General features: G+C 41.3%; 31 protein-coding genes (1 of these 31 only partly in view). 21 read left to right on the top strand and 10 right to left on the bottom strand.

The genetic code is table 11. The features are described from left to right. The 4 genes from DBR43_RS30000 to DBR43_RS29985 all read left to right on the top strand — a co-directional run. Positions 1–3,078, top strand: a 3,078-nt coding sequence (locus tag DBR43_RS30000) for a hypothetical protein (protein WP_233603274.1), incomplete at its 5' end; no start/stop codon positions are given. A gap of 12 nt (positions 3,079–3,090) precedes the next feature. Then, complete coding sequence (locus tag DBR43_RS29995; RefSeq protein WP_124586992.1) at positions 3,091–6,504, top strand: DUF6443 domain-containing protein; 3,414 nt, start codon at positions 3,091–3,093, stop codon at positions 6,502–6,504. 8 nt (positions 6,505–6,512) lie between these two features. Next, positions 6,513–7,004 (top strand): hypothetical protein, encoded by a 492-nt coding sequence (locus DBR43_RS29990; protein ID WP_124586991.1) that lies wholly within the window; start codon positions 6,513–6,515, stop codon positions 7,002–7,004. Between the two features lie 493 nt (positions 7,005–7,497). Beyond that, the gene (locus DBR43_RS29985) at positions 7,498–8,388 is read left to right on the top strand and encodes a hypothetical protein (RefSeq protein ID WP_158622631.1); all 891 of its coding nucleotides are present in this window, start codon (positions 7,498–7,500) and stop codon (positions 8,386–8,388) included. 194 nt (positions 8,389–8,582) lie between these two features. On the opposite strand, the gene DBR43_RS29980 is transcribed toward DBR43_RS29985, so the two are convergent. Further along, the gene (locus DBR43_RS29980; protein WP_124586989.1) at positions 8,583–9,626 is read right to left on the bottom strand and encodes a GNAT family N-acetyltransferase; all 1,044 of its coding nucleotides are present in this window, start codon (positions 9,624–9,626) and stop codon (positions 8,583–8,585) included. Between the two features lie 650 nt (positions 9,627–10,276). On the opposite strand from DBR43_RS29980, the gene DBR43_RS29975 reads away from it, so the two are divergent. From DBR43_RS29975 to DBR43_RS29955, 5 genes are all read left to right on the top strand, one after another. After that, the gene (locus DBR43_RS29975; protein WP_124586988.1) at positions 10,277–10,522 is read left to right on the top strand and encodes a hypothetical protein; all 246 of its coding nucleotides are present in this window, start codon (positions 10,277–10,279) and stop codon (positions 10,520–10,522) included. A 286-nt stretch (positions 10,523–10,808) separates the two neighbouring features. Next, positions 10,809–11,456 carry a DUF6266 family protein gene (locus tag DBR43_RS29970; protein ID WP_124586987.1) on the top strand — a complete coding sequence of 216 codons (648 nt, stop codon included), beginning with the start codon at positions 10,809–10,811 and terminating at the stop codon, positions 11,454–11,456. A 67-nt stretch (positions 11,457–11,523) separates the two neighbouring features. After that, positions 11,524–11,895 (top strand): hypothetical protein, encoded by a 372-nt coding sequence (locus DBR43_RS29965; protein ID WP_124586986.1) that lies wholly within the window; start codon positions 11,524–11,526, stop codon positions 11,893–11,895. Further along, positions 11,814–12,359, top strand: coding sequence for a C40 family peptidase (locus DBR43_RS29960; protein WP_233603273.1), 546 nt, complete (start codon positions 11,814–11,816; stop codon positions 12,357–12,359). Before DBR43_RS29965 ends, DBR43_RS29960 begins: the two co-directional genes overlap by 82 nt. Positions 12,360–12,363: 4 nt before the next feature. Continuing rightward, entirely contained in the window at positions 12,364–13,254 is an 891-nt protein-coding gene (locus tag DBR43_RS29955) for a DUF6266 family protein (protein ID WP_124586984.1), read from the top strand. A gap of 87 nt (positions 13,255–13,341) precedes the next feature. Here DBR43_RS29955 and DBR43_RS29950 read toward each other — a convergent pair whose 3' ends face one another. Beyond that, positions 13,342–13,683 (bottom strand): TfoX/Sxy family protein, encoded by a 342-nt coding sequence (locus DBR43_RS29950; RefSeq protein ID WP_124586983.1) that lies wholly within the window; start codon positions 13,681–13,683, stop codon positions 13,342–13,344. 140 nt (positions 13,684–13,823) lie between these two features. After that, a complete protein-coding gene (locus tag DBR43_RS29945) occupies positions 13,824–14,666 on the bottom strand; it encodes a M12 family metallopeptidase (RefSeq protein WP_124586982.1) in 843 nt (280 codons plus the stop codon). A gap of 589 nt (positions 14,667–15,255) precedes the next feature. On the opposite strand from DBR43_RS29945, the gene DBR43_RS29940 reads away from it, so the two are divergent. The 9 genes from DBR43_RS29940 to DBR43_RS29900 all read left to right on the top strand — a co-directional run bounded on the left by DBR43_RS29940 (position 15,256) and on the right by DBR43_RS29900 (position 26,356). Beyond that, the gene (locus DBR43_RS29940; protein WP_158622630.1) at positions 15,256–16,434 is read left to right on the top strand and encodes a 6-bladed beta-propeller; all 1,179 of its coding nucleotides are present in this window, start codon (positions 15,256–15,258) and stop codon (positions 16,432–16,434) included. Positions 16,435–16,465: 31 nt separating this feature from the next. Continuing rightward, the gene (locus DBR43_RS29935) at positions 16,466–17,776 is read left to right on the top strand and encodes a 6-bladed beta-propeller (protein WP_124586980.1); all 1,311 of its coding nucleotides are present in this window, start codon (positions 16,466–16,468) and stop codon (positions 17,774–17,776) included. 51 nt (positions 17,777–17,827) lie between these two features. Further along, a complete protein-coding gene (locus DBR43_RS29930; protein ID WP_124586979.1) occupies positions 17,828–18,346 on the top strand; it encodes a hypothetical protein in 519 nt (172 codons plus the stop codon). A 75-nt stretch (positions 18,347–18,421) separates the two neighbouring features. Further along, the gene (locus DBR43_RS29925) at positions 18,422–19,651 is read left to right on the top strand and encodes a hypothetical protein (RefSeq protein WP_124586978.1); all 1,230 of its coding nucleotides are present in this window, start codon (positions 18,422–18,424) and stop codon (positions 19,649–19,651) included. 9 nt (positions 19,652–19,660) lie between these two features. After that, positions 19,661–20,302 carry a hypothetical protein gene (locus DBR43_RS29920; protein WP_124586977.1) on the top strand — a complete coding sequence of 214 codons (642 nt, stop codon included), beginning with the start codon at positions 19,661–19,663 and terminating at the stop codon, positions 20,300–20,302. Further along, positions 20,295–23,093, top strand: a complete 2,799-nt coding sequence (locus DBR43_RS29915; RefSeq protein WP_124586976.1) for an outer membrane beta-barrel protein — start codon at positions 20,295–20,297, stop codon at positions 23,091–23,093. The genes DBR43_RS29920 and DBR43_RS29915 overlap by 8 nt, the downstream gene beginning before the upstream one ends. A gap of 29 nt (positions 23,094–23,122) precedes the next feature. Beyond that, positions 23,123–24,607 (top strand): hypothetical protein, encoded by a 1,485-nt coding sequence (locus tag DBR43_RS29910; protein ID WP_124586975.1) that lies wholly within the window; start codon positions 23,123–23,125, stop codon positions 24,605–24,607. Positions 24,608–24,650: 43 nt separating this feature from the next. Next, positions 24,651–25,112, top strand: coding sequence for a GtrA family protein (locus DBR43_RS29905; RefSeq protein ID WP_124586974.1), 462 nt, complete (start codon positions 24,651–24,653; stop codon positions 25,110–25,112). Further along, positions 25,109–26,356, top strand: coding sequence for a hypothetical protein (locus DBR43_RS29900; protein WP_124586973.1), 1,248 nt, complete (start codon positions 25,109–25,111; stop codon positions 26,354–26,356). The genes DBR43_RS29905 and DBR43_RS29900 overlap by 4 nt, the downstream gene beginning before the upstream one ends. Here the strand turns inward: DBR43_RS29900 and DBR43_RS29895 are convergent. The 3 genes from DBR43_RS29895 to DBR43_RS29885 are packed head-to-tail and all read right to left on the bottom strand — an operon-like array spanning position 26,338 to position 30,782. Then, complete coding sequence (locus DBR43_RS29895) at positions 26,338–28,428, bottom strand: hypothetical protein (RefSeq protein WP_124586972.1); 2,091 nt, start codon at positions 28,426–28,428, stop codon at positions 26,338–26,340. The genes DBR43_RS29900 and DBR43_RS29895 overlap by 19 nt on opposite strands. Beyond that, a complete protein-coding gene (locus tag DBR43_RS29890) occupies positions 28,394–29,983 on the bottom strand; it encodes an NAD(P)/FAD-dependent oxidoreductase (RefSeq protein ID WP_124586971.1) in 1,590 nt (529 codons plus the stop codon). The genes DBR43_RS29895 and DBR43_RS29890 overlap by 35 nt, the downstream gene beginning before the upstream one ends. A 28-nt stretch (positions 29,984–30,011) precedes the next feature. After that, a complete protein-coding gene (locus tag DBR43_RS29885) occupies positions 30,012–30,782 on the bottom strand; it encodes a glycosyltransferase (protein WP_124586970.1) in 771 nt (256 codons plus the stop codon). A gap of 390 nt (positions 30,783–31,172) precedes the next feature. On the opposite strand from DBR43_RS29885, the gene DBR43_RS29880 reads away from it, so the two are divergent. Continuing rightward, positions 31,173–31,667, top strand: coding sequence for a hypothetical protein (locus DBR43_RS29880; protein ID WP_124586969.1), 495 nt, complete (start codon positions 31,173–31,175; stop codon positions 31,665–31,667). An 81-nt stretch (positions 31,668–31,748) separates the two neighbouring features. Here DBR43_RS29880 and DBR43_RS29875 read toward each other — a convergent pair whose 3' ends face one another. The 4 genes from DBR43_RS29875 to DBR43_RS29860 form a co-directional block, all read right to left on the bottom strand. Continuing rightward, complete coding sequence (locus DBR43_RS29875) at positions 31,749–34,025, bottom strand: hypothetical protein (protein WP_124586968.1); 2,277 nt, start codon at positions 34,023–34,025, stop codon at positions 31,749–31,751. 200 nt (positions 34,026–34,225) lie between these two features. Beyond that, complete coding sequence (locus tag DBR43_RS29870; protein WP_124586967.1) at positions 34,226–35,203, bottom strand: hypothetical protein; 978 nt, start codon at positions 35,201–35,203, stop codon at positions 34,226–34,228. A 3-nt stretch (positions 35,204–35,206) separates the two neighbouring features. Then, positions 35,207–37,435, bottom strand: coding sequence for a hypothetical protein (locus DBR43_RS29865; RefSeq protein WP_124586966.1), 2,229 nt, complete (start codon positions 37,433–37,435; stop codon positions 35,207–35,209). Between the two features lie 19 nt (positions 37,436–37,454). Further along, on the bottom strand, positions 37,455–39,458 hold the full coding sequence (locus tag DBR43_RS29860; protein WP_124586965.1) for a hypothetical protein: 2,004 nt from the start codon (positions 39,456–39,458) through the stop codon (positions 37,455–37,457). Between the two features lie 397 nt (positions 39,459–39,855). Between DBR43_RS29860 and DBR43_RS29855 the strand changes: the two genes are divergently transcribed. Further along, complete coding sequence (locus DBR43_RS29855; RefSeq protein WP_124586964.1) at positions 39,856–42,840, top strand: caspase family protein; 2,985 nt, start codon at positions 39,856–39,858, stop codon at positions 42,838–42,840. A gap of 15 nt (positions 42,841–42,855) precedes the next feature. Beyond that, on the top strand, positions 42,856–44,402 hold the 5' portion of the coding sequence (locus tag DBR43_RS29850; RefSeq protein WP_124586963.1) for a CHAT domain-containing protein. It continues 277 nt past the right edge of the window; 1,547 of the gene's 1,824 nt are visible here — the first part of the coding sequence; the start codon lies at positions 42,856–42,858; the stop codon falls past the right edge of the window.

Below are 44,402 nucleotides of genomic sequence, written 5' to 3'. Positions count from 1 at the left end.
GACGGACTGTTTATCGGTTATGAACATATGAAACAAAAGTTAGATAGTTATCAAAATAATCTCTACACTTATGCAGAGAAACAATTGTTTCTAAAAAATGCTGCTGATGGTTTCTATGATACTCAACCGGATCAGTTCTTTTTTAACTTTCAGGGGAAATCCGGAAGCATAATTTTTGATTCCAATGGAGTAGGGACGATAATGCCTTATCAACAACTCAAGGTTGTTAAAGATGCTTCAGGTTTTACGATTACTGATGAGGCGGGGGTGCAATATTCTTTCAGTGCTTCAGAATATACGACTAAGGTAAGAGATTGTGATATTTTTGAAGAACCTGAGTTTGTTTCTAGCTGGCATTTAGGATCCATCACCACGCCAAGTGGGGAAAGCGTAGGGTTTGGTTATACAGCTGGTTTGACCTATTTAGATTTGATCACTCAGGACGATAACTATCAAAGGATGCCGTCATACGAAACGTGCACTTTTATAGGCAGTGGTTCTTGCAAAGGAACCAGAGTTTCGATTAGAACGGCGCGATTGCATATTATTTACAGCGGAAAGAACAGTATTGAACTTTTGGCAAATACAAAAAGAATTGATTTGCCCGCTTATAGCTCCGAATTCAGATTGGATGGAATTGTTTTCAAATATGACGGTATTCCGGTTAAAGGGATCAACCTCGAATACAATGTATTTGGCTGCAATAGGCTGAGGTTAGATGCACTAAGGCAATATGACCCTAAATCACCATTATCCAATATTCCTTTGTTTAAATTTGAATATATTAATCCGGGAGGAGTGCCTTGTTCTTACGCAAAATCCGCAGATCATTGGGGATTTGCAAATAAGAATCGTGGCAGTTCTTTGGTTCCACCTGGAAAGATGCCCGGCGGTCAAGGTAAAACAGTTCGTTTTGAGGGAGCGGACCGTTCTCCGGATTTTGATTCTGCTATAGCGGGAGTGCTCAATAAAATTACTTATGCAACAGGTGGATATACCAAATTTGATTATGAGTCTAATGATGCAGGATTTATAAATAGAATTAAGGTCGCTGACTGGAAGAAAGATTATGTTGCAGTATCTGCTATTGCAGATCCATCAAATTCAATGTCGGTTTCAACGGTTACTATTGATTTTTTTCAAACAGTTACTTTTGATTATTCGGTTAATAAAGCAGATGACCCAGGTGACTACCCAAGTTACTATGAATATGTGACTTTAAAAAACAACCAAACCGGAGAAAGGATGTTTATCGGTTCTTTTGGTCAGGGTTTAATAAGTTATGATCTGGAACCAGGTACTTATACATTAACGGCTTATTCTGAAAATCCTATTACGAGCACGCGGATTAGTGCCACTTACGTAGCGAACACAGATATTCCGGTATACGACAAGATAACAGGTGGCGTCAGGGTGGCAAAAATTACTGATCACGATGGTGCTGGAATTAATGCAGATATGGTCAAAACATATACTTACAAGATGACCGATGAACCGTTCCGTTCCAGTGGTGTGGTAGCGGGAGAACCTATTTACGATTATTTTTATAACCAGATATTTAATGGTACTGTGTGTAGCTATTATGTAAGAACCGCAAATGCATTGGCTTTAGGTAGTACTAAAGGTGGAAACGTTGGGTACAGGGAAGTCCGGGTCGAAAAAAATAACGGAGAGGGAACATTGTATAAGCATACAACAATGTTTGAACATGGAGAAGGAACGACACCGGTTGCCTACAGCGAGTCTACAAGTCTTGATCACTTAAGGGGATTGTTGCTAAGTAAAACCGATTATAAAACTACTGGTAGTTTGAGGATTCCAGTGAGGGAAGAGAACCACCATTATAACATTACCTCTCCCTTTCATTATAAAGTTTTAGACGGCTTTACAATAAGTTATTACAGAAGAAGTCTAGGACAGCATGAAGCTGGTAATAATGATTTTAATATTAACCCGTATTCTCAGATTTCACAGTGGATCTATAAAGATTCTACCCGGGTTAAACTTTTTGATCTGAATGGACAAAATCCGGTTGAAACTATTCAAACATTTATATATGATAACCCTAATCACATTCAGTTAACAGCCGTAGAAAGCATAACGAGTGATGGCCAGAAAGAGACTGAACGTACTACTTATCCTTTAGATTATGCCAACGGTGTAGGGTTCATAGACCAGATGAAGACCAATCATTTAGTGTCTTATCCGGTGGAAAAAGCCAGGTATATGACTAATTCTTCAGGCGAAATCAAGCTGCTTTCAGGAAACATTACAACTTATAAACCAGGCGGAAAAGGTTTGAAAGAGGATGAATTGAGCCTGAAAACCTTAAATCCGATTTCTTTATCGGCGTTTAAGTTTTCCAATCAGTCGGTTGCGGGTAACCCGCCTACCGGGAATGCACCAACCAGCTTTTTACCTGATCCTTCCTATGAGAAACGACTCCACATAAGTGAATATGATGGTAATTCCAACATTCTTGAATATGAAACACCAGGTAGCGCTAAAGTCGCACTTTTGTGGGATTATGAAGGAACACTCCCTGTGGCACAGGTAATGAATGCCGCCCATACAGATATCGCGTATTCAAGTTTTGAGGCGGAGTCAAAAGGAAACTGGAATTATACCGGCATACCGTTGGTGTCCGCTACGGCAGCTACCGGAAGCAAGGTTTATCAGCTTGGCAATGGAGCTTTGAGTAAGGCTGGTCTTAATGGCGGTAAGCGATATGTGTTAAGCTACAGGACTATGAATAGTTCTGCGTTTGCAGTATCCGGTACCGTTGGAAATGTATCTCAAACGAAACTGGGTAATGGTTGGTATCAATATGACCATTATCTGTCAGGTGTGGTTGATGTTCAGCTTGCAGGAGCGGGTATCGTTGATGAGGTTCGTTTATATCCTGCGGAAGCAACAATCAGTACTTATAATTACCTTCCACAAGTGGGTACAACCGATCAGACTGACACCCGTGGTCAGACCATTTATTATGTGTACGATGATTTTCAAAGATTAAAATATATCAAAGATCAGAATGGGCATATCATTAAATCTTACGAATACCACCTTAAACCTTAGAAGCGCTCAGTAATGAAAAGATATTTTAATAGAAAGAAATTCCTCAGTCTGTTTGCGATGCTGATGTCGGTCAGCACTTTAATGGCCCAGGAAGGTAAAGTACTGGCTCAATATAACGGTGAAAAGGAGATCAAGGATTCCGTTAGTGTGACCTTAAAAAGTGGTTTCTTCATCCCCAAAGGACAGAACGTCCGGATCTATACCGGACGGAGTTTTGAGAATAATGTGCCTTCGTTATGGAGCCCCTCGGTAAATCAAAACTATATACGCAGCAGGGTTTTTAAAATGCCAGGGGTAAATTCGCAAAACATAGATTCTGCAAGAAATACCAGCGAGGTAAACCAAACGGTTCAATATATTGATGGATTGGGCAGAGTATTGCAGACCGTTACTGTGCAGGGTAGTCCGAACCACAAAGATTTGGTACAACCTATGGCCTATGACGCATTTGGCAGAGAACAGTTTAAATACCTTCCTTACCCTTCTTCTTCGGGGAATGGTAGTTTTAAACCCGCTTCAGTTACTGAGCAAAAGGATTTTTATAACAATCCTATTGTAGGGATTCCGGTAATCAGTAATTCAGCTTTTTCTGAAACCAAATTTGAAAATTCACCTTTAAACCGTGTGCTGGAGCAAGGTGCTCCGGGTGGAGCCTGGCAACTTTCTTCGGGGCATACCCAAAAGATGAGCTATGAGACTAACCTTGCGGGTGAGGTGAAGCTTTGGGAGGTAACGGCATCGGGGGCGGCAGCAGCCCGTCCTTATTCCCCCGGCAAGTTGTATAAAACGGTAGTAAGGGATGAAAATACCCCCTCTGGTCAAAAGGCGGGATCTGTAGAGGAATATAAAGATTTTAATGGACGGGTGGTTTTGAAAAGGATCTGGGAAAGTAATGTTAGCAGCCTGAGTACTTATTATGTTTACGACAACCTGGGGAACCTGCGTTATGTTATTCCACCGATTGTGACTCAGGACGGCTTTTCTGAAAGCGATGAAGTGTTCAAAAATTATATTTATGGTTATCATTATGATGGGCGTAAGCGGTTGACAGAGAAGAAAATTCCCGGTAAGGGTGGCTGGGAGTTTATGATATACAATAAACTGGATCAGTTGGTGTTGAGCCAGGATGAAATTCAGCGTGGAGAAGGGAAATGGTTGTTCAACAAGTATGATGGCCTGGGTAGGGTAGTGATTACAGGTATTTGCGCTGATGGATCTACTCCGGTAGCGATGCAGAACACTGTCAATGGGGAGTCTGTCCTTTGTGAAACCAGAAATATTGCAGGGGCAGACTATACCAATCTGGCCTTCCCAAGGACCATTGCTTACTATCACAGCATCAATTATTATGACAATTATGAATTTCCGGAAAGTGCTTTGTTTTCCGGGGATGCAGGGCTTGGATTGGTCGGTGGTGAAAGAACTAAAGGGTTACTCACTGCAAGCAGAGTTACAGTATTGGGAACTGGAACAATGCTGATGACAGTGAATTACTATGACGCCGATGGAAGACTTACGCAAACTAAAAGCCAGAACCATCTTGGGGGGACTGATGTCGTAACCAATGGATATAGCTTCGCCGGAGAACTGAAAAATAGTGTTCGTGTTCATACTGTCTCAGGAGTGAGCACTACCATAAACAATCAGTTCATTTATGATCACATGGGACGTAAGCAAGCTACATTGGAGCAAATCAATGGTGGCATTGAGGTGGTATTGAGCAAATTGGATTATAATGAATTGGGGCAACTAAGGAAGAAAAATCTGCACAGTATCGATCAGGGTCTTAACTTTCTTCAGAATACGGTTTATGATTATAATGAACGTGGTTGGTTGAAAAGGAGTATTTCGGATCAGTTCGGAATGGAATTGCAGTATCAGGATGGTGCTTCTCCCCAGTTTAATGGAAATATTTCAGGACAAAGATGGGGGACCGGGATTAGCTATACCAAAGCCTTTACATATGGTTATGATGCATTGAACAGACTTTTAAGTGCGAACTCAACTGGAGTGAATATGACTGAGGTGTTGACTTATGATGTGATGGGTAATATTTCCAGTCTGAACCGTGATGGACTTGGAGCGAGTAGCTATAGCTATACCGGAAACCGATTGAGCCAGATCACCAGCGGGCCTTTGGCTACAGGACAGTACAGTTATGATAACAATGGAAATGTGATTCTTGATGGTAGAAATGGATTGAATATTGGGTATAATTATCTAAATCTTCCAATTACGGTGACCAAGCCCGGCTTGAACCTGGCTTATACTTATAGTTCTCTGGGAGAGAAATTGCAAAAGGCAAGTAATGGTGAAGTCAGGACGTATGTCAGTGGGATTGAGTATGCAGGAAATACAATTGACATCATTCATACAGAGGAGGGAGTAGCCAGAAATAATAATGGTATTTTTAGCTATGAGTATAATCTGAGTGATCATTTGGGCAATGTAAGGTATAGTTTTCGGAGAAATCCGTCAAATGGTATTTTAGAGCGACTGCAGAGTGATGATTATTATGCATTTGGGTTAAGAAAATCTTCCGGTAGCCCGGTTTCTGTAAATAATAAATATCTTTATAACGGAAAAGAGATTCAGGATGAATTAGGTGGGCAGTACGATTACGGGGCGAGGTTCTATGATCCAGTGATAGGACGTTTTAACACAATAGACAGGTTTGCAGAGAAATATAGTAATTTAACATCATATCAATATGGTGCCAACAATCCTGTTCTGAATATAGATGTTAATGGAGACTCTTTAAGAATTAGTCACAGAGGGAAAGAGTATTTATATGAAAATGGCAAACTATATCAAAATGGCGCTGAATATACTGGTAAGGTTAAGGGGTTTTTGAAAAAAACTGTTAATGCATTAGCTGAGATTAACAAAGGCCAAGAAGGAGCAAGTATGCTTTCAGAACTTCAATCGTCTACCAATAACTTTACCATAGAAAAAGGAGATAGCAAATTTAATTCGAGCGAGCCTATAATGGCTCATGCCAGTCAACTCAGAACAGATCCTGCAGAGACGGTAGCTTTTCAAGCTTTGATAACCGCAGGAAGAAGCTTAAACGGCGGCTCTGGTGGTGTAATTTCTTGGGATCCTTCGGGTTCAATGCTTCCAACGACAAGTGGAGGTCAGACCAATGGCACGACTGATTTAGCTCATGAAATGTTTCATGCCTCGGATGCCAACAAAGGACTGCTAGATGGACGAATTCACCAAGGAATAAAAAGAAGTGAGTGGCAAGCCGTATATAGAGAGAATATTTTAAGAATGCAATTGGGACAACCTTTAAGAAGCCATTATATCAAGAGTATAGATAGCTCAGGTGGGTATATAGGAGGTAGTGGAGCAAGAATGACAACTTCAGGAATGCCTCTTGTTCCAATGAATTTCCCTATTAAACCATCTTGGTATAAATAAAATCAATCATGAGAATTATAATTTATTTTTTATTAGTTTTTTCTATAGTTTCCTGCTCAGTTGGTCGAAATTATAGCACACGGTATTGTAAGGCAAACTATTCAAAAGAAGGCAACTATGTCATGGATGTTCTTTGTGAGAATAAGCTTACAATTTTAATAGGAGGGCATAGTGAATTAGAAAAACAATATTCTTACCAAGACTCTTCTAAAATTTACATAACAAATTTTGTATGCAGCATGTTGAATTACAATAACGTAGTTAATTTGGGGGATAGTATTTCTGGTGTTAGATTGAAAGATTTGGAACTAACGAAAATCCTTTTAAAAGAGCAAGAAAAGTCTTACGTACCTGATACCCTCATCTTAGAAGGCGTAACTAAAAAAGGATTATTTTGGAAAGATGTAAGAATGGGATCTATTAGTGTTGGCTATGTAAATGTTTCTGGTTCAAAAAAGGAATTGTTTGATAAAATGCTTAATACTTTTAAAAAAAAGTAGCTCACTCGGCACAAGTGTTCTTTGCCGTAGCTGGTTTAAGTCCAAGGTAAATCTAAAAATGGAAACTCTGGACTTTGTTATTAATAGTTGGAAAAAAATATAATCAAAGCCCGACAGAGTGAAGTGCCCCCAAAAAGTTAGACACTTATTGGGGGCCTGAGTAGCCGGAATATATGGCGTATGCGTATGTTTTATACCACTTATGAATAACTGCCACCATTGGTGGCAGTTATTGGATCGAGCAATAATATTCCCGTTCTAGAAAAATACTAAAGATGAAATGAAATGCTAGTTTTATATTGGGAAAATCTATGTGATCCATGATCAGAAAATGATGTTGAGTGGAGGTCTTGCAGAACTGTATTGAGTTGAGTCCAAGATGTTAAAGCAAGACGTAATATTAACCGCTTCCCCCAAGGCTTTATGTTTGAGATCACCAAAGAGCTCGATAGATTGAGGTTACTTATATTTAAAACTTAAATAATAAAAATATATGTTAAAAGGACTTTTGAAATGTTTGTTGGTAGTGTTGATTTCTATATTAATGAATAATTCTGGATATAGTCAGGTACATCATCTTGGAAGTACTGACCAGACTGCCGGTTGGTATAAGCTGGGCACCTTGAATTTACCACAACAGGGAGTGGATGTGGAGTTGAAAATTATAGCTGGGGGTGGTTATAATGCTTCCGCGGCTCAGAATGGAGAGTGTGTGATCCATTTTAGAACGAGTAATGCATTTTCCCATAATAATGGCTTTTATGGTTCCGGGAGTTACTACAATACTGGAAGAACAAAAATTGCATCTAGTTTAAGAGTTGTTCAACGTGACATGGATGTCTGGGATTTTTATGCTGTTCTTCCGGCTTATACGGGAGGTGGTGCTTTAGTATTGTCTAATGCGGTAACAGGAAGCTGGACTCCGGGATTGTTATTAGCTGAGCCGCCGGCTAACATTATCTTTTCAGATCTGACTGAAGAGCTCTTTCATAGGAGTAATGCTTATTTTTCTGAAAATGTTGGTATTGGAATGGATGCGATAGATACCAGGGGATATAAGCTGGCAGTTAACGGCAAGATAAGAGCACATGAGATACGGGTGGAAACGGCTAACTGGCCGGATTATGTGTTCAAAAAAGAGTATAATCTTCGTTCATTGGCTGAAACTGAAAAATATATTTTGGATAATGGGCATTTACCTGAGATTCCTTCTGCCTCCGAAATCGATAAGGATGGATTGGCACTTGGTGAAATGAATAAAAAGCTCCTGAAAAAGATCGAAGAGTTAACATTACATTTAATTGCGATGGAAAAGTTAAATCAGCTTCAGAATGTAGAGCGTGATAAAATGGAGCAAAGACTACGGAGGCTAGAAAACAAATAGAATTAAAGCGCCAAAAAGCGGCCATCTCATCGATGAAAATGAGCCGACGCTTATTCAAAAATGGCCTGATAGCCAAAAATTGGCAACTAGGAGAATATGGTAATTAAATCCATAGAAATTTCCACCAGGGTAGATCTTGACGATCTTCTGGCATATGAAACACGGTAAAAAAATCAAAATTCTTTGCTAAACAACTAGTTCAACATGTTCCATTCCGATTTTAGTATCGCAAACTGATATTCATTGACCCAGCTGTCATTTACAAAGCGATTCTCAATAAAATAACCTTCCTTTTTAAAGCCCAGACCTTTTAACAACCCGATCATTTCCTTATCATGCGTGCTTAGCTTCACAACAACCCGGTTAACCTGTGCTTTTTGAAATAAAAGAGAAAGTGTTGAAGACAGTGTTTCTTTAAAATTTGCTTCTTCGCCAGGAGAGGAATTGATGCTGAGTTCCGCAATGCGGGCGTCATGCTCACTGAGCTTTATCTCACAGTTTCCGCTTACTTTTTGATTCAGCTCATCCTGTAGCAAATGAACAATTTCAGGGATATCTTTAGCTTCAGATATACTTTCGGCCGCAATTGTTGCTTTACGGTCTAAATTCAAAGAGCCTACATGAACACTATTAGAGATCTCTCTGCCATCCTCTTTAGCAAAAGAGATATAGGCTTCCATGCGTTCATTTATATGTTGTGAACTGATCGCAATTACATCTTTTCCTTCCACTCTTTTTGCCCCGATTAACTGGCAGCAGGTCTCCTGTAAATCAGGGAAATAAATGACCAGCATGGCACGGTCAGTATCATATTGGCTCACCGGGAGGTCCGATTTCTTCCAGGTAAAGGTGATATACTCTTCCACCTGGCTGATGGTTGGATTAACAGCCCCTGGAAGTGTTCCCATGCTCATTAATACTTTGGTGTAGTCCAGGCTGATGTTTGGATATTCGCCCTGAACTGCATTCTTTTTATTGTAAGAAACGGCTTCATTGTATTCGTTTCTGTCTGTTCCCGCAACGGCAAGGCGAAATCCTACCCGAATTGCATGAAGGGAAGGCTTGAGGATCTCATTGACCACCTTCATTTTTTCACAGTTTGCCTTTCTTGCCGGGGTAAGCGGCTTATTACTTTTGCCAATCATTCTGATGACATGTTTACCTTTTAAAGTATAACCTACCAGGTTGCCGACTCTGCCATGGAATCCGCCAAATAACCCATTTTTTAATGTTCCCATCTTTTTTCGTGTTTTTAGTTAATTATTTAATTGATTTTTAAACAATTTACGAAATGTTTTTCATATCGTGTTAATATGTGTTATCCTGAAATATACCGTAGTTTGATTTTGGAAACGTAGTTTAAAGGTGGTGGAAACCAATAATAGACCTATCAACCACCTCTTGACGGTTATATAATGATAGATAGAAGGATAACGGATATACAAAACATTTCAAACGGATCTCCGTATGATTTTTTTTAATCTGTATGAGGAGAATAGCCATATCGTGTTCAAATGTTTTAATTGTAGAAAAAACATCAATAAGTAGTATTTAATTTTTTGTTGGAAATTATATATATTTATACTATAACAATGCTTGTTGCGTTATCTGGTAATTATACATCTTTACCGGAGTGTTATTTCATTTTAACGCCAACCTAAAGATAAAGAGAGATTAAAATAAAAAGGGAGGGAAATAATTCACACACAAATTAACCTTTAAACTGAATCTCATGATGAAATACTTAAATCCCAAATAGTAGCTCAAGCGCTCCGACTCAAGCGGTCCCCACGTAAAATCATCCTTATTCCTTAACTACATAGGCCTTATTTTTTTATGGCCCGGGTAATCCCCTTGTCCAAAACTGGCCTGTTAAATCCCCATTATTATGAAATCGATTTTGAGAAGAATAGAAATAAAAATAGAAAGATATTTTAATTCCAGAGAAAGGGAGATGCAAGCAAATCATATCCCATTACAGCCAGACGAATGGTTAGATAAGCTCCAGGTGATGCAAATGTTAAGTATCAGCTCAAGTACTTTTTACAGGTTGGAAAAAACGTCCAACTGGAAAATGAAGCTGGTTGGTAAGCGAAAGTACTACCTTAAATCGTCAATTTTGGGCACTCAGTGAGTCATTTTGTAATGTTGTTTAGCTAAAACTGGTTTCCATGCCTGTGCTCATCAGCACAGGCATTTTTAATTTATGCCAATTCGTAAAACTGCCGACTGTGTCAAATTGAGTCAAATTGAATCAAATTCGGTCAATTTGTGTCATGAGCCATTGAGGCTTAGGTTATTAGGATATTGATCCATACGTTTGAATCGTAATGTTTAAGCGGCTTCCGAGGTACCCGGAAAACGCAGCTTGCAAGCGACTTACGAATCAACAGATTAATTCATTTTTAAAACTTAAAACAATGGGATTTTTAGCAGGAGGTCCATTCTTCCACCTCACAGGAAAAGTAGGAAACAACGTTGGCCGTCGTGTCAAAAACAAAAATGTATTTTCAATGAGGCCGGGTAAATCCTCAAAGCGGGCTACAAAAGAACAGGTTGATCATCGCACCGGTTTTGGCCTGATGATGAAGCATGTGAGTTTGTTCAGCGAAGCAATTGCGCTTGGATTTAAAAACAATAAGGAAGATGTCGCTCCAGGAAATGCAGCGCTGACTTACAACTTAAAACATGGGCTTAAAGGAACCGGGCCAAATTACAGCATCAATCACGAAAAATTCTCTATCAGCAGGGGTAGATTAGCCCCTGTTCAAAAGCCGAAAGTGGAGAGTGTCGCAGGAGAAACAGCAACACTGGATTTTTCCTGGACGGTAAATTACAGCTTTATCATGGTTAATGACACAGATTTAGTGAAGGTCTATATCTATACGCCGGAGGTAGACCAGATCGTCATCAATTCGGTAATTACCTTACGATCAGCATTAAAGCTTAAGATGGTAGTTCCGTTTGACTTTATCGGTCTGCCACTTCATTGCTATATGATGTTGGTCACTGCTGATGGAAAGACGGTTTCAAATTCCCAGTATTGTGGAAGCGTTACCTTAACCTAACCAATCGATCACCCGCTGTTCCGCAAGGAGGGCGGGTGATTATTCCAACAACTTAATAGATTTTATTATGAAAAATATAGGTGTAAAAAGGCCTCATATGATGACGGCCTATGCTTTAGAAATTGGTTTTTTATTATTAGTCATGGTCTTAATATGGCCATTGGGACAACGTTGGATCATCAGTGCGGATGTCACTGCCGGATATATTGACCCGGGCATCTGGCTCCTGGTCTTGCTGAGTCTGATCTCCTTTCTGCTTGCTGCAGGGTTAAGCTTTTGGTTATTGCAAAGGTTATGGCTGAGATTAGGCTTCCCTGTAATAGAAGTAATGGTTTTACAATTTAAAACTTTGGACTCATGGAAACAATTAAGCTTTTATTGGGCATCATTTGTATCCCTGTTATTTGCAGCAGTGGGATGCCTGATCGCCATTTGTTAGACGTATCGTTTGCCGGGGAAAAAATCAGAAGATCCGTACTTGCGATTGCCGAAAAGGAACTCGGAGTTAGAGAAAGGTCGGGAAACAATGATGGAGAAAGGGTGGAGCTTTACCTAAAATATATAGGCTTACCAAAAGGCCATGCCTGGTGTGCTGCATACACAAGTTGGGTCTACGGACAGGCAGGTCTTTCTAAACCCAGGACAGGCTGGACACCAACCTTGTTCCCGGCAAACCGGCTCGTCAAAAAGCCGAAGCCTGCAGATCTTTTTGGAATCTATTTTCCATCATTGAAGAGAATTGCGCATGCCGGATTCGTTATAAGCATCAAATCAGACTGGGCACTCACAATCGAGGGCAACACAAATATTGAAGGGGGCAGAGCAGGCGATGGGGTTTATAAAAAGCGCAGACATCTGCGCACCATCGCCAAATTTGCCAATTGGATAGGAAAGGAGTTTTAAAAAAATGGCAAAAATAACAGGTGGTATTTTCGGAAACATTTCCGGAAAGATCGGAGGACTGGTGTTCTCCACAAGGAACAATCAGACGGAGGTAAGGAACCTCCCAAAAAAGTATGAAGGACCCGTAACTGAGGTTGCGTTAGGCGTCAGATCAAGATTTAAGCTACTGGTGGAATTTTTAAGATTGTTTACCTTTTTTATAAAGATCGGATATCCTAAGAAGTCGAAACAGCGAATGAGTGCATTTAATGTTGCATTCAGGGAAAATTACCATTGCATTATCGATGGAGGATATCCAAATCTGGAAATTGATTATTCTAAAGTGACTTTAAGCAAAGGGAATTTGGATGGATTGAGTAGTTTTGTGGTGCATCAGACTGATCGTCAGTTGTTTAATTTACGGTGGAATTCCAGCGTAGATTGGTATCAATCACCGGCTGCTGGTTGCTGTGACAGCATTTACTGCTTCCTTTATGAACCTGCAGGTAAACAGCTTAAAGAGGTGGCTGCAGGTGCACTGAGAAGTGATAACTATTTCCCGTTCTACCTGCCTGAACAAATGGCAGGAAAGAAAATCCATCTTTATCTATTTTTGCGTTCTTCCAGAAAAAATGTGGTATCCCGGACACAATACAAATGTTTGGACTTGCGGGAACCAGATGCAAATGAAAAAGAGAAGAACGCGATCACCTACTGTAGTACGATTCCTTATGAGGGTGCAAAAACAAAAAAGGAAAGTATGCGGGAGGTGACAAAACATCTGGTGATTCCAAAAGCTGTTGTCCCGAAAAAGAAATCAGTAAAGACAGGGCGGCCTGATCGTAACCACAGATGCAACGTTTTGAGCAAAGGAATTGGCAGCAAGCGAAAACCAATCCCTCAAAAGAAACCTTAGTTTAGTCTTTAAAGGGATACGGATAAAAACTGTATCCCTTGATTTTTATAGTTCTTAATTTAGCAGAGGTTAACACTTATTAAAGTATTAGCCTTTCTTTTTGGATGATTTGGCTAATGGGTTAAACTCAAGACACAGGTCAACCCAATAATTCAACTTCTTTAAGTTTCCAGGGACAGTGTCTTCAACGTACACATAGTCTTTCATTACTCTGCCATTGTTCATCATGTTCCTGCAATTGCCTTTCTCCAATTCTACCTGAACTTTCTCTGAGCCTATGCGGCACAATAGCTCATCGCCTGAGACACAGATACACATTTTCTGATCAACCATAAAACAGATTCCACTGAACATTTCCTTTTCAGTTACATCTTCGCGATCAGAGAGTAATTCCCTTACCTGATTAGCCAGTTGTTCATCGTAAGCCATATTCTTATATTTTTAGGAATGCCAACTCAAATATAACGAATGCTGATCTCAGATATTTTAAATGTAATTCCACATTGCTGCGGAATTACACGTTCCCGAAAATTTCATTCGGATAGCCTTTTTAAGGAAATCAACTTTTTTTAAAGTCCGTACATTGTTTTTACCCAGTTCACATCACCTGTAGAAGGTGTTTTTGAACCGCTCCATGAAGGATCAACCCAGGTTGTACCATCTTTGCGGGTGGTGGTAGGTAAGCTGCTGTTGATGGCGCCGTAACCGTTATAAGAACCGTAAAGCATAATGGAAGCGAAATCAAAGGTTGTTCCTGCGTAATTCATTCCTGTTATTTTATTATAACTGCCCTGTGCCGATGTACTGATGTTGCTCCATTTCACGTCAATATAGGTGTCGCGGTCGGCACGCAATTGCTCATGATGTAAGCCGATGGCATGTCCAAGTTCATGTACCACGATTCCTTTGGCACTTGGATCGGATAAGTTCATGGTTGCATTGCTCACATAACCAACGGTACAGTTATTGGCACTGCCACGTTGTATTTTTAGATAGGTGCCGGTATTTCTGGATACAAAGCTGAGCCCGGTTTTATTTGCCCAGTCGTTAATGGCTGATGTAATCACCGCTTTTTCACTCGCGGTGAAGCTTGTGCTGATGTTATAATAAATTGTTGCACTTGGCCATACGTTGTTTTGACCATGTCCTTCTGTCTGAACACCTGTTTTTTGAGGAGTCGCCGATAACTGATCATCGGTGATGACCATATCTCCATTAAATACATTTTGTCCGTTAATGCGCTGGTAGCTGATGAGTGAGCCCAGGTAATAAGCGGATTTCCATTCGCCCTGTTGAGCAGTGCTGAGGGTTTCAGCCTCAGGAGCAGAAGCATTTTCGTTTTGTTTTTTACATGAGGTTACGCAAAGCAGGACACCGATGGTTCCTGTCAGAATCAGTTTAGTGATTTTCATAATTTTTTAGGATGATTTGGTTAGTTAATTGGTTTTTTATGTACTTAAAAATAGGGTAATAATCTTAAAGATATAGAGGTGTGTCATTTTTGTATACTGTTATGTAAGAAAAAGACATGATTTCCTGAAAATCTGTTTAGCTGTGTTTCATCCTCCCTGTCTGTTTCATTTTATGGTAGAAAAAAGGGGAGAGGGGGACTGGATTTGCTGGTAAAGAATTTAGATAATGAATATAAATATTTCCTAAAAACTACAAATAATGCCAATAATACAGCGTTATGGTAGATTTTTAAAATATTGAAGGGGAATTTTTATTGTATAACTAAAAAATAGATACAATCTGTGGAACAATTGATACGATTTGTTTAATTGGCAATGTGTTAATCACTTTTCTTTACGTTGTCATTGAATACAAGGTAATTGTATGATAATGTGAAAAAAATAAGTAACCAAATATTATAGTTAATTTATTCCTATGAGAAACGCGCGCTCTCTGGTTGGATCTGTCAGATTTAGTTTAGCTGTACTTGTCTTTTTTTTCTTCTTACAAACAAAGGCACAAAATAATACCTCAGCTATAAATGTTCAGATGATTCCTGATTCCCTTAACAGAAAAGAGATTAGAATAGACCCCTCTTCGGCAACATTAGAAACTCCGGCAGCTGAACTATTCGATTCAGTGGTTTATGTACCCTTGCAGACGATAAAACAAAGCATATTTTCCAACATTGATCAGATGGAGGTGACCAGGAAATGTTATGTCATCCTTGATGAGTCTTTGAATACCATATTTTTATTTACGAAAGATGGAAAGTTCTATAATAAAATAGTGAATACCGATAAGGTTGCAGAGGGCACCTTCAAAAAAATCGGAAAGTTTGTGGTCGATGAAAAAAGAGAGGAGATCTCCTTCCTGGATCCCCATTCTTTTTACAGGTTTTACTATTCTTTTGAGGGTAAATATCTTAGAAAGATGCCGAAAGTGATATCCGGAGAAGACTTTTATCACATGTCAACAGGATTGGACATTTATTTAAGAAGTGCCAACCAGATACTCTACCGTTCAAATAAAGCATTTTTTGAATCAAATCCGACAGTAGCCACAAGCAACATCCTGGTTTTAGATAGCCTGAAAAAGATCAGGTATGGATACTTACCTTTAGATACCTCAACCGTAGCTTTAGATGACCTGTACGGGGTGGCCCAAACGTTTTATAACAATCATAACGGCAGGGTTACACTTTCCATACCTTACAACTATAATATCTATGAAATTGACAGCATAGGTAAGATGAGCAATACCTATTGTTTTGTATTGCCGGCAATGAACAGTCTGCCCAACGACTTTATGAAAAACCCAGTTTATAAAGCAAACCGGGTATCCTATCTCAATAACAATAAGAACGCAGTATATTCCATAACAGACTTTTATCAGGGTGATAAGCTGGTCACCTTCAGGCTGGTGAATGCCCTGGATCTGCACAACTTTCTTTTGTACAATTTAGAAACGGCAGAATTGATTTCCATGATTGAAATAATGCCGGATCATGCCTGTTTTAAACTTCCAATGGTGCAGCGTAGAATTTATGCCGCTGCAAACAATCACTTTTTCATTTCCGCTCTGTCTGCTTCGACGCTATTTAGCGCAAAAGAAAAGTTGCGTAAAGACAAAAACTGGGAGAAGCAGCTTCCGCAACATTTAAAGAAATTCTATAAAGGCGATCAACTGCAAAATCCGGTGCTCACACTTCTATACCTGAAAAAATAGCCTAATCCCTTACCTGTAAACTTACTATTGAATGCTACACGCTCACACCTGCAAGAAATATCTGAACAGAGTATATTACTTTGGCCCATTGCTATTGATGGCAATTTTGTTATCGTCCTGCGCCACAGGAGATAAAAGGCCGCCTTTAAAGGCCACTTACCTCCCCGATACCGCAAATTTAATGTTGCTGAAAATTGATCCCGGAAAAATAGAAGAAGATCCCCTGGGTTCTGCCATACTGGACTCGGTGATCTATCTGCCTTTGGAAACAACTGGAGAAAGTATGTTTTCCAATATTAATCAACTGGAGGTCACGCAAAGCCATTACATTATCGCAGACGAAACGACAAATTCTATTTTGCTCTTTGATAAGAATGGCCGGTTTTACAGCAAGATCTCTAACCGGGATCAGAAAGTGGAAGACAGCTATAAAAAGATTGATAAATTCACCGTAAATGAAAGAAACAAAGAGGTCATCTTTGCCGATCAGCATACGGATTATATCTTTTATTACTCTTTTGATGGCAAATTCCTTAAAAAGATAAAGAAGGATTTCAGCTCAGAGGGATATTACGCGCTATCTGAAAACAATACTTGTTTTTACCGGTCTACAGATCAGATGTTGTACAGGTCTGCGGCGCAGTATTTTGCAGGCAATAAAGAGGCCGAAAGGAGCCGGATTGTCGTTGCCAGCCAAAAGGAGATCAAAAAATGGTATTTGCCTGTAGATACAATTGCATTGGGACCGGATGATCTCTATGGGGTATCCCAGTATTTCTATAACAGACATGCCGGCAAAGTAAGCCTGACTTTACCGTACGACTATAATGTCTACGAGATAGATAGTGCCGGACAGTTATTTAACAGTTACCGGTTTGTTTTTCCGGCAAAGGATGCCTTACCTGCTGATTTCCTGGTCGGTGATGAATATAAGGGCAAGCGGATCAGGTACCTGGAAAAAAATAAACCATTGGTGTACGCAATCGCAGATTTTTATAGGGTAGGCAGTTGCATTACTTTCCGCCCGATAAATGGCCTGGATCTGCACAATTATCTGCTGTACAACCTGTCCGGCAAAAAGTTATTTTCAATAGGAACAATAGTTTCTGATTCGCTATCCTTTAAGCTCCCCTTAACCGAAGGGCGAATTTATGGGGTAGAACCCGATGAGGCGCTTGTTTCTTCAGTGGCTTCCTCCTCATTATTCAAGGCTAAGTTGTACCTGAGTGGCAATGAACAATGGGACAAGAGTTTACCTCCTGTTTTGAAGAAGTTTTTTTCCGGAACCAATGTTCAAAATCCGGTATTGACACTTTTATATGTGAAAAAAGAACCACAATAGAAGTGAGCTCAAGGTCTATCCAAAAATCATATAACCTTCAATTTAAATTTTATGAAAAATAAATTAACAAACAGGAAGAAGTGGTTCTTCGTTACGATAGCAACCTCTTTTCTATTTAGCTTAAGCGTACAGTTCAATCTGTTTGCCCAGGCGCCAACGGGCAATTGCTCTCAGGTTCTTCCAGCCATGTCCGGATATGTGAATGGCACACAGAAGACCGTAGATTGTGTTTACTGTAGTTTGACCGGCGCATCAGCAACTGTTGTGGTAGACGGCAAAGAGGTAGGTATTAAGTATAAACGTGCAAAAATGACCGTTCAGGCAACGGTAAGGCCTTGTGTAAGAGATGACGACAAACAACGGACTTGTATGGAAGTGATCCTGAATCCACCTCTCGGACCAATTGGTGATTTATGTGAGGATCTGTTCGTACCAAGTACGGGTGGAGGATCCGGAACCGGCAGCGGAACTGGAACCGGAACGGGTAGCGGAACCGGAACAGGAAGTGGAACCGGAACCGGAAGCGGTACGGGAACAACTCCGGGAGGTACCGGTACGGGTACAAAATAACAGGTCCAGTTTTAACCATTATTTCAAGCCATCTTTTAGGAGTGGATAGACCCTTAAAGATGGCCTTTTTCTGATATGAAGAACAAGCTTCCTTTTGTATTCCTGCTGGTTATTCTGATGTCTTTGATTTATAAAGAATTGAATGGGCTGCGCTTTGCAAACGTAGACGATCAATGGATGTTATTAGATGACGTCCTGGTCAGACCGGCAAAATTTGACCCTGAATTTTTAAAAAAGGTGTTTACCAATATTAATTCACTGCAATATGCTCCTCTAAATACGCTGTACTATTATCTGATTTATAAAATTAATGGCTATGATCCCTACTGGTACCATTTGATCTCCTTTTTTGTACATGTACTGAACACGGCATTAATTTATACCATTTCTAAAACGATATTCAGGTTGTTCCATATCGGTAATGTAACGGTTCTGGCCTATGTGGTAACTGTGCTATGGGCAATCCTGCCGTTCAATGTAGAATCGGTGGTATGGATCTCTGCCTCAAAAATATTGTTGTTCAGTTTCTTTGGGCTGCTTTCCTTTATGTGGTTTATAAAGGCTTATGTAAATGGGAGCAAAGGGTATTATGTGGCAAGCATTTTAGCGTTCACACTGGCTTTTTTAGCCAAGGAACAGGCCGTCCTGTTGTCGCTTATGTTTCTGGTATTTCGTTATTGCTACGACCGGCAGTATGATCAGGTGAACCTGAAAAAGACCATTGTTTACCTGCTGCCTTTTATGGTCTTGTCGCTGGTATTTGGATTGGTCACTGTTTATGCGGCTGTTTACGGAGATGGCAGTCATGACATTGCCCGCTATCCTTTTTACCAGCGCATCGTATTAACTTTTTATTGCCTTTGTTTTTATGTCTTTAACCTGTTTGTCCCAATTGACCTTCATTATCATTATCCCTTTCCAAATGCTGCCGGACAAGCCTTGCCGCTTAAATTTTATGTTTATCCTGTTGTGTTTGGTTTGCTTTCATGGCAGCTGACGGGATTACTTAAGGGTGGAAAGAATTTCAATTTCTATCTCTTATGCATCGGGATCTTTTTCGCTCATTTATTACTGTCTATCCAGGTATTTCCACTGGCAAGGGCAGCTGTGGTGGCTGACAGGTATATGTATTTATCATCCTTTGGCCTCTTAATGATGGCCGTTGTTGCGCTTGGAGAAAATATCCGTTTTGAACAGCTCACCTTCAGCAATAAAGCAATTATCGGGGGCTTTGCTGTCTATGTGGTCGCCATCGCATATTACAGCTTTAATCTGGTTAACAATTGGCAGGGCATGAACTTATAGCAATAAAATATGAATAAAGATCATTTACTCAATCTGACACTGACCTTGCTGATGGCTACCACCACCACATTGGTGTTCATTTTAATGAAACCTAAAGCCAGACTGGAGCAGGCAATTGCTGTTCCGAAAGTGGCAGACGACGGGCCGGTTGTAAAACTAAAATCTGCTTTTTATAACTTATACCCAACCCTGGTTATTCCAAGTGATCATAAACTGGTCTCCGCTAAAACACTGGTTAAAACGCCCGAAGGTCAGTCCCGTTCCCTGAAAGAACTGGTTGGAAATAAACCGAGGTTAATATTGAGGTATTCTCACATTGATTGTGAGGTTTGCGTAGACTCAGTGGTTTCTCAGATACACCGGATTACCAAACGGGAAAAGCTCCCTGAACTGTTGATCCTGACAGACATCTATACGGAAAGAGATTTTTTAATTAAAACCCGGAACAAAAAATATGCTTTTGCCACCTATGGCCTTCCCGGAACAAACCTGGGCCTGCCCCTGGAAAACAAGAACCTTCCCTTCCTGTTTGTATTAACCCCGGACTTCAAAGCCACTAAAATATTTGTCCCTTTTAAAGAGGTGCCTTACCAAACCACAGAATATCTTAAAGAGATATTCAGGTATTTAAATGTTCGGATATATGAGTAAAAAGACGCCGCTTATTGTGTTGATGCTGATTTGCTTTTACGGGTACTTGTCTTTTGGACAGTCAAATTCAAATCCGGTAAAAGGGGTAGTACGTGGTGTTGCAAAAGACAAGGAGTCAAAATCTGCTATCCCGGCGGCTACGGTTACGATCTATTTACAAAAGGATTCTGCGATCCTGACCTATCTGTTTACGAAAGCGAACGGTTCCTTTAAATTGGAAGGGCTCCCCTTAGACAGTACGCTGACCCTAAGCCTGAGCCATGTAAACTATACCACGTTTTATAAGAAGATAAAATTTAGTAGTAAAACCCCCGAAATTGAACTTGGAGAACTGTTCCTGTTGAAGAGGGAAAACAATCTGGAAGAAGTAAAGATCGTTGCACAGCGTCCGCCGATGGTGATGCGTGGGGATACACTGGAAATTAATGCGGAGGCCTTCAAAACAAAAGAAAATGCAGTGGTAGAAGATATGCTTAGAAAAGTGCCTGGCATTATAGTTTGGGGCGATGGCAAAATCACCGTGAACGGCAAAGCGGTAAGCCGCCTTCTGGTTGAAGGTAAACCTTTCTTTGGATCGGATCCGGTTATTGCAATGAGAAACCTGCCTAAAGACATTATTGATAAGGTTCAGGTATACAATGATCAAAGTCATACCGATGCTGAGATCCGGACACCCACAGTAACGATGAACATTGCTTTGAAAGAGGGTAAAAAGAAAGGCTTGTTTGGAAAAATCGGAGCGGGGTTAGGAACGGAGGGAAGATATGAAGGCAGTGTGGCCCTGAATGCTTTTACTCCTAAGAGCCAGCTGAGTTTAATGGCGGCTACCAATAATACCAATAAAGAAACTTACAGTATTGACGATATGTTGCGCCTAAGCGTGTATAAGCCCGGAGGAAGTGACAACTCGAAGTACCAGTCTGATTTCTATAAACAGGGATTGAATAAATTTTCGGCCTGGGGATTTAATTACGACCTGGATGTAAACAAAGCCGTAACATCGAAGTCCGGTTATTTTGGTTTCCGGTCTAGTAATGAGACTTTAAAAAATGTAAATGAAGTTACTTCCTTAACAGATGATGTGCTGAAAAGAAATAATCTTGAAGATGGAAGTAATTACCGGTATAAGCATAGCTTAAGAAGCTCAATTGGGGTAAACAAGAAATTTAAGTCCTTCTTTTTTGCGCCTGAATATGAAGAAAACAATTCCGGATATAAAAATCAAAACCAAAGCAATACGTTAAATGGGGCCGGATCATTACTGAGTGAATACAAAACAAAAAATGACTTTTCGGATCATAACAAAAGGTTGAAGTTATATGCCGATTTCAGAAGTAATATCGATACCAAATTATATCAGGATTTTTATCTTAAATATGAGTTTGAGAACAACCGTTATCATAATGAAAATACATACAGCACCATGCTTCGTGAATTTTCTTCCAATGCTATTCCAAAGAATAGTACTGATTTTAACCGGAAATCCCTTTTTAATCAAACGGGAATCAGTCAGTCTTTATACGGAGAAGTAAATGTCTCTCAGTTTTTACGAATTGCCAGGAAAATTCAGACGAAACTGATCAACAATGCCTCACAATTCCGGCAGTCAAATGATCAGTTGGTCTATAACCTGGATACACAAAGCGGAGCCTATACTTCGCTGAATTCCTACTTGTCTAATCAAAGCACGTATCAAACTTTAACAGAACGGCCGGGAATTAAGTTCAATGGCAATTTCGGTAAAAATATCGCCCAGCGATCTGATGAACGGCTTTCATTCGAAGTGCTGATGGAAATGCAGGTGATTGGCCAGAGGAATAAATCGGAGAAAAGTTTTCAAAACATCAGCAGAACTTATCATACTGCACTGCCTTCTGCAAATTTAACTTATGCCATTCAGAAAGCCGGAAAATATGAGCGAAGTTTTTCGCTCGGTTATTCTACCTCTGCAGAAATTCCCGGTATAGATAATTTAGCCCCGCTTGTTGACAGTGCCCAGCAGGTTTATATGAAAATAGGCAATGGCAGTTTAAAACAGCAGTATCAGCAAAGCCTGAGGTTAAATTTTTCCAATAACAGGCCGGGAAAAGGATTGTTTAAACTGGATGTAGAAGCTGGTTTTTTTAAAAATGGCTTTACGGACAGTAGTTTTTATGATCCCCAGGGAAGAAGAGTGGGGTATACGATGAATTTGGACGGACGTAAATACATCAATTTTTCTGGTCAGTATATGCGTTCTTTTAAAATGTTTTCTGCCCCCCTGAGTATTTTATTAATGCCTTACGCTAACTTCTCAGAAAACCCATATTATCTGAACGGATTGTTGAGCAAGTCTGATAATGTGAATTTCAGGGTTCTTGGGAAAATCAATTATGTACTTTCAGAAAGCATGCAGCTTGATTTGGATGCGGGTACTTCATGGTATACCAACCGCATCAAAAGTGAATCGGGTACTCAGAAACTTAATTTTAATTACAGGTCCATTGGTTCGGATTTTCATTTGTCCTGGCCAAAACGCGTAACGCTTGTGAACCAAATGCACTACAATATAAATGAGAGCACGGGGACAAAAAGTGTGCAGAATTTAATATGGAACATCAACCTGTATTACAGGATGCTAAAAAAAGAGCAGCTGGAGTTGAAGTTTTCTGCAAATGACCTGTTGCGACAAAGAACCAATGTGATCAGTTACGTAGACAACAACACGATCAGCTTAGGTACCGTAAATAATCTGCAGCAATTTTTTATGTTCAGCGTTGCGTTCTATCCCCGGCAATTTGGCTCCAAATAATCCAGTATTTAATAGGATCTGTTCTCCCAATGGCAAAATTTAAAATAGAAAATTCAGGTTACTTTCTGGCGATTGTTGTGGTCATTTATGTGATCGTGGCCTGGAATAGCAGCGGCTATCATCATTGGGACGAACATTTCCAGATCATTGAATTTGCGGGTTTCAAAGCCGGAAAGGTACAGGCCTCAGAGTTGGCATGGGAATATAAGGCGCAAATACGGTCCGCTTTACAACCATCCTTATGTTTCCTGTTGTTCAAGGGCATGTATGCCATTGGAATCGAAAGTCCTTATCTCATGGCATTTCTGCTGCGGTTAATTAGTGCCGGCCTGGCCATCTGGGTGATTAACAGGTTTGTCGAAAGCCAGCGGCTTCTCCTCCCTGAAAATCTATTTCCATATTTTATCTTTCTGTCGTATTTTTTATGGTTTCTGCCTTACATCAATGTGCGTTTCTCCTCAGAAAGCTGGTCTGGCCTGTGCTTTTTAATGTCCTTAACACTGGTTTTCAAATGCGCTGATCAGCCAAAATTAGCGAGACTGCTGTTGTTGGGTGTTGCGCTGGGGCTGTCCATATTATTTAGATTTCAATCTGCACTGCTGGTTTCCGGTGTGTTGATCTGGCTGATGGTTGTGGGCAGGTTCAGCTACCGGAACATGCTGCTCATTTTCGGATGTATCCTTATGGTTCTTTTGCTGGGGATAGGGGTAGACAGCTGGTTTTATGGATCGGCATCGTTTACCTTGTATAATTACTTTGAGGCCAATATCCTCCAGGATATCGCTTCCAGCTTTGGTACCGAACCCTGGTACCAGTATTTGATCTATACCTTTAAAGCGCCGGGGATTTTTGGGTTCTTCATCATCCTGTCTTTACTGATCCTGATCCTTAAAAATCCGGGACATGTCTGTTTATGGGCATTATTTCCTTTTTTGCTGGTTCACGCGTTGATTCCGCATAAAGAACTGCGATTTTTATTCCCTCTGGCCAATTTGGTGCCTTTGTTCCTGATTTTAGGCTATCAATACCTGAGGGCCTTATTCCCAAAAAAATATACACTGGTATTGCCTGTTGGGCTGGCTATAATTTTTTGCTATAACCTTTGCGGACTGATCGTGACCAGCTCCAGAGGAGCAGGCCTTGCTAAAGTAGCGCTAACGACTTATATCTATCAGCATTATGGTAAACAGCAGGTTCAGCTCATGTATCCTGAAGGGGCAAATCCTTATCAGGACATTAGCCCGCAAAATACATTTTATCGTCATGCTTCCGTTAGCCTCATCGCCCTGCAGGACCTGGATAAGTTTAAGGGACCGGGAGGAAAGAATGAGCAGGGGAAAGTGCTGTTGCTGATCCCGGCTAAAAGTATAGATGATCCTGCGCTTGGCCGACTGCTGGAAAGGGAGCACCTGCATTTCAGGTATCAGACCTTAACGCCTTTTGTACAGCAGCTCATCAGATTTTACGATACAACGCTTAATGACACAAACCTCATTTTATATGAATCAGAGTAGACCTGTTTTTTACCTAATGGCTAACTAAATTAAATGATTTGATATGAACCTGATCCACCTAAAAAAGATCGCCGCCAAAGTTTTCAAATTCGGACTCGTTGGCTTGTTGGGAACAGCGATCGACTTTTCCATCACTTTTCTTGTAAAAGAAGTATGGTTTCAAAACCTGTACGTCGCAAATACAATAGGATTTTTTGTCGCTGCTTCGAACAATTTCTACCTCAACTCGTCCTGGACATTCGGAAAAGCAAAAAAGCTCAGCTTTTCTCTTTATTTAACATTTATTGGTGTTTCGGCAATAGGCCTGTTGTTTCATAGCGTCATTATCTATGTGGTCCATCAACATTTGCATCATGAATTTTATCTAAGTAAATGCCTGGCAACGGTGCTGGTATTCTTATGGAATTTTGGAGCAAATTACTTCGTTACCTTCCGGAAAAATAACCAGGTAAAATTAGCTCAGGAAGGGTTTGAGTTATCAGATCAGATCATGCCTTTCAAATGAACAGAACGCCGCTCCTTATTTTTTTGCACTTCAATATTTTTGTCATCGCTTACCTTTTGCTGCTTCATTATCAGGTGATAGATGCAGTTCCGGACGAACAAAATTTATTGAACTGGGATGCCTTTTGGTACCATGACATCAGCGAGAAGGGTTATGTTTTTGTGCCTTTACAAGTTTGTAATATGGCTTTTTTTCCGCTGTTTCCATTTCTGTGGAAATTGAGCCAGTTGTCGGCCCTTTCCATTTGCCTGCTCAATCTGGCCATCTTTATCACTTCATTTTACCTGCTGGTCTGGAAAGAAGCAGTATCCCCGATATTCCTATTGATTATGCTGGGCAGCCCTTCTTTTATTTTTTTTGGATTGCCTTATTCAGAATCGTTGTCCTTTCTGTTTGCGACGATGATCCTGTTGGGCTATCAGTTAAAATACAGCCCCATTAAGATCAGCGGTTTTCTGCTGGCAGCTACGGTGAGGTCCGTTTCTCTTTTGTTCATACCGGCAATAATCATTACGGAAATATTGACTTATGATCGAAAACAACCGAAGCGGAGACTGCTTTTAAACCTGTTCTATAGCATTGCCGCCTGTGCCTCCGGGCTAATGATTTCTGCCTATGTACAATTCCGGCAAACGGGCAGGTGGTTTTATTTTCTAGACATCCAACAGTTCTGGAAAAGGCACTGGATCGTTCCAAAGTTTCCACTAACCACTTACGATCCGGAGAGGATCATCGGAGTAGACGGGGCCGCGTTTGTGATTGGATCAATTGCGGCCTTTCATTGCCTGAAATGGATTTTTTTAAGGCTCCGCCAGCGGGATTCCCATCCATTTCAGAACATTCCCAAAGCGGTTGTTTTCTCTGCGCTCTGCCTGGCAGGAACTACGTTTCTGGATACTTTCTTCACTTTCAACCTGAAGGGGGCAACAAATATATGGAGCTTAAACCGCCATCTTTTTTGCAGCCCCTTTTTTCTCATTTACCTCCTTTGGCTGGTAAGGGATTTTAAACCTGAAAAGTCCGGGAAACTGGTAATTGCGCTGCTCCTCATTTGTGGTACTTATTTCACAGGCGTATATCAGCATACTTTACCCTTTATCTTTTATTTGACGTTTTTTTGCGCAGTATTGGTCCTGAAATTTGCTGATCCCTTTAAAAATTACCTCATTCTGTTCTATCTGTTGTCAGTTTTTATCCAGATCTGTTTTCTTAACGACTTTCTTCATTATAAATGGGTTGGATAAGTGTGCAGGACATTGAGCTGAAAAGCAACTGCTGCAATTAAAAAACAGAGCATCATTCCCATCGTCAGGCACCTCAGCCATTTGTTGTTGGTTAAGAGTAGCAGCGTGCTCCCCGTGAGGATCGCAAAAGGAAGAACCGCGGGATAGATGTACCTGAAATCATTGGAACAGGAGTAGGGGTAATAGATTCTGAATACGATCATGGCCATCACCAACAGGCAGAGGTTGGCCAATACAGGTATGTAAGCGTTTTTTTGTCTGAAAGCAAAGCAGAAACCCAGGCTCCCTATTGTCCAGATCAGCAGGAAGAAGAAACTCAGTATTTTTGCAAACAAGACGGTATGTTCTCCTTCAGGGCTAAATTCACCAAACAAGCTGGACTTTGTTAAATAGAACCAGAAATTCTCTCTTCCCTTGGTCGGATCAAGGGAACTGGTGAAAGGGATATTGATAAATTTAACAGGATTCAGGAAGAAATAATTGGCAGGTTTGTTTTCTACCAGGAAGCCAGGGCCCAGGCCATTGGCATTGCCAACAATCATGGGCATATCAGGGTCGGCTTTCAGGCGTTCAAATTTTTCCAGGAATGCGTAATAACCAATAAAAAGGGAGAAAATCCCTAAAAGGCAGAGCTTTGAAAAGTACTTTTTCCTGTCCCTTGTTTTTTCCTTGTCCAGGAAGTATCTGATCAGCAGTAAAAAGCCAATCAGGCCAAGCAACATCAGCCCGTTGGTTTTGGACCAGACATCCAAAGCTGCAAAAATCAAGGCCGCTGCAAATGCACCTGTTTTTTTGGAAAACCACCAGCAAACGATAAAATAGAAGGACATGGCATAAAAAAGATCAAACAGAATGTCATTTCCTGCTCTTATTGAAACGATGGCGTTGGAGGGCCAGCACAGGAAAACAGCAATCGACAGCAGGTAGGCCGTTTTAAATATCCTGTCGTTCTTTTTATCTGCTAAAGCAGGCAGATTCCTGAATACCTTGTCTATGGTTTTGAGCGAGAAAAAGGCGTACACCATGAAAAAGAGAAGAGAGCAGGCCTGAATGATTTTTGGAAGTTCTTCTGCTGTAAAATAGCCTCCTGCATTGGTGATTTTTAATAGTGCCGTGATGCTGAGGTAGTATAAAGAGGGGTGATAGAATGACCATCCCCCTGAAGAGACCGGTACATGACCTCTTTCCATAATGTAGCGGATATAGCTCAGGTGTCCTTCATAGTCATAAGAGAAGACGCTGTGCGGTATCACGATCAGATAAGCCAGTGAAATGGATATGGAAAACAGAAAGAGTAAAGACGCGGCTTTCCCGTACAGGAATTTTTTATAAATCAGGAGGTTTAAGGGAAGCCATATGCAAGAGATCAACAGGGCAATAATTGACCATTTATACCAGGGCGCGGGAAGGTCTTTCCATATTCCTGCCAGGATGAGGAGGAGTAGCAGGAACAGTTGCCCGCCAACCAACCGGCACAACAATGAGTTTTGCTGAAAAAAAGCATCAAACTGATCACGAAGGTAGAGGAACAGCTGTTTCAGGTTAACCAACAGGAGTGCGAAAATGAGGCACAGCGCAATGATGTATTTTTCGTAGAAAGTCTTATCGGTCATTTTCAGTCCATAGAATCCATGGGTGTTCCGGATTTCCATAATGATCTGATTGTTGCCTTTGCTGAGGTAGGGCTTGAGGTTGATATAAAAACCATTGATACAATCACAAAGATGCTGCGTTTCTTCTAACAGCTTGGGTTGGAGCTGCCCGTTAATGCGGATGTTGCCGATACAATCGTCGGGGGTTAGATGAATTGTTCCCGAAAAAAGAATGGAATTTTTTAAGGTCATGCTATAGGTATACATGCCGATATCCCCATCCTGGTTGGAGCTGTAAGGTATTTTAATATGTTCCACTATCCCTCTGGGCCCAATTACTGCAGCATTTGAAAATGTTGCCTGATTTTTAAGCACCATAAATGTGGCTGCCGCAAAAAACACGATTAATGACCAAAAGAATAGCTTTGGTTTTACCCTCAGGAGGTTAAATGCTGGATTTGGCTTTCTTGTCCTTTTCATGGTATTCCATTTCTGTGTTGATCTCCCAAATGTTCCTTTTGTCGGTTTGATTTCCGATAATATTGTCTACTGCAACCATTGCGGTTAACATGGAGTGGTCCTGGTTATTGTATTTATGCATGCCGTTTCTGCCAATAAGAAACATGTTCTCATAGGAATTGGTGAATTCTATGACGTCATCAATCTCGTTATAAGTTCCAAAATAGGCAGGATAGGCCTTAGGTACCCGGATCAATGTACTGTCTAAAACATCTTCATGGTATACGATCTCAATCTTAACGAGTTCATCGATGGCGAACTTAATAAATTGTTCGTCTTTCATAGACCATAAATCATCTCCTTCATTGCAAAAATACTCCAGTCCAACCCATGCATTTTCCGGATCTGCCACCATATACGGGCTCCAGTTGTTAAAGATCTGTAATCTTCCGATAGCAACATCTTTTTCCTGAATATAAATCCAGTTGTCGGAGATCAGTTTCTGATCAGCCTCTCCGGTATTTTTTACCCTTAATTTTTTGAGCAACAGTCCAACTGTCATAAAGTCCCGGTAAGGAAGTCCATTGGCTATTCGTTTGATGTGATCTGTAACGTTATTCCCCATACTGTTGATCAGGTCCTTTACCGGCATGGTCGAAAACAGGTAATTTCCTGAGTAGACTTTACGTTCGTTTTTTAAGACATCTAAAACGGTGAGCTGAACATGGTCTTTGTCGATCCATTCAATTTTGTGAACGGTATGGTTGCAAATAACCTGTCCGCCTTTTTCTTTTATAATTTCTGCAACTTCTTCCCACAACTGTCCAGGGCCATATTTAGGATACATAAACTTGTCGATCAAACTGGTTTCCGTTTTCTTTTGTTCTATGGACGAGTTCTTTTTAAACGCCATGGTGATGGCGTGGAAAATGGCTTTGGATACGGATAAACCTTTTATGCGCTGGGCACCCCAGTCTGACTGGATCTGATCACATGGAATGCCCCAGACTTTTTCTGTATAATCCTTAAAAAAGGTAGTGTACAGTTCTTTTCCAAAGCGGTTAATGAAGAAATCTTCAAGATTCTTTTCATTTTTAATGGGAAAGAACCTGATTAAAGTGTAGCCCCATCCAATTTTTACGATTCTGGTAATTCCCAGGTTCTTTAATGTCTTTGGGCTAAGGCTCAAAGGATAGTCAAAGAAGCGGCGCAAATAGAAAATCCTGGAGAGCCGGTTTCTGATCAGCATTACGTTATTGACTTTTTTCAGGGTTGCCGGATCGGGATACTGGTCTTCAGCAGTTCCGGTTTCAGGCTCAGCCTGAGCTGGGTCCTGGATGGGGAAAAACATCTTCCACCATTCCATCACTCTTTCGGATTTGGAGAAAAACCGGTGGCCCCCGATATCGATGCGGTTGCCTTTGTAATTAATGGTTTTGGAAATGCCTCCGATATGATTTGATCCCTCAAAAACGACGACTTTGATATTTGTCCTGCTGAGCAGTTCATAACCCGCTGTTAGTCCGCCCGGACCTGCCCCGATCACGAGTGCAGTGTATTCTTTCTCATTTTTCATTTATATTTGGTTTTAAGCCTAAGGTTTATCAGCTTTTTGGCCAGTGACGGCCATTTTTTCTGTAAGCAACTTTAATCTTCATGAGCAGGTAGGGGACTTTAATTACGTCAACGAACTTTATCCTTGAGTCGCCCTTTTCAATCCATTCTATCAGTGGAACTTCTTTCATAATCCCGGTCAGCTGATCTGCGCCGTACAGCATTTTGATCCTGGCAAATATTTCGACGTCAAAGAGCCACCTGCTGATGAATTTTTTGAAAAAGAGCTGATCGGCTAAATCACTTTTGAATATTTTGATGCCGCATTGGGTATCATAAATGGCGAGATCTAAAATCAAACTGGTCATGGTGGCCATCACGCGTCCGAAGTAATGACGCAAGGCTACTCTCTTGATGTTGCTTCCAAAAACAAATACCCTTGAGCCAAAAGCGAGCAGCAGGTTTTGCTTTTTCATGATGGAGAAGACCCTCAGCAGTTCCCCGATAGGGGTAGACAGATCGGCATCGAGGAAGGCGATATAGGCTGATCTTTTTTCGCCTTTATTATGGTTCACGGCAAATCTTATGGCTTCTGCTTTTCCCACATTGTAGGATAATGGCAGAATGAGCACATTTTCGGGGCTCAGGTTTTTTAACTCATTTAAAATAGAGAGGGTATCGTCGGTACTTCCATCGTTAACAAAACAGAAGAGAATAGCTGGGTTGCTGGAAATGTAATGTTTAAAGGTAGGGGTAGGGAACCTTTGATATTCATTATAGCATGGAACGACAATCGTAAGGTTGTTTTCGTTTAAGCTCATATTCCGGAATCGGGGACAGATAAAACCTGAGGTGCTGTTAACAGGATCATGCAGAAAGCATCACCGGCTCAATTAAATTTCCTGTTTCTATTGGTTTAACGAAAATGAGGTGGTTAGAGAAGATGCGGTTTTGTCTGGTATTTGCCATAATGAGAGAATTTATTTTTAATAATGAAGTCTGTTATCGTCATTGAGTATGATGAGTGTGTTCTTCACTAGATTAAATATAATTCAATTATAATGTAAGATGATCCCGTCTTTTAAGATCGATATGATCTGTCGAAATATTGATACGATTTGTTTAAAACATGTTACTGCCAGCCCTTTACGGTTTCCCGTTTTGCCAGGCTATTAATCGCCTTTATTTTTGTGTAAACTAAATAAATTCACATGATTAAATTATTTCATAAACTGAATAAACCTACAAACCGATTCGTTTTGATGTCTTTGGCAATATTGCTTATGCTATCCGGTTGCAGTGCAAGTTCCTATCTTGTTGTTTCTGATGCAGATACACCCGTCTACTCAACAGAAAATGATGATTCGCTCGTAACGACGATTCCTGCAAAGAATGCCTTTGTTTACCGGAGAGGAAGTAAGCGGCAGAAAATAAAGTATGGTCAGTTTAACGGATACAGCGGGTATTTGACCAGCTGGAAAAAACTGAAGAAACTCAACAGGAGACAAGTTCAAAATCTGGAGTTTACAGAAGGGAGGGGCTATGCCTATAATGGTGTTTCCAATTCGTTGACTAGTGGTGGTTCGGTCGCAGGAAAATCTTCAACACCAAGCGCCGGTGGTGGAGCGGTTCAGGTTAAAGGTTATACCCGTAAGAATGGAACTTATGTGAGGCCTCATACCAGATCTTCACCAAGAAGACATTAATGGTATGGCTGATTTAATGGCCGGATTGCTTGATTAAGGAATCCGGCCAATTTTTCTTCCAATGTTGAGGTGGTTTGGTTTTTAATCTGACGATGCAGCCGCTGTAAAAGTACTGACCTCAGCAACAATCAAACCGCCGTAAATCTGGTTGGTTGGGGAGTTCCAGGCTGCCGGGTCCTGATGTGGATTGTATGGATTAGAAGAATAAAAACCTGTATTAAAGCTACCGCCCGGATTTCCCTGTAATGATATGCCGATTGGCAGGTTGCCCTGAATCCCGGAATAATGTGCCGGAGGAGGTGTCATGCCCTCCATTTGGAGCTTGTGGCCGTTAATATCAATGGGATTATATTGAGGTGTCCATGAGGGCCAGTTAAAGTGGTAGTAATGGACCGAATTATAATTGCCATGGGTGTTGGTCCATATAGTAGCCTGCTGAAAATAACTGGTGCCATACGTTGCTGAATCATCTGTAAAGCCCTGAGCTTGCAGGTAGGAATAGTAATTTCCGTTGTTCCCAATACCTTCTCCGATCATATTTTGCAGATCCTGCGGCGATGGATAGTGAAAAGCGTTCTGTAAAACAGCTGGCAAGCCCCAGTTTTGAACAGTTCCAAACGGTTGAACGTTCAGTACATCGTTTCCTGCTGTCCAGATCCGGAATAAATAAGATACATAACCAAGCACTAAAAATCCACCCTCAATGCTGTAGAAAATCGGCGCTATCTGTCCGCTGGAATGTGGAACCAGGCAAATCGCCATATCGTCCGGTAGTGCTCCCATATATCCCTGAAAGTTTTGGTAGTAGGCTTGAAAGGAGGCACGGTAGCCTTCGCGCTGGATGACCAGGTTTGGTATTGTCCCGTTTGCCGTTGATCCACCGATGAGCCAGTTATTGTAATAACTGATGGCAGAAGGGCTTGCCGGATATGGGGTACTGTTATTCGAAATATTTTGGTTCTGCAGGTAATTGTATGCCTGCATTACGAGTTGAACGCCCTGGGTTTGGATACTTGCATAGTAGTGATACAGGCCTTGTATCTTTAAATAAAAGTTCTCATTGGAAAGGAAATTTTGGTTCAGCCCGTTGACGCTGGATGGCTTTGGATAACATTCAAAAACGGCTTGCGGAAGTGGCATCGCACCGCTGGCCCCTGTAATTAGGTTGTGCATGTCCTGCAAAGCCCAGGTGACGCCCACATTGGGATCAGTGATGTTACCGGCAGCGGTTATCAGCATTGCTGATGGGACGCCGGATTTGCTGCTGATACTAAAGTTATAAGCATTTTGTGCGTTCGCCTGAATCGTGGTCAGCGGCTGAGTTAAATGTTCAAGAATGGCATCTTGCTGTATGGTATGCAATACGTTCATAATTGCATTAAGGTCATTCAACACCTTTATCTGATTATTGATCACCGTTTGCAACTGTTTTGAAATATTCTGCAGTATTTCCAATACCGGGTTCACCGGTTGTCCAAAAATCCATCCTTCCACCAGGCCAAAAAGCTGGGAAGCTGCAAAAGAAACCAGGCTTCCTGCGGCCGATTTACCGATGTTCGCTGCCAGATCCCCAAGGCTAAGTCCGGCAGCTTCAGTACCGACGCTCGCGGCAAGACCATCAGATACTTCGGATAGGGTAGTCATCGTGTCTGTATATACACCACCTTCAGCATCTAATGTATCCAGCCAGTCCGGTACGTTACATGCCCAGGTTGCAGATCGAGGAATAACAATGGACGAGGGGGCTTCAGCAATTGCTGATACCGGTGCTTCTGTACTCACAGCTGCTGTTTTTGGTGTTGCGAATGCCGGGGCTTTGTTATTTTCCGGATCAGTTTGATGGAGCAATTGGTCTGATAGTGCGGCCGGTCCGCCTGCCGTCAATGATTTTGACAGAAAAAGACTGGCATCGAAAATTTCAGGATGAGCAATGTGTGCAATGAAATCTGCGGTATATCCGGGCATAAATAAGCCAACTGCTTCTCCGAAAAGTAAGGATTTTACCTTTTTTTGTACCTGGTTCTCCGCAATATTGGCTTTGTGGGCCGCAGTTACCATCGATGAACCCGCATTTAAGTATAGGCTGATCCAGGGAGATGTGGTTTCAGGAATCAGGGCTTCATAATAAACAGCGTCCGGCGTTTGCAGCGCAGATGCGATGGAATCATCATTTAGCGATTGGCCTGGAAAACCATACAATCTGCATCCAGGTCCGGCGATCTCTGCATTGAATGTAAAGCGGCCGTCGGCGGTTGTCGTGGTGGTGGCGAGTACTTTTTGCTGTCCGTCTAATGCGGCAACCGTACCCGTGTCTTCGGTACTTAACAGTTGTAAGTGACCAGAGAGAATGAGAGTCATAACGTTAATGTTTTATTGGATTAAATTTTTGATGAATTTGATATAAAAATGAATTTTATACAAATATTTTTTCAAAAAAAATGGGCTCCAACAGGTTTGCCAATTCAGGCTTGCTTTAGCTCAGTGAAATACTGAGGGCGTCATGATGGCCCTGAGTCAGGGTAGGTTCCTGGGGAGTAACTTACTGTTTCTGTATCTCATTACTTTTTTATTACAATTGTTTTATTAGTAGTGCCTGTAGTATTTACGACAATACTCTCTTCTGCCCTTAGTGTATCCTTACCAACGATTTTCATCACCCGAAGATAATATGTAGCGGGATCGATATTAAATAGGGATGCATCGCCAGATGAATTACTGGTAATGTTAAAAAGACTGTTGGTATTGTTAACGTCAAGCTGAAATACGGCCTGGCTGCGGTAACAGTAAATTGTTGCTGTATTTACCGGAGTGTTAAAGGTATCAAGTACTTTGATCCCCATTCCGTTGTTATTTGCGCTGTAAGGCGCAAGCTTTATTGTTGCGGTCTTAATTCCGGTCGCGGTTAGCAGAACGGTCTCCTGTCCCTGCAAAGTTTGGTTTCCACTTTGTGTTTTTACGCGGATGTAATAGGTGCCTGCAGGAATATTAAATTTATTCGCAACTCCGTAGATATTGGTTGTCAAATCAAATAATTTTCCCTCGGATGTACCGGAGTTAAAGGCGGTAGGGCTGGTAAATACCCATGCAGTTGTGTTTTGTAGTTTTGATCCGTCGGCAGCTCTTAAAATAAAATGAATACCGTTCTGATTGTTTGTTGCAGGAAATAGTTTGAGCGAATCTGTTTGACTAATGGGATAACTGTTCGCCTGAAATTCTTTGACGCCATAAAATTTTACAGTTCCGGTATCGGTTGAAGCGTATATTTTGTAGGCTTTTTCCTTTTGAATTCCTGAAAAACTATATTTTCCCTGATCGTTTGTGTTTACCGAATAGAGGTAAGTACCGCTGCCATTAAGATTGGCGAGGTAAACAGCTGTATTTTTAAGGATTGTATATTTCAGGTTTCCGTTCAGGGTATCTGCGATGATTGCAGTACCGCTTATCGTTTCTTCTCCGCTGAGGTCATCAAATTTACTTTTGTTGCAGGCTGTGATGACGGTTATAACTGCGAATATTAAATATTTGAACTTGCGCATGACTTATTTAAATAAGAGTTTAATAAATTGGAGAAATAAAACCGGGTTAACCATTACAGAATAGTAAGTGCCTCCGTTTACATAACTTCTGGAGGTTTTCGTAATTGCATTGTTCTCAATGCTGTAACGGGTTTGCAAGGTATAGTTTCGGCCTGCCGAAAACGCCAGTCCGGGAACGAGATCATAGGCGCCGCCTACATAGAAATTGTTTAACGGTTTCAGTATTTCAGCACCTCCAAAAATACTGAGTCTTTTAAGAAAATATCTAGGGATAATGCCGTGGTCCCGGTTGTAATTTTTTAAGGGAAAGAACTTAAAGCCAAATATGGCTCTTGCCCTGCTATCTTCTGTCGTTAGTTTAAACCCATTGTTAGTTGCATCAATTTGAGTGACCGTTAATGGTGACTGATTAAATGCAATTCCCGCAGAAAGTATAAAGTAACGCTCATTGCCCACGTTAACTGTAGATTTTCTTACCACCTCTGTTTTTGTTGAATCTTTGGCAGACCATCTTGTGATCGTAGTGTTTATCGTATGAGGATCTTCCTGCTCGATGGTTGAAGTGATCTGTTCTGTTCTGAATGCAGGGGCAGATTCTTGTTGCTGAAAGTAAGGTTTTGCCCTTGGCTTCAGGTCGAGCGATCCCTCATGTAATCTGTTATACATATTCATTATGATGGCACGGGCATCGCTGCAGTCAGGGGCTTTTCCATTAGCCCCTTTGTTTCCCGTACTGGGAACGCTTAAAAAGGAACTGAAATAATCCTGCGCTTTGCCAAGCATGTCCGAAGGGAACGTGCTAAAGTCAACTTTTGTTAATTCTTCATTTATCAGTTTTGTAAATAGCTCAGTGTCCTTGAAGGTGACGCCTTCTTCGCTAAATTTTATTTTGGTCCCCTCAGGTACATTGTTTAGTACCCACTGCAGTTTTTCTGAATTGGGTATCTCCTTGTTTTTCCGCCTGTCCCACAAATTTTGTTTTACAGGATTGTAGCGGTTTGCAGCGTCAAACTGTTTCTGGGGAAACGCTTCTCCGCCTAAAGTGGGGGAGACTTTTATGTAGCCATCATATAAAATTTTCTTTTCCAATAGTAAACTGAGCAATGGGTTTACTTTGAGTAAATTTTCGAGCCTTTTCTTTTCTCCGTTGAGCGAGTCCAGTTCATGAGTTAGGTTTTTTCCTGCGGAAATGTTTTCCTTAAGTTCGGGGAGGTTTCCTATTTTTTCGGCCACCTTTTTTGATGAGTTGTCAATAAAGGTGATTTGTTGTTTTACAATATTAATTTCCTCATCCAATTTTTTTAATATTCTCTCCGAATCAGTTCTAAAATCTGCAGTAACTGAATTAAACGGATTAGGAGTCAGCACGCCACCGCTGATCCACAGCAGGTTGATCATCCAATCCTTGAATTCCCTTCCTACTAATCTGAATTTGCTCTGGAATTTTCCACTTTCTGCAATTGCTGCCTGACATAATTCATCTATTATTTGCTTTTCAACATCCGGAGCTGATTGTAATGCTTTAGTTATAGAGTCTGCTTTCATAGCGTACCAGTGCGCAATGGTTGCTTCTAAGGGGTCATTGTACACCAGCTTAAAGTGAAGCTCATTCCTGTCGATTTCCTCACAATTTCCACATGTTAAGTCTTTGAATTTTAGTGGGGTCTCGCTTTTAATGTAATAACAGGTGTCACTGGCTTTGCCTTCATTAAGAATAAGCTTCTTTTCTGTTTTAAAATCTGTTGTTGTCCAGGCTTCAACCAGATATTGACTTCTCCATTCTTCGATATATTTTGAAACGGGGATGTACTGATTTGTGCCTGATTTTTCGAATGCAGCGTTTGCATCCTTCAACGATTGGAGGTTATTTACCTTTACTTTTCTTAGTTCTTCGATTGCGAATTTAAGCTGCTTGTTAAAATTGATGAATGAGATGTCCTGATCGAAAATGCAATTGTAAGCCTCTTTGTTGTCGTCGATTGTCTTTTGAGTTTTCTCCAGCAGCTCCGTAAATTTATCAAAATGCTTCTGCATTTTCGATTTGGAGTAGACCACACTAAAATTCAGTGACGTGCTTTTAGTGACAAATACCCTGGAGAACTTTATCATTTTTCCTTCATTGTCAAAAACAATTTCCTGTTGATTGTCGAAGAATTGCCCTATACCAGTCTGCGCATAGCAGCTCATCGATAGAAAGAAAAGAATTAGCGGAGCGGTAATTTTTTTTGTCATAGATATAATTTTAAGATGTTTAACTGTAGCGAATTGTTTGGATTTCATCATTCATTTCGTCAAGTGTAAGCCCAGGATTAGTAGGACTTTTGCCGTTCTTAAACCAGTTTGTAGCAGAGAGTGCTATAAAGGATTCATCAGTATACTGTTTAAAGAAGGGGTAGGTCATAAAGATCTTTTGTCCACAGGAAATCGCGATCAGATAATCTGCATTGTATCCGATAACAGCCACCGCATGTCCTCCCCAGGATCCGGGACTATAATCGCCCTCCGTTGTCCCGGTTGGATTGCTCCATGTGGTTTTGTTTTTTGCTGAAGCCGGCATTTGAAGGCCGACAATACAGCCCCCACACCAGTATACGGCTGATTTCAACTGAGAAATGTTGCCTGTTTTAATTGAGGTGAGGTACTCGAGTTTGTCGCCTCCAATTCCTGTGTCTCTCCAATATTTTAAAAAAGTATAGATTTTGCAACCTACATCTGTACTAGGATCTGCGGGGTTATAGCCTGAAACGCTCCTATAGGCGGCAATGACACTTTGCTCTGAAGGTATAACCGCCTTCGGTTTAGTATTTGCAGACCATATGCTAATCAGGTAAGCTGCTGCTGCAGGAACGCAGGTTAAAAGTTCATAATTTTGATAGTCTGAAAATTCTGCCTTGAAAGCATTGCTCCAATCGACTTCAGGAGGTTGTGTTCTCAGATCCCCCTTTTGATTTTCGATTGAAAATTCCCTAATATTGGTACCCCGGGTAGCTGTTTCAGTTTTCGCATTTTTTTCTGGCGGAAGTTTTCCGAGTTTGGGAATTCTTTCCTGTTGCGCAGGTGGGATACTGTTTACGGAGACTTTTTCAGGCAGTTCGGAGATTCTTTGCTTTAAATCTTCCGGCTGTGGTTTTAGTTCAGCCTGATTTTTTCTATCAGAGAGTATTCTGGTTTCTTCTTTAGAAGAAAGGGGCTCCCGGATTGATTTTTCGTAGTTGGTGTCGAGGTTCGTTCTGATGATTTTAAACTGTAGAAGCTGCGCAGGGACAGAAACGAGTGCCTTAAGGATATTAATCGGAATTTTTGAAAGTTCGGCCATTCCGCTGGGTTTGCTGATCGCGTTTTCTACCAGTAGCCCGTCTGAAAATTTTGGCATTACAGTACTCTCCACAAACAGCGCTCTTTGGATAGGAATTTTCATGAGTCTGGAACTGTCCGGAACAAGGCAGCTCATTTTTACCACTGGCTGGGAATTGTGTGTTGTTGGTTCGGTGTTTTGTGGCCCTGGTACTTCAAGATCCCACACCGCCTGAGTAACGGGCCGGGTATATATCCCCTTATAGACCTTTTTTTCTGTGAAGACCTTTGCTTTTCTTGCTCCGGTTCTGTTCAGGCTGAAGGACGCGTCCAGAGGTGTTACCTCCGGAGCACTGTTGAAATTGATCAGCCATTTTCGCTCTATTTTTTCATCATCAATCTCTGCCTGAGGGATAAAAAATGTTCTTGTGTAAAGAACCTCTTCTTTTATTCCCTGTGTCACAGCTGATCTTTCATGAGGTCTGTCGCCCGGAGCGAATGGGGGAGAAATAGCTGCCGGAGCAGCAGTAAACTGTTCAACAATACTGACAATTTTATCGCCAGATGTCGTTTCTACGTTTTGCAGTAACCCTCGCTCATTGGTGAGGACTTTAAGCTGATCACTAAAAAAGAAGTCAGGCAGATAGGAGAGGGTGATTACCGAGGATGTATCGGGTTCAATCTTAACCGTGGCCTCACAGGTGACGCTTTGGAGCTCTGCTTTTATTATGATTCCGTTTTCTACAGATTTATATAAAATAATTCTGGCAGTGGCCTGGACGCTTAAGGATGCGGAGGGCAGGTAATAATAGCTGAAGCCCTCAGGCTCATCTTCGGATGTAATGGTACTTTGAAGAATTACTTTTCTCCCGGTCTTGTATTTACCCAGGAAATAGGCGGTTAAAATTATAACAAGGCAAGCGCCTGTGCCTATAAGAAAACTAGTAAAAATATATTCCATTTTTTACATGTTAAAGGTTTAACATCAAAGATTAATTAGCCCGGGAATAAAATGGAAGGATTGATTCTTTTATAAAGAATGATGAGAGCGTTGTAGTACATAGCGATTAATTTAGATAAAATAAATATATGTATATTATGCTGTAAATAATATAGTTATATAAAATTAAATGCTCAGCCAATTTTGATCTGATCAAAATTGAGGAAGAGAGAAAATGACGCTTGATTTCTTTTTTTATCATAAAATCAGGTGTATTTTTATTTGTTGAAATGCTTTTTGTTGAGTAGATTCACTTATATTTTGATCAGTATTTAATTGTACAGACAATATTTTTTTGCCCGTTTTCCGAAGCTCGTTTCCCGCCAGTTCTTTACTGATTTTTTTAACGCCCCTCATCATGCTAAACCAGGAAGAAAACAATTCATCAATTGGTCTCCGGGATAATGACGCTCCCGCTGTAAAAAAGCTTTATGCCTTAATCGTCGGTATTTGTGACTATGCCGAAGATATTCTCCTTACAGAAAATCATGTCCGGTTCCCAAAACTCTCCGGCTGTGTGAATGACGCCCTGAATATCAGGAGTTATCTGGAAGGACTTCAGGGAGTCGATCCGGAGATTGTTTTGCTTAAAGACAGCGAGGCCACAAGGTCAAATATCATTCAGCAGTTTAAGGACCATCTTGGTCAGGCACAAGCAGGAGACAGCATGTTGTTCTATTTCTCCGGACATGGCACCCGACAGTCTATCAACCCCCATCTTTTTAATTCAGAAGTGAATGGTTCTTCGGAGGCCATTGTGGCTTATTATGATGGGAATCAGCTTTCTGATGCGCTGATTGCCGATAAGGAAATCCGCTGGCTGATTTCTAAACTGAATACACCTGAGGCAGATCTGCTATGTATCTTTGATTGCTGTCATTCTTCCGGAATAAGCAGGAATGCGGCTCTGGTGGAAAGCAGCTTTAAGCAGGTGCGCTCAAAGCGAATTCCTTTCATTTTTCCAGTCCGCCCTTACAACGAATATATCTTTTCGGACGAGGTACCCATGGCGTTGCTTGCCGAGAAGGGGGAATATGAAGTGCTGGGTAATGCCGCTTATGTGGAATTATCTGCCTGTGAATCGAATGAATCTGCCCTCGAGGTTGCAGGTGAGGGCATTTTTACCAAAGAGCTGCTCAGAGTGCTGAATCTGAGCGAAGGGTTGATCAGTTATCATGACCTTATCAGCCATATCAGGCAATATTTAAGGGGTATATATGAGCAAAAACCTAAATTATATACTGGTCCTGGTAGTACAGTTTACTTTTTGGGACTTCAGGCTGGCGCTAAAAATGATATGTTTGCTGAGCTGGTTTTTAATACCCGTACCGGCTGGGCTTTAAATAAAGGAGCCTTGCAGGGCCTGGAGATTGGTATGCCTGTTAAAGTGTTTGCTCTGTCAGACTCAAAGCTGGTTATGGATGCGAGTATATCAAAAGTGATGCTGGATACTGCGAAACTTTCGGTCAACGAAGGGCTTAATGCTCAGGAACGCTATATGGCCAGGCTGAATATTGAAATGCCCGCCCGCCTGAAGCTCTTTGTTGCAGGTGGTAATGCTCCGATGGCAACCATGGGCATGGTGTTTGACGCGCTTTCGGACAAGAAGGGAAGTGGATATTCACTGACAGAACTGGAGGAAGAAGCAGATATTTGTCTTCGATATCTCACAGGGGCATTTTTTCTGACTTATCCGGATGATCCGTTTCGTCCTTTAACTATCCCAATAGATTTGTTGGATTCCCATCTGTCGGAAAGGCTCATTGAACAGCTTGCCCAGGTTAGCAAATGGTGGTTTCTTAAAGGATTGGTCAATCCCAGGATTCCGCAGAATTTTTCCATTCCGATAAAGGTTGAGGTAGATATTAATGATAGTGGTTTTAATGCTTTCAGTGGTCAGGAACTAGTGGTTAACTATCATCAACCTATCAGAGCCCTTGAGGCCAGTATTCGAATCAGGCTAACCAATATCGGAGCTTCGCCAATATATTGTGCCGCCATTTTTCTTTCTGCACAGTTTGCCGCCTATACCGGATTTCTTCAGCCTTCAGTGCTAATGCTTGAGCCAGGCAAGAGCGTAGAACTTGGGAATAATGGCGGAGCAATAATCAAGGTTTTTCCGGAAGAAACGATGTTTTGGTACAATCTTCCCTTTACGAAGGAATTTTTTCAGTTAATTGTCAGCCCCTCGCCGTTTGAGATTCATGGAGTTGATATGAATGGTATTGAACCACCCTGGACACCAAGGGAAGAAAAGGGTATTTTAATTGATGACCAGCTGGGTAATAACAGGTCGAATAATAGTCCGGTTGATCAGGAATGGTGCAGCCTGCGCTTGCCCTTTAAGCTTCTTAATCCTTTACATAATACGATTTCGCATCAGGACCTTGAGGCGATGCTGAAGGACGAGCGTACAGCAGACTTTGCACTCGGGTTATATTTTAATACGCAGTTGTCTGCTGATTTGGCGATCTCCTGTTCGGTAAAACCGGAAATCAGGCTCACCGGTGATCGTGGAATTGCGGGAGATACCGTCCTGTCGCTTGCAAACTGGTGGGCAAGGAGTTCAAGAAATAAGCTTTATCAGCGCAACATCAAAAAATTCCCAGACCAGATCAAAATGGTTTCTGAGGGGGATTCATGGTTTCAGCATCCTTTGGTGTTTGATATTATTGACCATCTTTCGCGTGTCTATCCTATATTTTGTTGCGCTGCTGCGGGAGATACCTTTCGAAATATCGTTTCGGGTGAACACCATCGGGGTGAATATTATCTGGAGGCAATAGAGAGAATCAGGCCTGAAATTTTCCTGCTTAGTGGCGGGGGAAATGATATTCTGGGTAGTCGGTTTCAGGAATTCCTTGCAGATGCTCCGGACCATTCGAGCCCTGAAGCTGAGCATCCGGCCAGATTTTTAAAAGCTAGCCTGCTTCAGGAAATTAATGATTTGATGGAAATTTATGCAGGACTTCTAGGTAATCTAAGGCGGAGTTATCCTAAGCTGAAAGTAATTCTTCACGGTTATGATTACCCCGTTAAACTCAATAATCCAGGGAAAGGATGGCTCGGGCGTTACATGATCGCAAAGGGAATTGACAGGGAAGGGGACCGGCGGGCCATTATCCATCATATTATGGATGAATTCAATACCCGACTTTTCAGGATTGCTAAGGAAAATGATAATGCTGTCTATTTAGACCTGCGGAAAATCATCAGGTACGATCCTGTTCTGGGCACTGATCAGTGGTATGATGAAATCCATCCCAATAACGAGGGCTTTCAGCAGATCGCCATGCGCTATATTTCAGCTATCAACACCATTGTGGATGGAAAACTGCATTAAAAAATCTTTTAAGATATGACACCAAATATTTTCCTGGCCTTTTCCAACAGTGAGCAGGCCAGGCTGACCAATTTATCGAAAGAGGATGAGCTGATCTATGGCATACTCCTGGAGGATAGTAAAGAGAACGGATATGATATCATCAGGGAGTCCTTTGCTACTCCTGAGGTGATCAATCAGCGGTTTGCTGAATGGGGGAACGAGATTGCTGTGTTTCACTTCAGCGGGCATGCGGGAAACCATGCACTCTTAATTGATGACAGGGCCATAAATGCGACAGGGCTTGCCTATCACCTGGAACAGAGTGCCAGAAACGGGATACTCAAACTTGTGGTACTCAATGGTTGTTCGACTGTCGGACAGGTGAAGCTGTTGCTCAAACTAGGGGTGCCGGCAGTAATTGCAACCAATGCTTCGGTTGATGACGTAGCGGCGAAAGAGTTCTCTACCTGGTTTTACCGTAATCTGGCCAGGGGTAGCATGGATATTAAAGCGGCATTCCTAAATGCGCTCGTTTATGCCCAGAATGTGACCATTGGTCAGCTGGATCTTAAAAATAAAGAAGCAAGGGGAATTAGTTTCCTCAATGAGCGAGATCCCAATGAACCACTATGGGAGGTGTTTTTTTGTAGAGATGGTGATGTATCGCTTAATCCGCTGCCAAAGGTACGACCGGTTGTTAATGGTAGTTTTGAAGCGAATACTCTGCTTCGCGATGCAATTTACCATGCCATGGTAAAGGCGAAAAATGAAAAATTTTCGGTGATGGAGACGCAAATTCGTAATATGATGACGGTAGAAGAGAGAGATATTGAGGATGAATCGGTGAAAGCCCTTCCCTTACCAATCGGGGAGCATCTTAGGAAGCTTTTTTGTCCTTCTGATGAAGGGGATCTCAATGGATATGACAAGGTCAATGTAAGGAGACTCGAGCAGATTTGCCGCTTATACGCTACTACTATGGAACTGCTCAGCTGTATCGTAATTTGCCTTATATGGGAAGTTAAAGGTTCTGAAAGACTTCCTGATGAGGTCGCACAACCACTTCGGGAACATTTCGCCTTAAGCGGAGAAGAAAGGTCTGTTTTCGCATATGCTGAATTTTTGAGGAAAATACTTGCCTTTTGGATGGGGCAGCCTGTTGATAAACAGTTTCTGTCGGAACTTTCGGAAATTTACAGATTATTGACTGTAAAGGGAGATGTAGATGATGATAATTTTTTGTCGGCTTGTGAATTTCTGGAGGTTCTCAGACAACGTATCGCCAATGGCAGTCCGATTAGGGTTGATGAGATCCCGAACCTGTGTGCTGACGCGGAAGGATGGCTTGCACGTATAATGGGAGCGCTAGGGTTTTTGTACGAATATCATCTGACAAGTGTACAGGCAATCTCGATTCTTAAACATCGCTTTAATCCACGCCCTTCGTTCAGCCATTCAGTGGTTAAGCTGACGAGAGTGAACGGATCTGCGAAATATATTTACGAGTTAAATGAGTGTCTTTCCTGTCAAGGGGTTGTGTTAATGAAAGGGAAGATGCTTGTGAAAGAAGGTGGCAACAA

It is taken from the genome of Pedobacter sp. KBW06 (assembly GCF_003852525.1).
Lineage (GTDB): Bacteria > Bacteroidota > Bacteroidia > Sphingobacteriales > Sphingobacteriaceae > Pedobacter.
Note: the sequence above shows the minus strand (reverse complement) of the source record. Positions and strands in the feature narration are given on the sequence as shown.

Coding starts and splice junctions, on each gene's coding strand:
- DBR43_RS29865 (WP_124586966.1), bottom strand. CDS start 37,435: ATGACAAAAAAAATTACCGCTCCGCTAATTCTTTTCTTTCTATCGATG.
- DBR43_RS29895 (WP_124586972.1), bottom strand. CDS start 28,428: ATGAAAAGGACAAGAAAGCCAAATCCAGCATTTAACCTCCTGAGGGTA.
- DBR43_RS29995 (WP_124586992.1), top strand. CDS start 3,091: ATGAAAAGATATTTTAATAGAAAGAAATTCCTCAGTCTGTTTGCGATG.
- DBR43_RS29975 (WP_124586988.1), top strand. CDS start 10,277: ATGAAATCGATTTTGAGAAGAATAGAAATAAAAATAGAAAGATATTTT.
- DBR43_RS29915 (WP_124586976.1), top strand. CDS start 20,295: ATGAGTAAAAAGACGCCGCTTATTGTGTTGATGCTGATTTGCTTTTAC.
- DBR43_RS29965 (WP_124586986.1), top strand. CDS start 11,524: ATGAAAAATATAGGTGTAAAAAGGCCTCATATGATGACGGCCTATGCT.
- DBR43_RS29855 (WP_124586964.1), top strand. CDS start 39,856: ATGCTAAACCAGGAAGAAAACAATTCATCAATTGGTCTCCGGGATAAT.
- DBR43_RS29900 (WP_124586973.1), top strand. CDS start 25,109: ATGAACAGAACGCCGCTCCTTATTTTTTTGCACTTCAATATTTTTGTC.
- DBR43_RS29910 (WP_124586975.1), top strand. CDS start 23,123: ATGGCAAAATTTAAAATAGAAAATTCAGGTTACTTTCTGGCGATTGTT.
- DBR43_RS29920 (WP_124586977.1), top strand. CDS start 19,661: ATGAATAAAGATCATTTACTCAATCTGACACTGACCTTGCTGATGGCT.
- DBR43_RS29890 (WP_124586971.1), bottom strand. CDS start 29,983: ATGAAAAATGAGAAAGAATACACTGCACTCGTGATCGGGGCAGGTCCG.
- DBR43_RS29985 (WP_158622631.1), top strand. CDS start 7,498: ATGTTAAAAGGACTTTTGAAATGTTTGTTGGTAGTGTTGATTTCTATA.
- DBR43_RS29940 (WP_158622630.1), top strand. CDS start 15,256: ATGATTCCTGATTCCCTTAACAGAAAAGAGATTAGAATAGACCCCTCT.
- DBR43_RS29970 (WP_124586987.1), top strand. CDS start 10,809: ATGGGATTTTTAGCAGGAGGTCCATTCTTCCACCTCACAGGAAAAGTA.
- DBR43_RS29925 (WP_124586978.1), top strand. CDS start 18,422: ATGAAGAACAAGCTTCCTTTTGTATTCCTGCTGGTTATTCTGATGTCT.
- DBR43_RS29860 (WP_124586965.1), bottom strand. CDS start 39,458: ATGGAATATATTTTTACTAGTTTTCTTATAGGCACAGGCGCTTGCCTT.
- DBR43_RS29980 (WP_124586989.1), bottom strand. CDS start 9,626: ATGGGAACATTAAAAAATGGGTTATTTGGCGGATTCCATGGCAGAGTC.
- DBR43_RS29955 (WP_124586984.1), top strand. CDS start 12,364: ATGGCAAAAATAACAGGTGGTATTTTCGGAAACATTTCCGGAAAGATC.
- DBR43_RS29875 (WP_124586968.1), bottom strand. CDS start 34,025: ATGACTCTCATTCTCTCTGGTCACTTACAACTGTTAAGTACCGAAGAC.
- DBR43_RS29885 (WP_124586970.1), bottom strand. CDS start 30,782: ATGAGCTTAAACGAAAACAACCTTACGATTGTCGTTCCATGCTATAAT.
- DBR43_RS29950 (WP_124586983.1), bottom strand. CDS start 13,683: ATGGCTTACGATGAACAACTGGCTAATCAGGTAAGGGAATTACTCTCT.
- DBR43_RS29990 (WP_124586991.1), top strand. CDS start 6,513: ATGAGAATTATAATTTATTTTTTATTAGTTTTTTCTATAGTTTCCTGC.
- DBR43_RS29960 (WP_233603273.1), top strand. CDS start 11,814: ATGGAAACAATTAAGCTTTTATTGGGCATCATTTGTATCCCTGTTATT.
- DBR43_RS29870 (WP_124586967.1), bottom strand. CDS start 35,203: ATGCGCAAGTTCAAATATTTAATATTCGCAGTTATAACCGTCATCACA.
- DBR43_RS29930 (WP_124586979.1), top strand. CDS start 17,828: ATGAAAAATAAATTAACAAACAGGAAGAAGTGGTTCTTCGTTACGATA.
- DBR43_RS29945 (WP_124586982.1), bottom strand. CDS start 14,666: ATGAAAATCACTAAACTGATTCTGACAGGAACCATCGGTGTCCTGCTT.
- DBR43_RS29935 (WP_124586980.1), top strand. CDS start 16,466: ATGCTACACGCTCACACCTGCAAGAAATATCTGAACAGAGTATATTAC.
- DBR43_RS29880 (WP_124586969.1), top strand. CDS start 31,173: ATGATTAAATTATTTCATAAACTGAATAAACCTACAAACCGATTCGTT.
- DBR43_RS29905 (WP_124586974.1), top strand. CDS start 24,651: ATGAACCTGATCCACCTAAAAAAGATCGCCGCCAAAGTTTTCAAATTC.